The sequence below is a fragment of the Vibrio sp. 10N.237.312.B06 genome (assembly GCF_041464685.1).
In the GTDB taxonomy this organism is placed as follows: Bacteria; Pseudomonadota; Gammaproteobacteria; order Enterobacterales; family Vibrionaceae; genus Vibrio; species Vibrio tasmaniensis_A.
The window spans coordinates 1-46,894 of record NZ_JBFSPI010000037.1 but is presented as its reverse complement, the minus strand read 5'-3'; the positions used below and the strand labels follow the sequence as shown (position 1 = coordinate 46,894).

General features: G+C 43.6%; 44 protein-coding genes and 1 riboswitch. Of the genes, 22 read left to right on the top strand and 22 right to left on the bottom strand.

The window, feature by feature from the left end; translation table 11 throughout:
- Positions 1–94 precede the first annotated feature (94 nt).
- On the bottom strand, positions 95–619 hold the full coding sequence (locus AB6C75_RS12020; RefSeq protein ID WP_372107874.1) for a DUF3087 family protein: 525 nt from the start codon (positions 617–619) through the stop codon (positions 95–97).
- Positions 620–875: 256 nt separating this feature from the next.
- On the opposite strand from AB6C75_RS12020, the gene trmY reads away from it, so the two are divergent.
- Positions 876–1,475: a tRNA (pseudouridine(54)-N(1))-methyltransferase TrmY gene (gene trmY / locus AB6C75_RS12015; RefSeq protein ID WP_372107873.1), complete on the top strand. Its 600-nt coding sequence runs from the start codon at positions 876–878 to the stop codon at positions 1,473–1,475.
- A 139-nt stretch (positions 1,476–1,614) separates the two neighbouring features.
- Here the strand turns inward: trmY and AB6C75_RS12010 are convergent, their stop codons facing one another.
- The 4 genes from AB6C75_RS12010 to AB6C75_RS11995 all read right to left on the bottom strand — a co-directional run bounded on the left by AB6C75_RS12010 (position 1,615) and on the right by AB6C75_RS11995 (position 6,827).
- On the bottom strand, positions 1,615–2,688 hold the full coding sequence (locus AB6C75_RS12010) for an HlyD family secretion protein (RefSeq protein ID WP_017097974.1): 1,074 nt from the start codon (positions 2,686–2,688) through the stop codon (positions 1,615–1,617).
- The gene (locus tag AB6C75_RS12005; RefSeq protein ID WP_372107876.1) at positions 2,655–3,971 is read right to left on the bottom strand and encodes a glycosyltransferase; all 1,317 of its coding nucleotides are present in this window, start codon (positions 3,969–3,971) and stop codon (positions 2,655–2,657) included. The genes AB6C75_RS12010 and AB6C75_RS12005 overlap by 34 nt, the downstream gene beginning before the upstream one ends.
- Positions 3,958–5,313 (bottom strand): diguanylate cyclase, encoded by a 1,356-nt coding sequence (locus AB6C75_RS12000; protein ID WP_372107872.1) that lies wholly within the window; start codon positions 5,311–5,313, stop codon positions 3,958–3,960. The genes AB6C75_RS12005 and AB6C75_RS12000 overlap by 14 nt, the downstream gene beginning before the upstream one ends.
- Before the next feature lie 413 nt (positions 5,314–5,726).
- Positions 5,727–6,827, bottom strand: coding sequence for a permease (locus AB6C75_RS11995; RefSeq protein ID WP_372107871.1), 1,101 nt, complete (start codon positions 6,825–6,827; stop codon positions 5,727–5,729).
- Positions 6,828–7,060: 233 nt separating this feature from the next.
- Here AB6C75_RS11995 and AB6C75_RS11990 point away from each other — a divergent pair, with 233 nt between their 5' ends.
- Positions 7,061–7,357: a helix-turn-helix transcriptional regulator gene (locus AB6C75_RS11990; protein WP_004733042.1), complete on the top strand. Its 297-nt coding sequence runs from the start codon at positions 7,061–7,063 to the stop codon at positions 7,355–7,357.
- On the top strand, positions 7,341–7,940 hold the full coding sequence (gene sigZ / locus AB6C75_RS11985; protein WP_372107870.1) for an RNA polymerase sigma factor SigZ: 600 nt from the start codon (positions 7,341–7,343) through the stop codon (positions 7,938–7,940). Before AB6C75_RS11990 ends, sigZ begins: the two co-directional genes overlap by 17 nt.
- Before the next feature lie 137 nt (positions 7,941–8,077).
- Here the strand turns inward: sigZ and AB6C75_RS11980 are convergent, their stop codons facing one another.
- A complete protein-coding gene (locus AB6C75_RS11980; RefSeq protein ID WP_372107869.1) occupies positions 8,078–8,692 on the bottom strand; it encodes a YitT family protein in 615 nt (204 codons plus the stop codon).
- A 639-nt stretch (positions 8,693–9,331) separates the two neighbouring features.
- Here AB6C75_RS11980 and AB6C75_RS11975 point away from each other — a divergent pair.
- The 4 genes from AB6C75_RS11975 to AB6C75_RS11960 all read left to right on the top strand — a co-directional run bounded on the left by AB6C75_RS11975 (position 9,332) and on the right by AB6C75_RS11960 (position 13,800).
- Positions 9,332–10,537 carry an MFS transporter gene (locus AB6C75_RS11975; RefSeq protein WP_372107868.1) on the top strand — a complete coding sequence of 402 codons (1,206 nt, stop codon included), beginning with the start codon at positions 9,332–9,334 and terminating at the stop codon, positions 10,535–10,537.
- Between the two features lie 224 nt (positions 10,538–10,761).
- Positions 10,762–11,487 (top strand): sulfite exporter TauE/SafE family protein, encoded by a 726-nt coding sequence (locus AB6C75_RS11970; protein ID WP_372107867.1) that lies wholly within the window; start codon positions 10,762–10,764, stop codon positions 11,485–11,487.
- Between the two features lie 389 nt (positions 11,488–11,876).
- The gene (locus AB6C75_RS11965) at positions 11,877–12,902 is read left to right on the top strand and encodes a cache domain-containing protein (RefSeq protein ID WP_372107866.1); all 1,026 of its coding nucleotides are present in this window, start codon (positions 11,877–11,879) and stop codon (positions 12,900–12,902) included.
- Positions 12,903–12,957: 55 nt separating this feature from the next.
- Positions 12,958–13,800: a methyl-accepting chemotaxis protein gene (locus tag AB6C75_RS11960; protein ID WP_372107865.1), complete on the top strand. Its 843-nt coding sequence runs from the start codon at positions 12,958–12,960 to the stop codon at positions 13,798–13,800.
- Positions 13,801–13,978: 178 nt separating this feature from the next.
- On the opposite strand, the gene AB6C75_RS11955 is transcribed toward AB6C75_RS11960, so the two are convergent.
- Positions 13,979–14,725 (bottom strand): phosphatase PAP2 family protein, encoded by a 747-nt coding sequence (locus AB6C75_RS11955; protein ID WP_102250158.1) that lies wholly within the window; start codon positions 14,723–14,725, stop codon positions 13,979–13,981.
- Positions 14,726–15,108: 383 nt separating this feature from the next.
- A riboswitch (FMN riboswitch) is annotated at positions 15,109–15,259 on the top strand.
- A 348-nt stretch (positions 15,260–15,607) separates the two neighbouring features.
- Between AB6C75_RS11955 and ribB the strand changes: the two genes are divergently transcribed.
- From ribB to AB6C75_RS11925, 6 genes are all read left to right on the top strand, one after another.
- A complete protein-coding gene (gene ribB, locus AB6C75_RS11950; RefSeq protein WP_004733029.1) occupies positions 15,608–16,264 on the top strand; it encodes a 3,4-dihydroxy-2-butanone-4-phosphate synthase in 657 nt (218 codons plus the stop codon).
- 353 nt (positions 16,265–16,617) lie between these two features.
- Positions 16,618–18,153, top strand: coding sequence for an ABC transporter substrate-binding protein (locus AB6C75_RS11945; RefSeq protein ID WP_372107864.1), 1,536 nt, complete (start codon positions 16,618–16,620; stop codon positions 18,151–18,153).
- Positions 18,146–19,159 carry an ABC transporter permease gene (locus AB6C75_RS11940; RefSeq protein WP_372107863.1) on the top strand — a complete coding sequence of 338 codons (1,014 nt, stop codon included), beginning with the start codon at positions 18,146–18,148 and terminating at the stop codon, positions 19,157–19,159. Before AB6C75_RS11945 ends, AB6C75_RS11940 begins: the two co-directional genes overlap by 8 nt.
- Entirely contained in the window at positions 19,156–20,034 is an 879-nt protein-coding gene (locus AB6C75_RS11935; RefSeq protein WP_372107862.1) for an ABC transporter permease, read from the top strand. The genes AB6C75_RS11940 and AB6C75_RS11935 overlap by 4 nt, the downstream gene beginning before the upstream one ends.
- On the top strand, positions 20,031–21,491 hold the full coding sequence (locus tag AB6C75_RS11930) for an ABC transporter ATP-binding protein (RefSeq protein ID WP_372107861.1): 1,461 nt from the start codon (positions 20,031–20,033) through the stop codon (positions 21,489–21,491). Before AB6C75_RS11935 ends, AB6C75_RS11930 begins: the two co-directional genes overlap by 4 nt.
- Before the next feature lie 402 nt (positions 21,492–21,893).
- Positions 21,894–22,757, top strand: coding sequence for a hypothetical protein (locus AB6C75_RS11925; RefSeq protein WP_372107860.1), 864 nt, complete (start codon positions 21,894–21,896; stop codon positions 22,755–22,757).
- Positions 22,758–22,885: 128 nt separating this feature from the next.
- Here AB6C75_RS11925 and AB6C75_RS11920 read toward each other — a convergent pair whose 3' ends face one another.
- Positions 22,886–23,782: a LysR family transcriptional regulator gene (locus AB6C75_RS11920; protein WP_372107859.1), complete on the bottom strand. Its 897-nt coding sequence runs from the start codon at positions 23,780–23,782 to the stop codon at positions 22,886–22,888.
- A 154-nt stretch (positions 23,783–23,936) separates the two neighbouring features.
- Between AB6C75_RS11920 and AB6C75_RS11915 the strand changes: the two genes are divergently transcribed.
- Positions 23,937–24,575 carry an NAD(P)-dependent oxidoreductase gene (locus AB6C75_RS11915; RefSeq protein ID WP_372107858.1) on the top strand — a complete coding sequence of 213 codons (639 nt, stop codon included), beginning with the start codon at positions 23,937–23,939 and terminating at the stop codon, positions 24,573–24,575.
- A gap of 77 nt (positions 24,576–24,652) precedes the next feature.
- Here AB6C75_RS11915 and AB6C75_RS11910 read toward each other — a convergent pair whose 3' ends face one another.
- Together AB6C75_RS11910 and AB6C75_RS11905 are read right to left on the bottom strand one after the other, a co-directional pair.
- Positions 24,653–25,306 (bottom strand): cupin domain-containing protein, encoded by a 654-nt coding sequence (locus AB6C75_RS11910; protein ID WP_372107857.1) that lies wholly within the window; start codon positions 25,304–25,306, stop codon positions 24,653–24,655.
- Positions 25,307–25,440: 134 nt separating this feature from the next.
- Positions 25,441–26,208: an SDR family NAD(P)-dependent oxidoreductase gene (locus AB6C75_RS11905; RefSeq protein WP_372107856.1), complete on the bottom strand. Its 768-nt coding sequence runs from the start codon at positions 26,206–26,208 to the stop codon at positions 25,441–25,443.
- Between the two features lie 105 nt (positions 26,209–26,313).
- Between AB6C75_RS11905 and AB6C75_RS11900 the strand changes: the two genes are divergently transcribed.
- Positions 26,314–26,652, top strand: a complete 339-nt coding sequence (locus AB6C75_RS11900; RefSeq protein WP_004733017.1) for a helix-turn-helix domain-containing protein — start codon at positions 26,314–26,316, stop codon at positions 26,650–26,652.
- 53 nt (positions 26,653–26,705) lie between these two features.
- Here the strand turns inward: AB6C75_RS11900 and AB6C75_RS11895 are convergent, their stop codons facing one another.
- Entirely contained in the window at positions 26,706–27,611 is a 906-nt protein-coding gene (locus tag AB6C75_RS11895; RefSeq protein WP_372107855.1) for a LysR substrate-binding domain-containing protein, read from the bottom strand.
- A 210-nt stretch (positions 27,612–27,821) separates the two neighbouring features.
- Here AB6C75_RS11895 and AB6C75_RS11890 point away from each other — a divergent pair, with 210 nt between their 5' ends.
- The gene (locus AB6C75_RS11890) at positions 27,822–28,541 is read left to right on the top strand and encodes an SDR family oxidoreductase (RefSeq protein ID WP_372107854.1); all 720 of its coding nucleotides are present in this window, start codon (positions 27,822–27,824) and stop codon (positions 28,539–28,541) included.
- Between the two features lie 111 nt (positions 28,542–28,652).
- Here AB6C75_RS11890 and AB6C75_RS11885 read toward each other — a convergent pair whose 3' ends face one another.
- The 3 genes from AB6C75_RS11885 to ompW all read right to left on the bottom strand — a co-directional run bounded on the left by AB6C75_RS11885 (position 28,653) and on the right by ompW (position 32,432).
- The gene (locus tag AB6C75_RS11885) at positions 28,653–30,566 is read right to left on the bottom strand and encodes a TRAP transporter permease (RefSeq protein ID WP_372107853.1); all 1,914 of its coding nucleotides are present in this window, start codon (positions 30,564–30,566) and stop codon (positions 28,653–28,655) included.
- Positions 30,567–30,639: 73 nt separating this feature from the next.
- Complete coding sequence (locus AB6C75_RS11880; protein ID WP_017102057.1) at positions 30,640–31,572, bottom strand: TAXI family TRAP transporter solute-binding subunit; 933 nt, start codon at positions 31,570–31,572, stop codon at positions 30,640–30,642.
- Positions 31,573–31,784: 212 nt separating this feature from the next.
- Entirely contained in the window at positions 31,785–32,432 is a 648-nt protein-coding gene (gene ompW / locus AB6C75_RS11875; protein ID WP_012601085.1) for an outer membrane protein OmpW, read from the bottom strand.
- A gap of 400 nt (positions 32,433–32,832) precedes the next feature.
- Here ompW and glgC point away from each other — a divergent pair, with 400 nt between their 5' ends.
- The 4 genes from glgC (at position 32,833) to AB6C75_RS11855 (ending at position 36,185) form a co-directional block, all read left to right on the top strand.
- Positions 32,833–34,053: a glucose-1-phosphate adenylyltransferase gene (glgC, locus tag AB6C75_RS11870; protein ID WP_372107852.1), complete on the top strand. Its 1,221-nt coding sequence runs from the start codon at positions 32,833–32,835 to the stop codon at positions 34,051–34,053.
- A 442-nt stretch (positions 34,054–34,495) separates the two neighbouring features.
- Complete coding sequence (gene hpf / locus AB6C75_RS11865; RefSeq protein WP_009846260.1) at positions 34,496–34,852, top strand: ribosome hibernation-promoting factor, HPF/YfiA family; 357 nt, start codon at positions 34,496–34,498, stop codon at positions 34,850–34,852.
- 286 nt (positions 34,853–35,138) lie between these two features.
- The gene (locus tag AB6C75_RS11860; RefSeq protein ID WP_004732998.1) at positions 35,139–35,294 is read left to right on the top strand and encodes a DUF3012 domain-containing protein; all 156 of its coding nucleotides are present in this window, start codon (positions 35,139–35,141) and stop codon (positions 35,292–35,294) included.
- Between the two features lie 96 nt (positions 35,295–35,390).
- Positions 35,391–36,185 (top strand): HAD-IIB family hydrolase, encoded by a 795-nt coding sequence (locus AB6C75_RS11855; RefSeq protein ID WP_017103530.1) that lies wholly within the window; start codon positions 35,391–35,393, stop codon positions 36,183–36,185.
- 156 nt (positions 36,186–36,341) lie between these two features.
- On the opposite strand, the gene phnE (AB6C75_RS11850) is transcribed toward AB6C75_RS11855, so the two are convergent.
- The 7 genes from phnE (AB6C75_RS11850) to AB6C75_RS11820 form a co-directional block, all read right to left on the bottom strand.
- Positions 36,342–37,145: a phosphonate ABC transporter, permease protein PhnE gene (gene phnE / locus AB6C75_RS11850; protein WP_017097992.1), complete on the bottom strand. Its 804-nt coding sequence runs from the start codon at positions 37,143–37,145 to the stop codon at positions 36,342–36,344.
- Entirely contained in the window at positions 37,145–37,969 is an 825-nt protein-coding gene (gene phnE / locus AB6C75_RS11845; RefSeq protein WP_065111916.1) for a phosphonate ABC transporter, permease protein PhnE, read from the bottom strand. The genes phnE (AB6C75_RS11850) and phnE (AB6C75_RS11845) overlap by 1 nt, the downstream gene beginning before the upstream one ends.
- Complete coding sequence (gene phnC, locus AB6C75_RS11840) at positions 37,957–38,727, bottom strand: phosphonate ABC transporter ATP-binding protein (protein WP_372107851.1); 771 nt, start codon at positions 38,725–38,727, stop codon at positions 37,957–37,959. Before phnC ends, phnE (AB6C75_RS11845) begins: the two co-directional genes overlap by 13 nt.
- A 129-nt stretch (positions 38,728–38,856) precedes the next feature.
- A complete protein-coding gene (gene phnD / locus AB6C75_RS11835) occupies positions 38,857–39,897 on the bottom strand; it encodes a phosphate/phosphite/phosphonate ABC transporter substrate-binding protein (RefSeq protein WP_004732989.1) in 1,041 nt (346 codons plus the stop codon).
- A 301-nt stretch (positions 39,898–40,198) separates the two neighbouring features.
- Positions 40,199–41,419, bottom strand: coding sequence for a glycerophosphodiester phosphodiesterase family protein (locus AB6C75_RS11830; protein WP_372107850.1), 1,221 nt, complete (start codon positions 41,417–41,419; stop codon positions 40,199–40,201).
- A gap of 275 nt (positions 41,420–41,694) precedes the next feature.
- Complete coding sequence (locus AB6C75_RS11825; protein WP_372107849.1) at positions 41,695–43,047, bottom strand: sigma-54-dependent transcriptional regulator; 1,353 nt, start codon at positions 43,045–43,047, stop codon at positions 41,695–41,697.
- Positions 43,044–45,017: an ATP-binding protein gene (locus AB6C75_RS11820; RefSeq protein WP_372107848.1), complete on the bottom strand. Its 1,974-nt coding sequence runs from the start codon at positions 45,015–45,017 to the stop codon at positions 43,044–43,046. Before AB6C75_RS11820 ends, AB6C75_RS11825 begins: the two co-directional genes overlap by 4 nt.
- 455 nt (positions 45,018–45,472) lie before the next feature.
- On the opposite strand from AB6C75_RS11820, the gene AB6C75_RS11815 reads away from it, so the two are divergent.
- On the top strand, positions 45,473–45,694 hold the full coding sequence (locus AB6C75_RS11815) for a GyrI-like domain-containing protein (protein WP_372107875.1): 222 nt from the start codon (positions 45,473–45,475) through the stop codon (positions 45,692–45,694).
- A 194-nt stretch (positions 45,695–45,888) separates the two neighbouring features.
- Here AB6C75_RS11815 and AB6C75_RS11810 read toward each other — a convergent pair whose 3' ends face one another.
- Positions 45,889–46,554, bottom strand: a complete 666-nt coding sequence (locus AB6C75_RS11810) for an HNH endonuclease (RefSeq protein WP_305368167.1) — start codon at positions 46,552–46,554, stop codon at positions 45,889–45,891.
- A 96-nt stretch (positions 46,555–46,650) separates the two neighbouring features.
- Here AB6C75_RS11810 and AB6C75_RS11805 point away from each other — a divergent pair.
- On the top strand, positions 46,651–46,894 hold a 244-nt coding region (locus AB6C75_RS11805; RefSeq protein WP_371693339.1), incomplete at its 3' end, for a phage integrase N-terminal SAM-like domain-containing protein.

Genomic DNA, 46,894 nt, shown 5'->3' with positions numbered 1-46,894 from the left:
CTCATTAGTGATTGTACTCACTTAACTCAGTGTCCAAAACTGCTGGTGCGGATCATTTCATAGGCCAAAGCTCATACAATCAAGAGCATATAACTTAGAATTTCGCGACTAGATCTTTCGAGAATGTCTCTATATCCAGTTCTATACTCCACTTTTCACTCAGCTCCACTATGTTATCTAGAGATTTCTGAACCGTTTTTATCGTCAATGTATTGTTATCTAGGTCGTATACCTGTTTTTGCGTAGTGTAATAGAAGTAAAGGATAGTTAATGCTTCTCGATCGCCATGCTCAGCTTTTGGTTGAATACGCTTAAGCTTACGATAGATTTGATTGTGAACTTGTTTCACGTTCCACACATAAAGTGCTTCTTTAAAGTAATCATGCCCTTTCACACGGCTCGCGATAAAGGCATTCAGTGCGACTGATAAAATCACGCCAAGTACATTCAAATGGAAATTACCTGTCGCTTCCCCAGTAACGGATCCAACTGAACCAAAAAGTTCAATCAGAATGCTACCGAATACGATGGCAAACAAGGCGAGCGACCCAACCAATGAAACCAACAGTAGGTTCATCTTCTTTCTATATTCTTCTTTATTAATCTTCTGTAACTTCATCGACTACTTCCTTATGTAAGTCACCTAATAATTTGCGCATACTATCTATGTAAACCTTGGTTAGCTTCAACCTTTACCATCTTGTAATGTGGTCACTCTCTATTTAATACGTAGAGTTCTTGTGGTCAGTACTATACATAACTCCATTTGACTTCATTAATAGAAAAGAGTTACATACCGCCATAATTTTGGTTATTCATCAATTCATGTTGATAAAGTCTGTTTCGTTTTATCACATACTGACAAGGTACATTCCATGCGTTCATTTGTATTACGCGCTCGCGCAGCCCCTACAGAGAGTAAACTTATCTTAGAAGGTGTTGGGCAAGACGCTCATACCGAGATTCTGGCTCATACTCTGATAAACACGATCTTCGTTGCTCAATCTCACCGTGAGAATGTCACCGTGCACCTTGTGTTAGAAAGTACTAAAGACTTTTCACGTACGATCACTTTCGATTCAAATGAGATCACTAACATTGGTGGCTTTCATGAATCGGCATTGTTATCAGCGGTAGTAAGAGCGGTTGATACATCTCAAGGCATGACAAAAGAACAGACACGTCAGGTTGAACCGGGCATCACTGTTCGTACTATGAGTTTTGAAAAGTTGGTTAAAGAACTGGCTGAAGACCACCAGCTGTACATGATGGATAAGAAAGGCGACTTTATCCGTGACGCAGAGATTGCGGAAAACCCATGTTTCCTTCTAACTGACCATATCCCTATGCCGAAGAAAAGCTACAACAGCTTGAAGCGTTTAGGGACAGAGAAAATCAGCTTAGGTCCAAACATGCTGTTTGCTTCTCAGTGTGTTGTGTTGATCAACAATGAACTGGATGTGCGTGGTTTTTGATATCCACAGCTCTCTCTACGATAGTTTTCTCTAAAACAGAAAGTCTCTCTAAAACAGCAGTTCGCTATAAAAAATAGCTAGCCCTAAAACCATAAATGGAGCGATATACGCTCCATTTATGGTCAAGTTAGCGTGCTAATTAAAAACGCACTTCGACGGTCATCCCTTCAATCCAATATTCTCTAGGCAAATCAGCCGTAAAGTTCAATGCTACTTTGAGATATGCTGGCTGCCCTTCAAAAGGGCTTGCTAATTGAGTCGGCAACTTACTGACGATTTCTACCGAATCTGCAATCTCAGCCTCAAAAGTACTACCATTAGGAAACCTTACCTTGGTATGAGCTCCTATTATCGCATTCTCTAAATATTTAGGGTCTAAATACGCGACCACTTGCGGGATGGTATTCTTCGCTATCGTTACAAGCTCGTCACCTTCGAACACTCTCTGCCCTTCAACGACATGGATATCGACAACGCGACCTGCATAGGGAGACTTAATCGCCAACCCTTGTTCAACAACACGTTTAAGTGCTAGATCTTTCATTAAAGCACGTCGAGCCTGACTAACCGGACCCGCTAATTCTCTTTCTTGTTCAGCTAATTTCGCATTTTGATAATCAAGTTTTTGTCCATTAAGCTGATTGTTAAGTGAGTTACTCATTCCCACTATACTTGCGTAGTCCACATCGGATACCTGACCTTTCTTCCTGTATTCTTCATAGCGCGTTTGAATTTGCTGTACCGTGTTTAAATTACTGCGCGTTTCTTCAATACCTTTCAAGTGCAGTAAGCCAATATCATCAGGAAACCTGATTTCTAAATCTAATAACTCAGCATGAAGAAATTCGATTTGCGCTTCCACTTCCATATTAGTCAACTGAATCGCTGTCTCTGATTTTAGGATTTGACTTCCATCGTCTACTGGAATTGGGCCGACTACTCCTGCAACTTTAGAGGTTAAGGTTACAGGATGCGAGGTAATGATTGCCGGAGCAATAACCAGAAAATTTGTCTTTAAGAAAAAATACGCTACGAACAATAGAGGGCTAACCACTAAGCTTAAGATTAAATACCAACGAAAGCGGTAGCCTCCTCTTTTCGCTTGTCCGTAAGCAACTTTGACACCATCATCCGATTGAGGGTTATTCTTTTTATCAAGATGAAATTTCACTTTCATTGTTAAAACCTTTTGCCTTTTTTCAATACCCACCAAGGAGCCATACTGGATTCTTCATGACTTCTTCTAAATAACTCATTCACCATAGAGAACGCCGTAATCAACCGCATAAAGAACTGATAAAACGGATATAAGATTAGCCATTTTGCCATCTTAAGATCTTCTTTCGCTCTTTCGGAAACCAACCCAATATAGACAGTAAAAAACAACAACACTGTCGACAAATAGACGCAGTAGATAAGGATCAGAAGTGCAGCAACAAAATCGAAGGGGTAAGCCCAAAATATGTAAAACATGAATAGCGAAACTAGAATGGGCAGCAATACGTTTTGTAGAACGCCATAAACTAAAGTAAATATAAAGTTTCCCCAACCGAGTAATCTAGGGGTTAGACCTTCATTGTGTTTCCTTAAAAACAGAAATAATAAGTCTCCATCCCATCTTAGCCTTTGTTGTACCAACCCTTTCAGTGTATCGGGTACATCAGTATGGCCCACAGCTTTAGGTGTAAAAGCGAGTTGATTGTTTGGATGTCTTTTCTTGTACTGTTTGAGCCTCATCGTTAAGTCGAGATCTTCAGCAGTATGGGTATCCCACCCTCCAACTTGCTTCAGAGTGTTCTTTCGAAAGGCACCAAATGCTCCTGATATATTATTTAGAACCCCCCAGTTGGATAGCCCCGTCTTACCAGCTTGCATTGATAACATATATTCAAGAGACTGCATTCGCGTAAGCAAATTTTCTTGCCAGTTTCTAACGCGTAAAGCACCTCCAGAAGCAATCACATTCTTATCAGTAAATTGCTTCATCATTTGTAACGCCATGTCGTTATCAAAAGAAGTATCACCATCAACATTAATAACAAAATCGCCGGTAGCGTTATCTAAACCAGCATTTAACGTTGATACGCGACCTCCTCTTTGCCACTTAGGAATGACACGAACAACTCTGTTTCTTACCGTTTTATGTCTTTGCTCCCCTCGCATTGCAGCTAAGTAGGTATCTTCATTTTGAGTTGCTCCATCGACTACGGCTAAAATCTCAATCTTTCCGGGATAAAGCTGTTCAACAAGCGTGTCGATCGTTATCTCAATTGCATCTCCTTCTCCATAACAAGTAATTACAAACGAGATGCTTGGGTATTCTTTTATCTCTATGTCACTGGCCGAATAAGACCAGCGAAAGATTCCACTTAACACAAGCAGAAAGAGTGGGAGCTCCACCATAATCATCATGGGGAAAAGCATTAGCCAAAGCTCAGAGTTCTCTAAAAGCATCCCCCAGAAGTACTGTTGGAGATCAAGGCTAACTGACAGCATAGATTTCACTGACTTTACTTTCTAACCAATAACCAACATCTTCTTTCATTGTTGGATCGGGTATACCCCATGCAAAGACATTCAGCGTGAAATCGTCATCTTCGATTAAAGAACAAAGTGCTTCTATTTTCCCGCGTAATACTTCTATATGTTCCATCTTAGCTTTAGGCATAAATACAAGAAGAACATCGCTTTTAAACTGACAACAAATATCAGAATCTCTAAACAATCCGTTTAAACGCTCTGTAATTTGCTCGATCAAAGCAAACATTTTTGCGTCTCCATTTTTAGACACATACTGCGCTAAATCAGGCAGGTGTAACCCCAATAATAAGTGCTCTTCTTCGTGGCGAAGTGCAATCCTATTAACCCAGCTAAGAAGATTAGAAAAATACCCGCCGTCTACTTTCCCGCTTAAGGTCAGTTCAGGCGCCGATAGCTTCACTCCATGACGGAATATATACTCTCCCTGAACTCCAAGTTTCAGCGAATAAATCTTCCTAACAACCAACTTTGAAATATCGTTTTTTGTACCACACTCGAAACAAGAAGCTAATGTCTCCGCCTCAGAAAAAGAGTGAGAGCATGAGTTACATGTATGAGTTTCTAAAGGGCGATCATAATCCACTCCAATATGTCGAAGCTGAGTCAAACATTTCGGGCATTCTAATTTTTGATTGCGTTTGAAAAGCCCTTGTTCAGCAACATGGCCACACGTGAAACAATGGAGAGAGGTACGCTCAGTAATATCAATGTCTTTGCAAGAAGGACACGCTTCGATGTAGTTTAAGTGGGCACTGGCACATTCATGACACACTCTTACTCGATCGATTAAATCCTCAATTTCAAAAGTGTCTCGCTTAGTCTCTGATAATACAAAACGATAAGTTGAACTTAACTCCGGATAGTAAAGCTCCACTAGCGGATAGGAATATATCGATTTATGAGACAAATATTTGTGAGGTGATAATCGACGTGTTTGGTCCAAGCCTAACCACCCAACAAGAGGGTCTAATGTATCCGATGAGTCGATAATACTTTCTAACGTTCTTCGGTGTTGAATCACCTCTTCTTCAACACTTTCTGAATTTAAAGTGCCGTCTGATAAACACTCTGATAATGCACTATCGTCTAAAACATAAATCTTCCAAGACCAAAATTTCCTGCTACGGTGGAGTTGGCTCATCACGTCGTCTTGCGAAGTAAGATCGCCATTTAGAACTATGACGCCGCCCAATAATTCAGGGAGTTGATTAATGTCACTGACTGGCACGAGCTCAAATGATTCTCTGGTTTCAAGTGTAGGGGTTCCAAGGCAGTAAATTTTCAACTTATCTTTCATTCATTAACTCCAAGTCTTTTGACGTTGTCATCGTTGAATTAAAGCTAAACAAACGTTAATTTTGAACGATGCTATTTCATTATTCACCCTTACATAAATACTAGATATCGATATGAAAACCGTCCAATAATCAGCCAAAAAAGGTTAAATAAGCTCACCAATTAATTGACACCTACGAAACATGAATATTGTTAATACTTGGCATCAAAGCGGTTACATTCACGTCTAAAAGTAGGGGTTGATGAGTGTTATTTTCGATAGCAGCACTTCCGGAATAATAGCGTTCTCAAAAAAATTAAGCCTAATGCCCATGATTTTTTGACCTCCTAAACACAAAAAGAGCTCAACTAAGTGAGCTCTTTTTTATTATCTATATCTTGCTATCAATGGAGTTATCTAGGAATCAGACCCGATTAACCAAAGATGAAGCTGTATAGGAAGCCTGCCCCCATCGCCATGCTTAGGATAACGAATAGGAATGCTGCAATCATTTGGTTCTTGAAGATTGATTTAAGCAGGATAACTTCCGTTAAACTTGCACCTGCACTACCAATAATCAATGCCATTACCGAACCCAACGCCATGCCTTTCTGAACTAGAGCAGCACTTAATGGGATTACCGCTTCAGCACGAATGTACAGTGGAATACCAATCACGGCTGCTACTGGAATCGCATACCACATACCTTCACCAGCGTACTGTGCAATTAGGTCTGTAGGAATGAAGCCGTAGATGAATGAACCAATCGCAATACCCATCATTAGGTAAGGGAAAACTTGTTTGAAGTCTTTCCAAGTTGAGAACCAAATTCTCATCCAACGGCTAGGTTCTTTCTTCTCTACAATTTCAGCAGTCGCGCTTCCATCCGCAGAACAGCATGAAACCGTGACTTGTGGCTCTTCTTTTTTAGAATCGCAGCAAGATGTCTCTTTCGCCATTACTGGCGCAGGCTCACCACATGCACTTGTACCACATGAAGATTCCGCTTTAGCCGTTGCTGCTTTCTTAGGAGTAGAGTCACCACAACTAGTGCCACAGCTTGAAGCAGAACCTGTCGATTCATACGCTTCAGGTTTGACGTAGCGTTCAAAACCTAACTTCTCAAGTGCGTAACCAGCCACTACAGATACCGTCATTGCTACAAGGAAGTAGAACACAGCGACTTGCCAGCCGAACGTAATCACGAACAAACCAATGATCACTGGGTTCAATAGTGGGCTACCGAATAGGAATACCATCATTGGACCGAAACCCGCTCTTGCACGCAGCAATCCTTTTAGGAAAGGAATGGTCGAACATGAACAGAAAGGTGTAATTGCACCCAATAGTGCAGCAACCACATACCCCTTACCATTACGTGAGCTCAGGATAGATTGAATCTTTTCTGGTGGAAGGAACTCTTGAAGAATCCCAACAATGTAGCTGATCGCTAAGAAAAGGATAATTAACTCTACTGCTAAGAAAGCGAACATATCAAGTGCGTCTTTTAGCATTGTTAACATTTCATTGCTCATAATTAACTCCAAACTGGATTGAAGGTCGGGCTCTATGAGAAAAGTAACCAACCCTTAATTTCGAACATTCTCGAATTATAGAAATAAACAGCTCCAGATCAAGCTTTATTTCGATAAAAATCGAAATGATTTTCGAAAACACGGTTTTTCAATGACTTATACAGACACCGTTTTTAAATTTGAATTCGACATACATTTCGACTAACATCGAAATTAAATCTTGAGGAGTTAATATGAACTTAGAAGTCGTAGCGAAAGCACTTAAAGAGTTGGGACACCCTATTCGCCTAACTATTTATAAGAGTGTCGTTAAAGCTGGCTACCAAGGCATTGCAGTTGGCGGCCTACAAGAAGAGCTAGGTATCCCTGGTTCCACCTTGTCTCACCACATTTCAAGCCTAGCGTCTGCAGGCCTCATCAGCCAAAGACGAGAAGGAAGAACTCTATTCTGCGTGGCGGAGTATGAATGCCTAGAAGGTGTGATTGATTTCTTACAAGACGAGTGTTGCGTAAATGAACAGTGCAACTAATGCACCTTTGAATAAGGCCCCTTTAAAGCTAGAACAAGTCTGGGCCGAGTATCAGCAAGCATTAAAGTCATTCCTGCATTCAAAGGTCAACAACTCTGCGGATGTAGACGACTTGCTCCAAGATATCTTGATTAAGACCTATCAGAACTTAGACAAGGTACAAGATGCGAGCAGTGTTAAGGCTTGGCTGTTCCAGTTAGCCAACAACACCATTATCGACTTCTACCGAAAGCATGCACGCCAACAACGCGATAGCCAAATTGATGCTGAAGATCTGTGGTTTACCGATTTAGACCACGACTCTGAATTTAAGCAGAAGCTTTCATTGTGTATCGAACCTTTTATTCAAGCACTGCCAGAACAAAGTTCATCGCTACTGCTTGCCGTCGACATCAAAGGCCAAAGCCAGAAAGAGATCGCAGAAGCGCAGAACGTCAGCTACTCAACGGTTAAATCCCGCGTGCAAAAAAGCCGCGGGGATCTTAAGAACCTGTTTGAAGAGTGTTGTAACTTGTCCCTTGATCAACAAGGCAATGTGATTGATTGCGAGCTTAAGCCGAACGCCAGTTGCGGCAAGTGTTAATCGCTACATAGAATCCGCTATTTCAATAGAACAAAGCCAGCAATTGATGCTGGCTTTGTTGTTTTCATAATCTGTAAATTACGCTTTGTTTATGCGAATCGAGTGCTTAAGCGAACCTAGCGCTTGATCGTACCGAACTACGCCGCTTCCGCTTTTACGACCGGTTGATAGCGTCCCGGTTTATGGTTCATCGCCAAAATCAAGTTGGTTACTATCGCACCCAGTACAGACAGAAGAACCAGCGACACATCAACGATAAACAGTGAAAGCACAACAATCGTACAATCTAGTGCCATCTGAACCTTACCCGCACGAATCCCAAAACGTTCTTGTAAGAACAGCGCCAGAATGTTGAAGCCACCTAAGCTCATTTTATGACGGAAGATCACCAACATGCCGGTACCAATCAAGCCACCACCAAGTAAAGCTGCATACAATGCATGAATTTCGGCAATTTGAATCACGTGATACAAGTGATCCACGGCGAACGAAACAATCGAAACCGCGATAAACGTATTGATGGTGAAGCGCCAGCCCATACGAGCAACCGACAAAATATAGAAAGGTAAGTTAAGTGCGAAGAACACTTGGCCAAAGCTCAAACCTGTCACTTTGGTAATGAAGATCGCTAGACCAGCCGTGCCTCCGGTGAGCAAACCGACTTGATTGAAAAAGATAACGCCGAGTGACACTAGCGCGCTACCTAAGATCAGTGCCAGTAAGTTTTCGCGAAGGTTATGATCTTTATCCATGTGAATGACTCTCCCTGAATCTTTTAACATCGCGTTTCAGTCCCGTTGAAACGATTGAAGTACAAATTTACGATGTTTAACAGATAAGTCGAGTAAATGCGCAGTGTTACTGAGTGATTAATTTGTATACTAGTTTTTACAGGCTTTAAAATACTTCACTAAAGCAAGCAGTTATATCTAAAAAATTAAATATCCATCCTAAATTCTCCGCTTCTACCACATAATCAGCGAGCTTCGTGTTTTCCTATTTATTAGCTACGTTTCATTCCAACTCCAGCGATGCTTAAATCTATGCATAAAACGCATAGACTAAATCACAAAAGGTCATTTGATACATACCCTACTCGTCATTATGATGCGCGACTTCTTACAACATTGAGCGCATGTAAACACCTTATGTTTTCACAATCTCTTTTTGCCCAACTCGCCAGAATGACGCTATTCCTTGTCATTAGTTTGGTAATTGTGCATCACAATCAGCCATTGATCGATCTCTTGGCTCAGCATGCCGTTAGCAGTGGATGCCACCAGCAGTCAGCGCATGAGCATTCCGGGCACGAACACCACAATAAAATGACTGACCAACACATGTCAGCGCAAAACCACTCACATCACCACCATTAATTTAAGAGTATTAGAATGAGCATTTTCCGTTTTCCTTTACTGGTATGGCTTGGGATCGGCACACTTATTATCAGTCTAGGCATCAGACAATCATTCGGCATTTTCATGATGCCAATTTCAGAGCATTTCGGCACCGGCCGTGAGTTTTTCAGCTTCGCCATTGCTCTACAAAACCTGCTGTTCGGTGTGTTCCAGCCTTTTGTGGGCATGGCCGCTGACAAATGGGGAGCAAGACGCATCATTATTGCAGGTGCATGTGCTTACGGTTTGGGTTTACTTCTTACCTCAATGTCTACCGAATCAAGCATGCTTTACGTTTCACTAGGCGCATTGGTTGGCCTTGGGTTAAGTGCAACAAGCTATGTGATTGTATTAGGCGCTATAGCAAAAGTTGTACCTGCAGAGCACGCGGCTAAGGCATTTGGTTTAACCACAGCAGCAGGTTCATTTGGTATGTTCGCGGTAATTCCGGGTGCGCAATACATGTTGAACGAGTTTGATTGGCAAAGTGCGATGCAAGTATTTGGCGTGCTTTGTTGTTTGATGATCTCATTTGCGCTGTTTATGCGAGCACCGAAGTTAACAACCAATAAACAAGTACAAGACACCCAGACACTGAAAGAAGCACTGTCTGAAGCGTTTTCGAACAAAAGTTATTGGTTGATTCACGCGGGCTTCTTCGTGTGTGGTTTCCACGTGATGTTCATTGCAACGCACTTACCAAGTTACTTAGCAGACAAAAACTTACCTGCGAGTAGTGCAGCAATGGCACTGGCTTATGTGGGTATCTTCAACATCTTCGGGTCTTACTTCTGGGGTGTGATGGGCGATAAGTTCAGCAAGCGTCATGTAATGTCGGCACTGTACTTAGTGCGTACCGTGGTTATCGGAGCTTTTGTCACTTTGCCTGTTACTGAGTCAACCGCGGCAATCTTCGGTGCAGCGATTGGTTTTTGTTGGTTGGGTACGGTTCCGCTAACTTCTGGCTTAGTTCGTCAGATCTTCGGTGCTCGTTACCTGTCAACGTTGTACGGTTTGGTGTTCTTTACTCACCAAGTGGGTAGCTTCTTAGGCGCTTGGGTTGGCGGTCGTATTTACGATTACTACGGTTCTTACGAGCCAATCTGGTGGTCAACCGTGGTACTTGCATTTGCGGCAGCACTTATCCATTTACCAATCAATGACAAGCCGATTGAGCGACTGAAATTGGCAATGGCTTAACGTTTAACGCTGACTCCCCCACTAGCGTAAACAACAAGTCGTTCCAATAAAGCGAGTGAGTATTGAAAAGAAGCATCCTGATATACTCACTCGCTTTTTTGTTAGTCACTATTTCACCAATTAAAACGGTCGATATTTGCATAAACCTCACTGAATAATAAGACTATCCTTTTCGTTTTAATTTATAGTATCCACTCGCTCCTTTAAAACTAATCCGCAGGCTTATGGAATACATAGTTCAGACTGTCCTTATCGCAATGGCACTCATTTTTGCTGGCTCATTTGTGCAAACCGCAATCGGCTTTGGTTTGGCTATTGTTGCAGCCCCACTGCTGTTTTTGGTCTCTCCAGATTATGTACCTGCGCCTATCTGTTTAATTGGTCTGTTTATCTCGTTATTCAACGCTTTTAAACATCGAGCGAATATCTCGATTGGCGGATTAAAAATCGCATTGCTGGGCCGTATTCCGGGGTCACTGGCAGGTGGTGCTTTGTTGGTGATGGTTTCAACGAGCGTGTTATCACTATGGTTGGGCTTATTGGTAGTATTTGCCGTGATTGTTAGCCTACTGCCCTTTAGACTCGAACCAACCCCAACTAAGATGGGTATTGCGGGGTTCTTTTCTGGGTTCTTTGGCACCAGTTCTGGTATTGGTGGTCCACCGATGGCACTGCTACTCCAACACCAAGATGCCAATCAGCTTCGTGGTAACCTTTCTGCGTTTTTCGTGTTTAGTTCGATCATTTCGTTGGTTGTACAGATCCCAATTGGCTTCTTCACGCTACACCACTTGATCATCACTATACCTTTGCTGCCTGCTGCTTGGTTGGGTTACAAAGTGGCGTTGATGACGACACAAAGCATCCCTAAAGAGAAGATACGCATTGGTTCTTTACTGTTATGTTCTATCAGTGGCTTTACTGCAATCTGGCAAGGCTTAGCTGGTTAGTATAGAGATAACGTAAGTACTGAAGGTTGCTTACGTTTTGTAACTGTTTTGATGACAGCTCACTCATCTCGATAAGCAAGCTCATATGACTGACTAGTGACGTTATCCATTATGCTCAAATACTCTAATGCGGCGCCTTATTTAAGCTTTAAAGTCAGTACCACACTGTCGTAAACATCTCTATCTGGCGGTCACGATTCCCTCTCGTTCACCATCAATAAACCATTACTGCATAAACCATTTTTTCATAAGCTTTTTGTATACAGAGCTGAGACTGTTCAAATCAGGCTGAATGTTCAATTGGTAGCGTAGTCCTATTCATAATACGTCTATATACTGCATATTCATTAAGCAGGAAAATGAACACATTCAGTATTAAGGACTTTCAAATGAAACAACTTGGGTTTAAGCAAGTTCTTTTAGTCGCCGTATCAGCAATAATTGCAATAAGTGTAGGCTCAGCCAACTATTTTTCATATCAGAGCAATAAGGAAGCACTGACTGAGAATATTTACCAGAGCACACAAGACCGTATTCGCATTGAAGGGAACAAGGTTGAGACTTACCTGGATGCTAAAACACAAGCAGTAGCAAAAGTAGCTGCTGATTATCGTCAACATAATTATCAAGATAGACACGCCGAGCGAATGCGCGTGGGCTCATTAGGTGCTGATGTCGCGAACTTAATGATAGGTTTTGACAATGGCGATGCTTATGCCTCATTCGATTACCCGGGCTGGGATAATCACAAAAGCCCATCAAGCTACGACCCTCGCAGTAAAGCTTGGTACAAAGAAGGTAAGCGTTCAGGAAGCCTTGTATATACAGACCCATATACAGACTCCACAACAGGTACCTTAATGGTGAGCATTGGTAAAGATGTTGGTAACGGTGTGGTATTGGCAGACATTCCACTCGATGTTCTAAGTGACACTGTCTCTGAAATCGACCTCAACGGTGCTATTTCGATGATGATGACCAATGACATGACGGTGCTGGCTAGCACATCCAGTGTGGTTAAGGTGGGCACTAAATTAACGGATTACGCTTCTTTGAAAGACGTTGCAAAAAAAGCACAAAATTCAGAAAGCACAATCGTTAATTATAGTATCAACGGCGTTGAGAAAGTGATGTTCAGCCATGCGGTTAGCTATGGTGACAAAGAGTGGTACCTACTTGTTGGATTAGACAAAAGCGTCGTATTCGCAGCGCTAGAGGTAGCTCAACAGCAAGCGATTATGATCACGATTGTCTACCTATTGATCAGCGTAGTTGTCACGTTATTCATTCTCAATATTCTTTACAAACCCATCCTAGCGTTGAAAGAAACCATTACAGGGCTATCAAATGGTGATGGTGATTTAACTCAGAGGCTCGAATTTAACTCAGAGGCTCGAAGTAAAGAAGCACGATGATTTAGGGCAAATCGCATCTGGTGTAAACCAATTCATCGAGCATATACAAGACTTGATGCTAAAGATTGACGCAGCATCGTCTGAACTGAAAGAAAATGTGCAGCAACTTGAACATAAATCAGATGAAAATAACCACATTTTAAATCAGCACGTGCAAGAAACTGAACAAATTGTCACTGCCATTGAAGAAATGAGTTCAACAGCTGACGCCGTTGCCCAAAATGCAGGTGAAACGGCGCAATCAACTAAAGTTGCGTCCGATATCGGGGAGCAATCACTCAATGCTGTCGGTGATGCACAAATGAAGGTTAATGCACTAGTTTCTGAGATAGAGAACACATCATCGAACCTAGAAAGCATGAGCCAAGAAACTAAAGGGATCAGTGATATTTTGACAGTGATTGGTGAAATAGCTGAACAGACTAATCTCCTTGCGTTAAATGCAGCCATTGAAGCCGCACGAGCGGGCGAACAAGGTCGTGGGTTTGCAGTAGTAGCTGATGAAGTGAGAGCCTTAGCGAGTCGAACACAAGCGAGTACACAACAGATTGAACAAGCGCTGACTCGTTTGCTTTCAGTGAACAAGAATGTTGAAGAGTCTATGAATAAGACGAAAGGGACTTGTGACGAAACATTTAATAACACCGAGAAAGTGGGCAGCAGCTTAAATGAGCTAACGTCACAAGTAACGGGTATCAATGACCTAAGCATTCAAATTGCAACGGCCGCAGAAGAGCAAAGCAGCGTCACTCAGGAAATTAGTCGTAACATGGTGGCTCTGAGTGACATTGTAAATGAACTCAACAAAAATGGAGATCAAGCTTTGGTGCAAACCAACAATATCTCCCAAGTAAACGAACGACTGGCATCAATGGTTGGTATGTTTAAACTGCGTTAATTCATACTAAAACAGTTATTTAAAATGAAACTTGTAGTGTGTAGCGGTTATGATTTCAAATAGCGTCTATAGTTTTTCAATAGCAGTCATCGTTTAAAATAGCCGCCTTCTCCGAAGGCGGTTTTTTATTCCTCTCTCTCAAAAGCCCCACTATTGCTCTTCTAGGCAAGTTTATTACTCATTTGCTATCTCTTAGAAACATCGGTAACAAAGGTTCTATTTTTTGCGTCGGAATCAGTGGCACCAATAGATAGATAAGACCAGCAAAGGCGATAGACGCCGCCAAGTCTTCAGGTCTATGCATGCCAAGCCAAACTCGGCTATAAGCAACGCCACCAGCCCAAACTAGCAAACCGCCGACTAAGTAAAAACGTTTCGCTTCTAGGAACAAGCCGCCAAAGAACGCCAGACACACGCCAACGAAAATCATGTGCCCAGATGGGAAAGAATAGTCAGTCTCACCTAGCCAATGACGTGTTCGCCACTCACTCACCTTATCTTTCACAGATGTAATCGCTGCATTCTTTTCTACCAATGGCAGTTCGTAAAACAGCTCTGGCATGTCAACGACTTCTTGGGTCACCAAATACTCAGAATAAGGACGCGGGCTTTCTGTAGAGTGCTTTAAGAAAGTTTTTGCTGCAAAGCTGAGAACCAACAACAAGCCGAGCTGCAGACAAAGGCTGACGAGCTTAACTTTGGAAAATTTCATCGTGAGCAATACCAAAGACAAAACAGCTAGCGTTACCAAGAACCCTTGATTACCCGCCGAGTAAGTCACAAACGTTATGAAGGCGCCTTGGAAAGGCGAAACCCCAGCCCCAAGGTCAAAATAAGATCCAAAGATCAAAAACGGTACGAGAGAAGACAAACTTAAAACGAGCAGTAATAAGCCTTTGGATTTGTTAGAGAACGGAGATGTCATGACTAAGATCTTTTGGATAAAGTGGATGGATGCTAGCGCAGCTTAGCACTGCCAATATCAATTTTATGTCAAAACGGTCATTAAGCCGTCATGGTCTAACAATGTTCGATTGATGAACCTCTTGAGTATTGATTCAGTGAACGGCCACGCCAGCACCAATAATGTTCGACATACACTGATGTTCATAGAGCAACAAAGACCACTCAAACCAGCTGAGACAAAGGCATTATCCCACTAAAGACTGCCGGACACGTTCTGCTGATAAAGTGAACACTTACCCGATTATAAGGCTGGAATCTGAAAAACTTTGCTGTCAGTCCTTTAAATCCACTATTGAAAGGATTACCATCTGGTCTGCTTTCAAAGCAAAACAGATTATTAATTTTTATTCTCAGGGCGGGGCGAAATTCCCCACCGGCGGTATGTTTTTAGCAAAATCTAAAGATAAGCCCGCGAGCGCTCGATTCGTCGAGGTCAGCAGATCTGGTGAGATGCCAGAGCCGACGGTCATAGTCCGGATGAGAGAGAATGAAAACACACTCGTTTAACTTGGAAAGGTGTACCTATTTATTAGGTTCATGCCTCCAACTTAGACGGGTGCATTTCGTTTTGGATAAAACCATAATGAGCTAATACCAATCACAGTAAATAAATGATCAGAGATAGCGCAGGAAAAACGCTTGAGAACAAGGCAAAATTTTTCGATAAGTAGTTATTCTACAGTCAAAAATTTTAACGCCGTTATCAAGGGTTTTAATCAGCTAGAATGACCAGTTGTTTACTACGATTGGTACAAGTCGACTTGTAATGAGTCTGCTTTGTTGTGCTCGGTTGAGATCCCTCATACAGCCCTGATTCTGGTGATATTTTAGGAGTTTAACCATGAATCAGTCTTCACTACTTGCCGAATTTGGCGAACCAATCACTCGCGTTGAAAACGCACTGCAAGCTCTGCGCGAAGGTCGTGGCGTGCTTCTACTTGACGATGAAGATCGTGAGAACGAAGGCGACATCATCTACTCAGTAGAACACCTAACGAATGCTCAAATGGCGCTTATGATCCGAGAATGCAGCGGTATTGTGTGCTTATGCTTAACAGACGAGCAAGCAAACCAACTCGAACTTCCACCTATGGTTGTTGATAACAACAGCGCAAACCAAACTGCGTTTACCGTTACTATCGAAGCAAAAGTCGGCGTAACAACAGGTGTTTCTGCCGCTGACCGTGTAACAACGATCAAGACAGCTGCAAACCCAACGGCTAAACCTACTGACCTAGCTCGCCCTGGCCACGTATTCCCATTACGTGCGCGTAAAGGTGGTGTACTGGCTCGCCGCGGTCACACAGAAGGTACTGTGGATCTAATGCAAATGGCAGGTCTTCAATCGGCAGGTGTACTGTGTGAAGTTACCAACCCAGACGGCACGATGGCAAAAGCGCCAGAGATCGTTGCTTTCGGTAAAATGCACAACATGCCTGTACTGACCATTGAAGATATGGTGATGTACCGCACTGAGTTCGACCTAAAACTGGCTTAATGTTTAATATTTAATGCTTAGTGCTTAGTGCTTAGTGCTTAGTGCTTAGTATCCCGATATTAACTCAAGCGCATTGACCTAAACAGATCCAGGCTCACCAATGGAGCCAAGCTTATTTTAAACAGGGCATAGTGACTGTCACTCAAACAGCTTTTACAGCTGACTGATACCGTCCAATAAACCCTGTTAGAATCAGAACCGCATACAAAAATTAGAGCCTCACTGATTTCAGTGGGGCTTTTTTCATACTCACGCCCGATAAAAAACCGAGCCAATTAGCAACTATTATCATTAACAATACGCAATTGTTATGTTATAACATCGCAATGATTACTCATAACTAGGACAAAAGCATGAAAAAGCTTGCCGCACTGGCGCTACTTTCCATCAGTGCACTACTCATATGGATATTTTTACCATCAAAAGAAACACAACCAACAACGCTAAACATTTCTGGTCCCTTTGAATTTACCGACCAAGATTTATCTAAAAACGGCTATTTATTTACACGGTTACAAGTCGTTGAAGCGCTTACTGCTATCGATAAGTCAGGCAACGTCACCCCTTTATTAGCGAAAGAATGGACAACTAACGCAAACAATTTACGCTGGGAATTCACATTGCGCCCAGACGTTGTGTTCCACGATGGCTCCCCGCTTACCGCGCAAGCTGTTCAAACTTCTCTTTCTCACGCTTTAAAAAAACCTGGCGTATTAAAGCGTGTACCTATCAAAGAGGTATCAGCTTCAGACAACCTTCTAGTGATAGAACTATCTCAACCTTATCGACCATTGCTGGCAGTGTTAGCTCATTACACAGCAGCGATTGCAGCACCAAGTTCGTTTGATCAACAAGGAAATGTTGCACAACTGAGTGGTACAGGTCCTTATAAAATCCAAGAGTTACAAGCTCCTCATAAAGCGCATGTTGTCAAAAATGCGGACTACTGGGGCACAAAAGCCTCGATTGAACATGTTCACTACCTTGCAGGTCATCGCTCTGAAAGCCGTGCTTTGTTAGCACAAACCGGTCAAGCCGATCTGGTTTACACACTCGATCCAGCCAGTATCGACCTACTTGAGTCAGCAAAAAATGTTGAATTAGTGATGGAGTCAATCCCAAGAACGATCCTAATTAAGTTGAATAATGAACACCCACTTTTGAATCATTCAGATGTGCGTCAAGCTATCAGTTTAGCTTTGGACCGAACGGGAATTTCAAAACAAATCGTCCGCGTTCCAGGCTCTGAAGCCTATCAACTGTTTGCCCCTTCTCTTGGCGCATGGCACATCAATAACCTTGAACAAACTCAGCGCAATATCGACCAAGCGAAAACATTACTCGCAGGGCAAGGTTGGCAGGAAAATGAGGAAGGTCTCCTTTCGCGAGAAGGCAAACCATTCGACATTACTTTAACTACCTACTCAGATAGACCAGAGCTGCCTATCGTAGCTACCGCGATTCAAGCTCAGCTTAAAGAAGTCGGCATTCAAGTGAATGTTTCTATCGATAACTCAAGTGCAATTCCATCAAAGCACAAAGACGGCACCTTAGAAATGGCGCTCGTGGCGCGTAATTTTGGCACTACGGCGGATCCCCTAGCCTTACTAATGCGCGACTTTGCTAGCCATAAAGGCAGTGACTGGGGACCAATGAACTGGTCTTCTGATGAGTTCAGCAGCTTACTTCAACGTCTATCGGTTGAACCAAACCAAGAACAATATAATCTAATGACTCAAGAAGCTTCATCCATATTAGCGGAAGAAATGCCGCTGATTCCTGTGACTTTCTACACTCAATTAGTCGCGGTGAATGAACGTGTTAACCACTTCTCATTTGACCCATTTGAAATCAACTATCGTATCTCAGAGATGACGATTAATGATTAATATCTTAATCCGAAGAGTACTCCAAGCCGGCTTTGTGGCTTGGAGTATCGGAACACTCACTTTCATTTTAATGCGCTTGTTACCCGGCGACTTTGCTTTTCGAATTGCAGCGGGTCGTTATGGGTACGATTATGTGGATGCAGATGCGGCACAAGCGGTTTACCAAGAGTTAGGGCTTGATCGTTCGGGCTTGCAGTTATACCTCGAATGGTTGTGGGATCTTCTCCATTTTGATTTAGGAACATCATTGATTAGTGGTACCCCCATCATTGATGAAATCAGCCACCAGCTCGGGCACTCCATTTTATTGGCAGTCGTCGCGACCGTCATTTCTCTTCTCATTGCCATCCCAATCGGTATTTATTGTGGAAAACGGACCGACTCTTTTGCAGACAACTTCTCGCTATTAGGTTCCATCATCTTAAGAGCTCAGCCTGTATTTCTAGTAGGTTTGGCCTTGGTGATTATATTTTCGTTACAGCTGAATTGGCTTCCTGTGGCAGGCTTTGGTCGAGTCGAGTTTATCATTTTGCCCGCCCTCGCCTTGGCACTATCGCTGGCTGCAATGTCTAGTCGTCTTATAAGAAACGCCACTCACGATGCCATCACAGCACCGCACTTTTTATTCGCTCGTTTAAAAGGACTCAGTGAGGCGCAAGCTTTTCAGCATCACGCTCATAAACACATCGCTTTACCTGTTATTACTTTTGTTGGTGTTCAAGCAACCGGGTTAATTGAAGGGATCATTATGATCGAGTCATTGTTCTCCTGGCCAGGTATTGGGCATGCATTGGCGCATGCGATTTTCCGTAGAGATATTCCAATGATTCAAGGGGCAGCATTGCTGATGGGGCTTCTATTTGTGGTCATCAATACCTTAGTCGATCTTGTTAACTACCAATTGGATCCAAGGCAACGCGCGAATAAAACTTCAGGTTTATTTTCAAAATTCGCGCCTAATAGACCACAAGCAGAATCCGAAAAAAAGAAGGTTAAGATCGTATGAATTTAACAAAGCCGCAATGGTTAGGTCTGATTATCTTAGCCGCCTTATTATGCCTAGTCATGCTAGAACGGACTGTCTATCAAGGTGATATTGCCAAGCAAAATTTAGACCTTGCATTCACAACGCCTTCTGTCGAAGAACCTTTAGGCAGAGACCATTTTGGACGCAGTAATTTGGCAAGATTAAGCCACGCCATCAGCACCTCACTTTCCATGGCATTAATCAGTATTACTACCGCTGCGTTGTTAGGGACGTCAATGGGAGTAATCGCTGGTTGGAAACAAGGATGGTGGGATAAAATCTTTTCATTCAACGTGAACATGATACTCGCCATGCCCGGCTTAATTCTTGTTTTACTTTTTGCGGCTATGGTTCCGGGATCATTCCTTATTCTATATATCGCCATATCGCTCATGCTGTGGGTGGACTTTTTCCGCGTGTCACGCAACCGAACGTTGTCACTCATTCAGTCACCTGCAGTAGAAGCCTCTCGGCTTTATGGGTTCAACCACTGGTATATATTCAAGCGTCACTTATGGCCAGATTGCCGAAATGATTTATTCACCCTGTTCTGTTTTGGTACGGGTAATTCAATACTAGCGCTCGCGTCTTTAGGCTTTCTGCATGTTGGGCTCAAGCCGCCAGAAGCTGAGCTCGGCTTAATGATGGTTGAACTATTCCGTTACTACCACCAAGCCCCTTGGGTTTTGATTCAACCGGTACTGACCGTTTTTCTTCTGGTATTAAGCTTTCATTTATTAGCTCAAGGAAAACGTCACACGCAATCCTCAAAAAACCATGCGCATAATGAACCAAGATCTAAACAAGAAAAACTGCAACTAGGTAAACAAGCGGATAAGGGAGTAACAGCATGAACGCAATGTTAAAAATTGAAAACCTGTCGATTCATACTGATACTCAAACCTTAGTCCAGAGCTTAAGTTTAGATTTATATCCTCAGCGTCCGCTCACCATTTTGGGAGAAACAGGCGCGGGGAAAAGCCTAATCGCGGCAGCTATCGCCGGCACATTACCTGATGCCTTAAAACCAGCGGGCGACATTACTTTGTTTGATGAGCTTAACCCTTTAAACCGAGAACGGTTTTGGGGTAAAGAAATCGCTTTGCTACCTCAAGAACCTTGGTTAGCACTCAACCCGCTTCGGACTATAGGATCGCAGATAAGCGAAGTTCATAAGCTGGTTTTAAACGAAGATCGCTCCCAGAGTGACACACTCACCCATCATGCACTTCAACAAATGGATCTGGGCAAAGATGGAGATAAACACCCATTTGAACTCTCGGGCGGAATGGCGCAACGTGCTGCGTACTTATGTGCGACACAAGCTGGAGGCAAACTGTTAATTGCCGATGAACCCACAAAAGGCTTAGACGAAAGCCGACGTGATCACGTTGGGCAACTTCTCCTTTCTCACTGCCAACAACTTGAAAATGGCAAACCCGGTGGCCTGCTCACCATCACTCACGACATTAAACTGGCTAAAATGTTAGGTGGTGACATCATTGTCATGAAAGAAGGGGCAATTGTTGAAAGGGGAGACGCTAAAGCCATTTTAGATCAGCCACAAGCGGCCTACACAAAAGCGCTAATACAAGCGCAACCTGAGTATTGGTCTCTTGAGCAGCCAGCTTCCTCGCAACCTTCAAATGAATCAAATAGTCACGCTGCTCCCTCAGAGGTTGGTATACAAAGCGGGCAGAAGCTACTTCTTGAAGTTGAAGGTTTAGCTATTTACCGCGATCAAAGAACACTCTTTTCAGATCTGACGTTCTCATTATCACACGGTGAAATACTGGGAGTTTATGGTGACAGCGGATGCGGAAAATCTTCTCTCGCCGATACTTTACTAGGGTTGCATCACGACTTTTCCGGCAATATCGACTGGGTTCAAAAAATCGAAAAAGGACAACGCCTTAAGCTTTACCAAGATCCACCCAGTGCGCACTCCCCTCACACAACACTAAAAACGTTGCTTGATGACTTGTGTGCGCTTCACAAGCTAAATCGCTCCAAGATACCCGTACTTCTAGATAGATTGAGCCTTGATTCTGCATTGCTTGAGCGTCCTTCAAGCCAAGTATCCGGAGGAGAATTACAGAGGTTCGCCATTTTACGAGCGCTACTGATGAGCCCAAAACTGTTAATTGCAGATGAACCCTCATCACGATTAGACCCCATCACTGCAGCACAAACGCTAAGGTTAATTGTTGAAGTATCGAAAGAAGCTAACTGCGGCCTAATTTTGATCAGCCATGATCAACTGGCTTTGAGTAAGCTGTGTCATAAAGTGATCGACTTATCGCGCTATTGATTTACCGAGCTATTGATTTCTGGAACGATCGACTTATTGGGCTATCGACCTAAACGAGCTTCGCGGTTATCTGTCTTCTCAGTGGTACATTCGCCGTAAATCTTTAGTCATACCTTCACTATATACTCACTGAATGTACATCTCTGTGTAACCCAATCTGACTAACCTTGCATAAGAGGTTAGCCAGATTGTAGCTATTTGTGCTTCAGCCATAGCAAAGTCTAGAAACTATAAAAACCTCTAACCTCTTCTATCGCACTCACTCGAATGGTGAGGTGATGCACCAGTATTGGTCATCCACAAGCGGGCTTAAAATATAAGTCGTTGAAATATAATGCTTATCAATTTTGGCACAAATCGTGAAATACCACTAAGTAGGTATTCAGATATTAGGAGTTGAATATGTTGGTCGTTATTTCAGTGGGTTTATCCCTATTAGTACTTGCAGCGCTGTTTCATTTCTCAAAGAAGAGACAAACAGCGCTATCACACCGGTTTGAAACCTTAGTTCTACTCAGACAGTTATTGTTGCTATCACGCAAACATCGCGCGGCAACGCATTCTGCTCTGGCGTATCAATTGACGAGCGACTCAATTCGAAAAGTGAATCAGATTTACGACAACATACTTGAGGTATCTGAACTGCTTCAATCTCATGTGTCGTTTGACAGCCGTCCGATGTATCGCATTTATCATCTCAAACTCATCGCTATGCACAATGACTGGCAAAACCGTAGCTTAGTACGTAATCAATCGATTCATGGAAAAACGATTCGTCACAGCATGTTCTTGATGGATGAAGTGATGATCATCTGGCTGATTCAATCAGAACGAGAAGACATGAGCCGTGAGTACCACATGAACTGGCAACAGATCTTGGATTGCATGGAGATCCTTACCAAGTTGAGAATGGCCATCCCTGGGATAGAAAAGTCGAATACGGGAATACCTGAGGAGTATGCGAGATTCAAATTCTATGCATCTCAGACTCACCGTAAACTCAACCAATTATCAATTATCTGCCCTATTAGCAGTGGATCACCAGTTTGCACTCGAGCGATGCATGCACTCGCAGAAATCGCATCGAGCAACGAATTAACCCAACCTACAGATAGCTTATACGAATTAACCAGTGATATTTCTAGCGTCGTATCGCAAGTTTACGACCAAGTATTATCCGACATTACTAGAAACTTGTATCAGCCTTTACCTGACATCAACGATAAGGCGATAAACACCCGATTATCGGTACACAGATACGTGTAAAGACTTCGTGAGAGGAGAGCGTGTGGAACTCTGAATGATTGAGTTCAAATCCGATATCACCTTTGATATCGGATTTTTGTATTTATGTGTTTATGCCTTGTGTACTTGTGTACTTAAGATATATAACCTCAAACATCACCAGACTTAATATCGCTAGACCAAACTTCTGCTGCAAAATCAATGAACTGACGAACAACAGGCAGCTGATAACTGCGAGACAGATACACCGCCCAAAGCACACTGCTGGGTGAAACAAAGTCATCCAATATTCGTTTCAATTTCCCTTCTGCAATCAACGGATTGGCTAAATCACAAGGTAAGCGAACAATCCCTTTTCCATGCTGTGCGGCGCGAGTTAATACCCCAACATCGTTAGCCTTGATAGTGCCAGACACCTCAACCGAATAGTGCTGGTTATCCTTAACGAAATCCCACTTAGAAACACTCAAATGGCGAAAGCAGTTATGCTGTCGAAGTGCTTCGACCGTTTCAGGTTCTCCGTACTTGTCTAGGTAGACTTGAGAGGCACACACCACTGAATCAATTTCCATGAGCTTTCGAGCAATCAAACTATCGTCAGGTTGGTCAGTATAGCGAAGGGCAATATCTATTCTCTCATCCACCAGCTGCGCAAAACGGTCTGAGGCAAACAACTCGACCGTGATATTAGGGTGACGCTCTGTGAATTGCTCAACCACATCCAACAGCATGTTTTGAGTTAAACCAATCGGCGCTGCAATTCGAATTACCCCTGAAAGATCGTCGGTTTGATTGAGTGAAGTGACTTCTAGCTCTGCGGTTTCATGGAGTATCTTCTCGCAACGTCGCAGCGCAATCTCTCCTGCCGCTGTCAAACTGACCTTACGAGTAGTTCTGTGCAGTAACCTTTGTTTTAACCACCCTTCGATCTCTTGAACATGCCGTGAAACCTGTAAACGGCTCATGTCCAAATGCTCTGCTGCTTGAGTAAAACTGGCGCAATTTGCGACTTCAACAAAGCTACGCATCGCCGTCAACCTGTCCATCACACTCTCCCTTGCCGACTTAACCAAGCCTATTAGATAACTGTATAGATACAATCTACATCATTTTACGATATTTATCGCAACCTAGTGAGCTATTAGACTGCAATGGCTGTCGAGAAACAGACTCAATAAATTAGATAATTGGAGAGACATTATGAAAATTGCAGTATTAGGCGCATCTGGTTGGATTGGTAGTCACATTGCTCAAGAAGCTCAATCTCGTGGTCACGACGTGGTTGCAGTCGTAAGAGATGCAAGCCGTGTAGAAATAAACAATGTTGAGGTTCGTTCATTTGATTTACAAGATAAAGCAGCAAGCCTTGCAACCGCACTATCCGGCGTTGATGCAGTAATCACTTCGATTGGCGGACGTGCTTTGGGTAATCACGACATCGTAAAAAGCACAGCGACTAAGCTGCTTGAGACACTGCCAAGCATTGGTATCGAGCGCCTGCTTTGGGTTGGCGGTGCAGGTTCATTAGAAGTGGCGCCAAACGTACCGTTAGTGACCGTTCCTGACTTCCCAGCAGATTACAAAAACGAAGCACTAGCACAGGGTGAAGCTCTTGAAGTGTTCAAGCAATCGAACAGCGAGGTTAACTGGACGTTTGTTAGCCCTGCAGCAGAAATTTTCCCGGGCGATAAGCTATCAACCTACCGCACAGGTGGTGATCAGCTGCTCACCGACGAAGATGGCAACAGCAAAATTTCAGTCAGCGACTACGCGATTGCGATGATTGATGAGCTCGAAGCTGGCAAGTTCCCACGTCAACGTATTGGTGTCGCTTACTAGTCAATTCATATATAAAAACTAAAAAAGCCGCTTGTTCACAACAATGCGGCTTTCTCATCTTTATATTGAGCATTCCTTTAATCCAATGGCAAGTGACCCGTTTTCACTAGGATAACCGTCTCTTCTTCCACATAAGGGAAATGCTCGCTCATATGAGGGCTACGCATCCAAGTATGTTTTGGATACTCGCCATGTTCATCTTTAAAAGTGCCTGACAACACAAAGATCTCTTCACCACCAAAATGACGGTGTGGCTGAAAACGTTCGCCAACAGGCCACTTCACTAAAGCGACATGCTCGTGCTCGAATTCATGCAGTGGCATCACTTGTAAACCACCAATACCCGGAAGCCATTCCGTTTCCAAAGTATTGATACGAACTTGAGTTAAGTCTCTCGCATCAAACTGGTTGAGCTTCACCAAGATCGTGCAGCCATCTTTGCTTGATGGAGAATGCGCACTGCCCGGGGGATTACGGATATAAGTGCCCGCAGGGAAATCTCCAGTTTCATCTGAGAACACACCCTCTAATACGAATATCTCTTCGCCTTGCGGATGCGGGTGCTCAGAAAACGAAGATTCAGGATCGTACTTCACAACACTGGTCGTGTGGCCCGATTCTTTCTCTTCTCTTTCAAGCGGCTTACGCCAAATCCCTTTGGCAGGGCTTGCAATCCAGCCTAATGATTCGGTTTCAATAACCAGCTTTTTTGAAAAGTCCATGTTGAACATAATGGCGACCTTACTCTTGTTATCGTTTTAATTATTCTTATTATCTTTCTAGCTTTTATTCTACGCGAATACTCATCCAGGAGGCCATCTCGCTGCATTTTTCCTGCGCGACAGCCACCTTAACAGAAGCCTAATTAATTGCGGCCAGCTATCACACCGCCATCAACATCCCAGATTGCACCCGTTACCCAATCTGCACTGTCTGACAGTAAGAAAGAGATGCTATTGGCGATATCTTTCGGCAAACCTACGCGACCAATAGGGTGGAATGCGTTGAAGCCTTCTAGCGCTTGATCCACTTCTTCCAGCTTAATGAAAGATTCGTAAATCGGCGTTTTAACCACAGCCGGAGACACCGCATTTACACGAATGTTATGTTCAGCCAATTCCATTGCCATGTGCTGTGTTAAGGCGTGCAAGCCAGCTTTAGCCATTGAATAGGCAGAAGATGGCGTCGCTTTGATTGCTTGCTTCCCCCACATAGAACCAACGTTAACCACACTGCCGCCGCCATTCTTGATCATCAATTTACTTATCGCTTGAGTGATGAAGAAGGTTGCTTTATTAAGCTGCATGTATTGCTCGTAATCAGATTCTTGGTGCTCAATAAACGCTTTAGGGTTGAAGTAACCTGCAGCATTTACAAGGTAACCAATACCTTCATCTAACGATTCAAGGTGTTCGATAAGGCGAGACACACTCGCATCATCATAAAGGTTAGCTTGCCAACCTGAAGCGTGACCTAACGATTGCAGTTCTGACACCGCTTTATCTAACTTAGTTGGGTTATTGCCGACAACCAACACATGAATGTTTTGAGCAACTAGCTGCTTCGCTGTTTCAAAGCCCATACCACTTGTGCCACCGATTACTACTGCAATACCATTTTTAGTGAAGTTCATTTTGTTATCTCCTAAGTCATGTGAACGTGGTAATCTTAGGCCTTGAACTAACACTATGAATAGTAAGTACAAATCGGTTAGGTAGGTACTTATTGGTACATCTTTATGAAAAATCAGGAAAACTTTTTTTCAAGAAAATCAGCACCAGAGCGTTCAGCTCGCATGGTCGAAACCATCTATGGCTGTAAATGGTCGCTAACGGTTTACCAATTATTGGCAAATGGCATTAATCGCCCCGGTGAAATGGTGCGCTCAGTAGAAGGGTTATCGACCAAGGTGTTGAATGAATGTTTGAAGCGAAATGTAGAATTCGGGATTTTAGATAAGCAAATGTTCAACGAACTGCCACCAAGAGTTGAGTACCAAGTGACGCCGTTCGGCGAGAAGTTCTTGTTGATTCTAGACCAGCTGGAAAACCTACAAAACGAAATCGACGAGATGTAAGCCCAAGCCAGTCCAACTATTGCTAAAAGAAAGAGGAAGGTAGGCCGCGCCATTTAGCTGACTGGCATTCGCTCAAAGCGATCTTTTACGAAATCAATGAAGGTTCGAATTCGACTTGGTTGATAGCGGTCTCGATGGTAGATCGCTGAAAAGTCCACTTTAGGTACTATCCACTCATCAAACACTTGCAGCAGTTGCCCGTCGTTGAGTTCTTGCAAGCAATAGATGGTTGGAACACGAATAATCCCATTGCCCGACTTGGCGCCCTGTACCAACACTCGGCCATTCTTACATTGAAGTCTGCCCGTGACATGCACATCGACCGTTTTCTTAGTGTCATCCAAAGCTTGAAAGCTCCACTTACGCACCGAGCCCGTTAAGCAATCATGGTGGATGAGATCTTTAGGGTGATTTGGCTTCCCTTTGCGAGCGAAATACTCAGGGCTTGCGAGCGTTCCCATCTCTATGTCCAAAAGCTTTCTTGCGATAAAGCCCGCGTCTTCTAAGCTCCCCATACGAAAAGCGATATCAAAGGCGTCTTCAATCAAATCGACTCGGTTACTGCTGAAATCAAGGCTGATGCTGATGTCTGGGTAGAGCTGCATAAACTCATTGACCAGATCCGCGATGATCACCTCACCAAGATAACCTCCGACACAGTTTACTTTTATGTCGCCACGTACTTCTTCGACATCGTCGACAGCAGCAATCAAGGCTTGGTCTATGTTATCTAAGGATTGTTCACATCTCGCGTACAGATCTTGCCCTGCGTGCGTCAGCCTCAAGGTTCGAGTGGTACGGATAAACAGTGTCACACCCATCTGCTTTTCTAAACTACTTACTTGGCGTGATACGTGGGAGCGTGAAACATCTAACTCCTCCGCCGCTTTGGTGAAATTACCTAAACGAGCGATAAGCACGAAGGAGCGAATATCAGACAGGTTAATTTGATTGAGCATAGTCACCAGCTTACTAATGAAGTTATGAGATAGACGCCTTTATTGTTGCACCACAGCAACAGTGTTTCAAGTAAAGCGCTATATATCAACAATGCTATTTTCCTTAATATACTTCCATCGCAACGAAGCAAGGCAACAAGCACTTGATTCGAATGCACTTAAACAACACGTCGTAGCCAACCGACGCAATTAAAGTACAGAGGAAATAAAATGAAAAAACTAATCGTAATTACAGGTGCAAGCTCTGGTATTGGTGAAGCAATCGCTCGTCGTCTAAGCGATGAAGGTCACCCTCTGCTACTTTTAGCTCGTCGTGTTGACCGCCTTGAAGCGCTGAACCTACCAAACTCACTGTCAGTAAAAGTAGACATAACAGACAAAGCGTCTTTTGATGCAGCAATCGCACAAGGTGAAGCGAAATTTGGCCCTGTAGACGCGCTTATCAACAACGCTGGTGCAATGCTTCTTGGTCAAATCGATACTCAAGACGCTCAAGAGTGGAAGACAATGTTCGACGTGAACGTGATTGGCCTTCTAAACGGCATGCAATCTGTACTTGCTCCTATGATGGAACGCAATACAGGTACTATCATCAACATCAGCTCAATCGCGGGTAAGAAAACATTCCCAAGCCACGCTGCTTACTGTGGTACTAAATTCGCGGTACACGCTATTTCTGAGAACGTTCGTGAAGAAGTTGCTGCTTCAAATGTTCGTGTTACCACTATCGCACCGGGTGCTGTAGAGACTGAACTTCTGTCTCACACTACATCTCAAGAAATCAAAGACGGTTACGATTCTTGGAAAGAAGACATGGGCGGCGTACTGGCTGCTGACGATATTGCTCGCGCGGTATCGTACGCTTACCAACAACCACAGAATGTATGTATCCGTGAGATTGCTCTAGCACCAACTAAGCAACAACCGTAAGTTTCAGTGATTAACTTACGTAACGTCTTTGTTTAATTGACGTATAGAGAAAGGGACTTTTACTATACATAGTAAAGGTCCCTTTTTTCTTTTGTCCGAACTCGATAAACACTAGGTTTGTTTTGCGACCTCTCGACCACGCCATTGAATCACAATCAGTGCGACAATAATTACAATCCCCAAAGGTCCTAGCCCGAATGGATTGAGTAGCAATAGTGGAATGGCAAGTAATGCTGCTAAGCGCTCAACCATGCTCAGTGAACGAATCAAATACCCTTCAATTGCGATCGCTATCGCGACAATAATAGTCAGCGTCTGGACGATTGACAAAAGCAACGCTGGCATTCCGTCGTCAGGATTCACAAGGCTTGTGTATGCCATCATAATTGGGATGATGAACAGACCACCCGCCAACTTGAACGCTTCTACCGAAGATTTCATTGGGTTAGCATTCGCTACACCAGCCCCAGCAAAAGCAGCCAAGGCTATAGGTGGCGTTACGTTCGAGGTTTGAGACAGCCAAAATACGATAAGGTGAGCAGTTAACAATGGTAAGCCAAAATCGCTTAGCATTGGTACAGCCATAACCGCCAACACAATATACGCCGCTGTTACAGGTAAGCCCATACCCAAAATTAAAGCCACTAAACTGATTAAGCCCAATGCAATAAGCATGTAGCCACCAGAGAAGTCCATCACAAACTGAGTAAACTGCAAACCGATTCCTGTTTGCCCTACCACACCAACAATAATGCCCGCCGCACCACACGCTGCAGAAATCGGCAACGCCATCAGTGCACCATTTTTCATCCCTTCAATGAATTTCTTCAATCCGATTCGACTGTGTTTACGCAGCGCCGCGGTTAGTAGAATTGCACTGCAACCCGCAACACCAACTAGCAACGGTGAGTAAGCCATCATTAAGAGTGCCGTTATCAAGATCAACGGAATCAGGCGGTGAGCGCCATCTTTCATCACCGAAATCACGGCTTCTGTTCTGCTTACAGCTTTGAGGTTCAACTTGCACGCCATTAGATGAACGTAAAGCAAAGTACAGAAAAAGTATAAAATAGCAGGAGCAATCGATGCGATCATGATTTCGCTGTAAGGCACACCAGTAAACTGCGCCATCACGAACGCACCAGCCCCCATAATTGGTGGCATAATTTGCCCACCCGTAGAGGCGGCAGCTTCAATACCTGCGGCTTGCTCTGGTTTATAACCGAGCTTCTTCATCATAGGGATCGTAATTGAGCCTGTGGTCACCGTATTCGCTATCGCAGAACCAGAAATAGAACCCAAACCTGCCGATGCCAATACCGCGGCTTTCGCAGGGCCGCCACGGTATTTACCGGCGATTGAGAATGCGAGATCAATAAAGAATTTACCGGCTCCGGTCACCTCTAGAAATGCACCAAACAACACAAAGATGAATACCGTTGTCGCGGCGATCCCTAACGCAGAACCAAATACACCATTAGCGGAGTAAATCTGGAACTGAATCAGCTCTTGTAGCGTGTAAGCCTTAATAGAAAAACCACTTGGCAGCATGTCACCGAACGCGCTATACGCAAGGAACAACACTGCGATTAACACCATCACCCAACCAACAGTACGTCGGCATCCTTCTAGCAGCAGTACCAACAAAGCACTACCAGCAAACATGTCAGCAAATTGAAGGCCATAAAACAGATGATTGATGTCGTTATAATCGAATATCCATAAACGGTAGCCAGCAAACACCACCACGGCACACAAGATCACATCGATCAGCTTGCCCACAATAAAGAGCTTGTTCTTTCGGTTAGAGATCAATGGAAAGTGAAGGAAGATCAATACCAATACCCAACACAAGTGGATGGGTCTAAAATAGGTTGCCGAGATCGTTGAACTCACGCCTTGCCATATCTGAAAAGCCGACAGTGCTACTGCAACAACTAAAGTCAAATAGCCCATTGTTTTCACGAGTTTTTCATAGGGTAATAGTTGGGGTGACGCATTTTGATTATCAGGGGTAATATCCATATTAATGCCTGCTGGATAAGAACGAATTGATAAAAAGGGCAAGTGAGATTTCACTTGCCCTGAGGTAGAGATGTTACTTGCTTACCGAATCTAGGTACTTCTGAGCACCAGCATGAATCGGTACGCCTTGCAGTCGAGAAGCATTCTCTGGTGTGGTCATTTCAGCCATTTTCACGACTTTACGAATATCACCGATGTTCTCAAAAGCGGCTTTAGTCAGATTGTAAGCCATGTCATCACTCATGTTGGCATTAACCACCAATACGTTCCACACACTAAGTGTCGATACTGGATCAACCTTATTGTAAACACCTGCTGGAATGTCGTAAGCACTGTAGGCTGGATATTGTCTCATGAAGTTAGCACTCTCTTCTTCAGAGATAGAAATCACCTTAACGTCGTGAGTTAACGCAATCTGTGTTACCGCGCCAACACCTTGACCACCAACAATGAAACCCACATCGATTTGACCATTCGCCAAAGCATTAGTGGTTTCTGAGTAATTAAGGTAAACCGCATCAATATCTTTTTTCACATCAATACCCATCGACTCAAGTAGTGCTGCAGATGTTACTGCCGTACCACTAGCAGGGGCCCCAAGGGAAACACGTTTACCTTTGAGTTGCGATAATGAATCAATACCAGAGTTTTTAAGAGTGATGGTATGAACTAGATTTGGATATAGAGCAAACAGCGTTTTCACTGGCATTTTCTTAGGAAATTTACCTTCGCCATTGTAGGCATCCAGAACCACGTTACCCATTGCAATCCCGGCGATCATATCGCCACGTACAACCTTGATGGTGTTCTCGACTGACGCTGCTGTCACTTCTGCTTTTGCATTCACATCCGGTACGTTTTCAGACCAGACTTTAGCTAATGCGCCACCAAATGGGTAATAGATACCACTTTGACCGCCTGTACCGATTGAATAGTTTTCTGCACTTGCCATCGTAGGCAGAATCGCGAGTAAAGCTACTAATAAGTTACGTTTAAGCACAATCATCTCCTTGATTATTAACCGTAATTAGATATACACCTAACTACAGGCTTTATTTTTTGTTCGTTTTTTGAGCCGTTCAAACATTACATGCGATCGAATATTGTGCAATTAAATACTATGCAATTGTGAAGCAAGTGTTAAATTGATCACTTATCAATAAAAAAGCGCCCAAGCTGGCTGGAGCTTGAGCGCTTTTAACAAACTAAAGATGTTGATTAGAAGTTGTAACCACCACCGATCATGAATACCCATGGATCAATATCAACGTCTGTTGAGTACTGTTTCCCACCAGCCTTGTACTTGGCTGTAGTATCGATGTCTGCGTACCAGACGGATGCGTTTAAAAACCAGTCGTCGTTGATCATGTAATCCATACCAACATTCGCAGCCAGTCCCCACGAATCATCAAGGGACAAATCACTTAAACCAGCATCTTTAGCCGCACCATTAAGCTCTTCGTCAAAGAATACGGTGTAGTTAATACCAGCACCTACGTAAGGACGGAACTTGCTGTTTGCTTCGCCGAAGTAGTACTGAACCATCAACGTTGGTGGTAAGTGTTTTGTCTCGGCGATATCACCTAAACCACCATGGTTTGTAGAAATTGTATGGGAGAACGGCGTCGCTGCAAGAATCTCGAGACTGATGTTGTCTGTAAACATGTAGCCAAATGTCAATCCAAGTTGGGTGTTTGAATCCACACCAAATTTTGAACCCGATGTCTCCAAAACATCTCCACTGCTATCGTTAGGAGACACTATTGCGGCACCAGCACGGATGATGAAATCACCTTCTTTATGAGCAAAAGCACTAGTTGACATAAGAGCCGCAACAACCGCAATACCACATACTGTTTTTTTCATTATAATTTCCTTTTGAGGGCTTAATCGTTATTGGTGAATGAGTAATCATTTCTTATTTTGCGTGCAAGGTAGCATATAATAACCCTACTTTATTGATGGAAATCAATTTGTGAAAACTTGTGAGAATTTATGTAAATTTGCATCGACTTGATCACTTTATTGCTTCATTTTATTGACAGTTCTGTAATGCAACTTTATCGTGCGTCATTTTGTTAATTTAACCCCTTCACCTTGCCCGGATCTGTTTGGATCAAAATAGAGCAAGCCAACACCTCGTACGCATCAACTTAGTGCAATCTCGCAGAATTCATTCTCATCTCGTTTAATATTCAATGGGTTACATTTGGCTCAGCGCTTGCAAGTCTATGTTCATAATCATAAATACATTGAGGTTCTGACCATGCAAGACACTCTTACAATCGTTCTGGCCGGCGGTGTTGGCTCTCGGCTTTCTCCCCTTACCGATAACCGTGCAAAACCTGCGGTACCTTTTGGCGGTAAATATCGAATCATCGATTTCACGCTCGCGAACTGCTTACACTCTGGGCTGCGCCAAATTTTGGTTCTGACTCAGTACAAGTCTCACTCTTTACAAAAACATTTAAGAGATGGTTGGTCGGTGCTTAACCCCGAGCTCGGCGAATACATCACCAATGTCCCCCCACAAATGCGTACAGGTGATAGTTGGTATAGCGGTACTGCCGATGCGATTTATCAAAACTTGTATCTGCTTTCTCGTAGCGAAGCTAAGCATGTAGTGGTGTTATCAGGCGACCATATCTATCGCATGGATTACGCGCCAATGCTCAAGCAACATAAAAAGAACGAGGCCGATCTAACCGTAGCGTGCATGGAGGTTTCGATTGATGAAGCCAAAGAATTTGGTGTGATGGAGATAGATGAATCTCTAGAGATCAATAACTTTACCGAAAAGCCACATTACCCTGCATGTGTCCCCGGTAGGCCGACTCGAAGCATGGCTTCAATGGGTATTTACGTCTTTGATAAAGAGGTGTTAACACAAGCGCTACTGGCGGATGCCGAAGATCCGAATTCAAGCCATGATTTCGGTAAAGACATTATTCCTAAATTGGTCGGCAACAACAGTGTTTACGCGTATAAGTTTGGCGACGAAGAAGGCCGAGTGACCCAAGATGCGTACTGGAGAGATGTGGGTACCATCGACTCTTACTACCAGTCTAATATGGATCTGTTAAAGCCAGCCTCACCTATCGATTTATACCAACCAGATTGGGCGATTCGCACCTACGAGCCGCAACTGCCACCTGCACGCACCATTGCTTCTGTAGAAGGAAACCAAGGAATATTCATCAACTCGATGATAGCGAATGGCGTAGTGATCGAAGGTGGCTCTGCGCAAAATTCTATATTCTTCCCGAAAGTGAAAGTCAGTAATGCTGCGGTTGTGATTGATAGTATTCTGTTTGAAGATGTTGAGATTGGGAAAAATTGCCATATTCAAGACTGCATCATAGATAAGAACGTCAAAGTGCCAGATGGCACCCAAATCGGTATTGATAACCTTGCCGACGCTAAACGCTTTCACATATCGAAACAAGGCGTCATTGTGGTGCCTTCTTCTTACCAATTTGAAGAATAGCTATAGCTAAAACCAGATGGCGCTATAAAGGCAACCAAGAGTTGCCTTATTCAATAGTCGCATTCACGGAGCTTTGCTTTTTTATATAAACCACACTTTTTATATCAACTGCAGTGATTTAAAAAGAAAGCATTATCGGCATCAAACTAGCAATGATTTATAAAACTTAAACTAGAATAAGTATTTGAGCTGACGTTTGGTTAAGGCGATAAAACCTAGGCTGGCAAGGTAGATTAGAGGAATGCTTCGCGAGTGAGGTCTTTTTGAACATGTATTGAAAACACGAAACATAATATGCGATCAGTTCTTCGGACTTTCAAGGGAGTAAAGGGAGATTATTTGATAACACTGAAGTGAATCACACATGTGCTATTTCGCAGTTGGTTAAACTAACCGATGTTTGCTACGTTTAAATGACACAGTCATTGGAAAGGTATGATTTATGAAAATAAATGTTCAAACACATCATGTATCAATTAACGACGAGTCACGCAAAGACATCGAAGGTAAATTCGAGAAGATATCTAACCATTTCCCATCACTGATCAGCTGCGACATCATCATCACAAAAGAACATGGTCAACACCAGGTTGAAGTGTTCACCAACTACGAAGGTGTACGTGTAAACGCAAAAGCTACAGATGACGTTATGTATCCAGCTATCGCTTCAGCACTCAAGAAACTTGAAGCAGGCCTAAGTAACCGTAAGGGACAATTGAAATCAGACTTACACGAGAAACCAACGAGCACGAAGCCAGAAATTGCTTCAGACATCATCCAAGAGATGAAACTGGTATAACTCGACTAATAGTTAAAGCGCACTGACGAATAGAAGCGCACAAGAATTCCAAAGCCAGCATGCGTTGCTGGCTTTTTCGATCTACACCTCAATCAATTTATCAATCAACCTATTAATCACCTTAATTTTGTATCGCGACTGTCTAACACGCGTTCGCTTCCAACCTTAAAACACAGCCCAATCCTAGATCTTTTTGACCAACTTATGTCACTGACTGCTATAACAATCACTAGTAGTATTTGATACAGTTATAAGCAAGGATTTAAACAAGAAAGGAATGTTTATTATGAAAAAAATTGCATTGATTCTATTTCTCGCGACTCAACTTATGGCCTGTACAGAAGTGGGCAGTGAAGCTTGGTGTACTGATATGAAAGAGAAACCGAAAGGCGACTGGACTGCCAATGAAGCCGGTGACTTTGCTAAGCATTGTGTTTTCTAAACACAGCTCAGCATTAATTAGCAACACTGAGTGTAGACGTTTAACGACGAACTGCTCACTCTAAGCAACACAATCAGTGGAATAGTGAGTTTTTAGATGGAACACCAACTAGGCAATAACTGGAAGCACATCGAATGGGTATTAACCGACGTCGATGACACGCTCACTTGGCAAGGCTCACTCCCTCCTGAAACCTTGATTGCGTTACAAAAGCTAAGAGACAATGGAATCAAAGTGGTCGCGGTGACTGGCGCTTGTGCGGGTTGGTGTGATCATATTGCACAACTATGGCCTGTCGATGCTGTGCTTGGAGAGAACGGCGCCTTCTTATTAGAGAAACAAGATGGTGCATTACAGCTTTCATCGGAAACACCACTAGAGCAAGTGCGCCAGAGCCAAACCAAGCTAAAACAACAAGTTGAAGCGATCTTGGCGAGTTACCCAGATCTATCCCTAACTCTGGACCAATCTTACCGCTTGTGTGAGGTCGCGATTGATATCGGCCAAAACCGTGAACCTGTTGACCCTGAAACTGTTCAAGCGGTACTCGAAAGAATACACGCTTTAGGCGCACATGCGACGGCAAGTTCGATTCATATCAATGCTTGGTATGGCGAGCACTCAAAGAAAAACGCAGTACATCGTTTTCTGGCTAATAAAGGCCTATCGCTTGAACAAATCCACAAGCAAGCGTGTTATGTCGGCGATTCAATGAATGATCAACAGATGTTCGAATCACTACAGCTCACCGTTGGCGTGGCTAACATTCAGCATTATTGGGATAAATTAGATCATCATCCAAGCAAGGTGATGTCACAACCGGGTGGCTATGGGTTTGCAGAATTTGTGGATGCACTTCTGAGGCTTAAAATTGAGACAGCGAAAAGCTAACCATCCCTGTCTAAACAAGCTTTCTGCCCATTCAAACAACATAAAAAAACGACCGCTAGGTAGACCGAAGTACCTAGGGTCGTGTGAGCTTCAAAATGCTAGATAAGCTCTTAACTTTGACACATCACACAAAACACGCTGCATTGCACCATATGTTTATATGAGTTTATTACGGATATGGATCACCACCGCTTCTGCAACGATAACCACTGCGAAGATACTCACCAACACCATTGATACTTTTTGCCACTCAAAAAGGTTTTGCGCATCGTTGAGCACCACGCCAATACCACCAGCGCCCACTAACCCCAATACCGCAGATTCACGCACATTGATGTCCCAACGGAACAACACGATGGAATAGAACGCAGGCATTACTTGTGGCCAATAACCTTTAAGTAAAACGCTCATCCAAGAAGCGCCTGTCGCGCGTAAAGCTTCAATAGGCCCCATGTTCACTTCAGCAATTGCTTCCGCTAACAGCTTCCCTACAAAGCCGATACTACGAATGGCAATTGCCATAATGCCTGCGAGAACACCGGGGCCAAACAGTGCGATGAACAGCAATGCCCAAACCAATGAGTTCACAGAACGTGAAGACACGAGAAAGAATTGAGCAATCCAATTCAAAGCTTTATTCGGAGTGATATTTGGCGCGTTCATCAGCGCCAAAGGGATAGCAAATACCAAGGTAAACAAGGTACCTAACGTCGCGATGTGCAGTGTCTCAATCATCGCTGCGTGAATCGACTCAGGATAGAACGCGTAATCCATTGGCACCATACGCTCGAACATGTCGGCAAACTGGGCTGGCGCGTCGTATAGGAACTCAGGAATTACTTCAACGGTTTGCCAAGACCAAACAATCGCACACACTAAGCTAAGGTAAACGGCAAATCGAGCCACGCGTTCGTTTGGTGTAAAGCGCTGCCACTCTTTATCGATAGATGCAGTTGTCATTAGAAGATTCTCCTAACAATGTTGGAAAGAAATTCACCCACAAGAATCAATGCGATAATGGTGATCAAAATAGCGGCGACAAAGTCGTAATCAAAACGTTGGAATGCTGAGAAAAGCGTACCGCCAAGACCACCCGCACCCACAATGCCAACCATGGTTGAGTTACGTAAGTTTGAGTCCAATTGGTAGCTAGCAAAGCCAATGAAACGAGTAAATACCTGTGGCATAACCGCGTACAGAATGACGCTGACAAAGCTCGCCCCCGTTGCTTTAATCGCTTCAACCGGTTTAAAAGAGATCTCTTCAATCGCTTCAGCAAACAACTTGGCGATGAAACCAATGGATGCGAATACCAAGGTCAGGATTCCAGCAAGGGCACCGAAGCCCACCGCTTTCACAAATAGGATTGCGATGATCACTGGGTGGAATGAACGACACAGTGCGATGAAGCCACGAATCGGTGTCGATACAATCGAAGGCATCATGTTTCTTGCAGCAAGTAAGCCAAGAAACAGTGAGATGACGATGCCGAAGAAACTCGAAATGATCGCTATCTGCAAGCTCTCCGCTAAGCCACTTAGCAGTAGATTAGTACGCGAGAAATCTGGCGGGAACATTCTTGATAGTAACCGCTCACTTTCACCAAAACCGATGACCAAACGATCAAAGGTCAGTCCTAACGTCGCAAAGCTGTAAAACAGGTAGCCAATGATTGCAGCGATAATTGCACGGTTAGTCCATGAGGTTTTGAACGGATTTTCATGCTTCGCTGGCGATGTGCTTGATGAAACGCTTGGCGACGAGCTTGGATTTAATCCAGCCATGACTCACCCCCATAAATAACTTTTAGGTCTTCTTCTGAAATACCTTCAGGGCTGCCATCGTAATGCACCTTGCCATTACACATACCAATGATGCGCTTGGCATAACGCTTGGCTAAGTTCACATCGTGGATATTCACCAACACTGGGATGTTTTTCTGTTCTGCGAAGGTCTCCATCAACTCCATGATCTCAACCGCGGTTTTCGGGTCGAGTGATGATGTTGGTTCATCCGCCAATAAGATATATGGGTCTTGCATGACTGCGCGAGCGATACCAACACGCTGTCTTTGCCCGCCTGACAAACTGTCGGCACGTTGGTTTGCAAAGTCTTGTAGGCCAACAAATTCAAGTAACTCGAACGCTTTTGCTAGGTCTTGCGCAGAGTAGTTACGACGCCATGCATTCCAAGCGGTCATGTAACCCAAACGGCCACTCAACACGTTCTCGATAACCGTTAAACGTTCCACGAGGTTATATTCTTGAAACACCATGCCGATATGTCGACGCTGTTTGCGTAGCGCTTGGCCTTTTAGTTGAGTCAGGTCTGCGCCATCAAATATGATCTCACCTTGGCTTGGATCGTTGAGTCGGTTGATACAGCGCAGAAGCGTACTTTTACCGGTACCAGATGGACCAATGATCGCGATGATACCTGGCTCATCGATATCAATATTAATGCCTTTAAGGATTGGCTTGCCTGCCACGTATTCGTGGAAAAGGTTGTTTATCTTTATTCCTTCATAGCTTGCTACGGCCATACTGCATTTCCTTGTGCGAATTTTCGAATGATCTATGCCCTACCCGCGAGGGCATAGATATTTAGTTGAAGTAGGTTTTTTTAAAGGGCTAAGTCTTTCTAAAACTTATCCTTCCAACAGAGCTAAGAACTAGCCGTTGTTTGCTTGTTTTGCTAGCTCAGCGGCTTTTTTCTTTGCGCGTTTAGCCGCATCTTTTTCAGCCAATTTCTTCAAGCCAGTTTTGGTGTAAGCCGTACCTGTCGCATGAGCGATATCACGAATTACATCCCACTCTTCTTTGTAGCTGATTGGAGAGAAACGGTCGGCACCTTTAAACGATGCGCTCATTTCTGGTGTAAAGCGGTAGCTAAAGAAAGCCTCGTTGATCTTCTCAACTAGCTCTGGTTTTAGGTTGTAAGCATAGCCAAACGCAGACGTTGGGAAGCGTGGGCTACGGTAGATGATCTTCAGTTCAGAATCGTCAACACGACCTGCTGCGACCATACGATCGTACACGTCCGATGCCACAGGTGCCGCATCATAGTCTCCGTTGAAGACACCTAGAATCGATTGGTCATGCTTACCTGAGTAAAGCACTTTGTAATCTTCATCTGGCACTAGGCCTTTCGCTGGGAATAACGCACGTGGAGCTAGGTTGCCAGAGTTGGAAGATGCAGAAGTGTGTGCAACCTTTTTGCCTTTCAGATCAGACATTTTGTTAATGCCGCTGTCTTTACGCACAATCGTGATTAGGTTGTAGCCTTGGAAGCCAGACTCATCGCCTTTCACCGCAATTGGAACGTAACCTGCTAAGTTAACTGCGTAGCCTGTTGGGCCCGTAGAGAAACCTGCAACATGCAGTCGACCAGAACGCATCGCTTCCACTTGTGCAGAGTTTGAGTGCACCGTGTAGTAAATCACCCGCTTACCCGTGATTTTACTTAGGTGAGCTTGGAAATCCGCAAACGCATCTTTGTACAACGCAGGGTCTTCTACTGGCGTATAAGTAAACACAAGCGTACTTGGGTCGTTCCACTCATCTGGGTTCTTTGGTGAATCGGCCACCAAATCTTGGTTTTCATCACAGTATCGATCGTCTAACACACCACGGCTAGAGCAGTCGCTTGCCATAGCCATTGAAGGAAGTAGTAATGAGCTAGCGATTAACAGTCCTTTAACACTGATTTTCATATTCAAACCTTACTTTTACTTATTGTTGAAAGTCACCTTCACTATTGCAGCCTTTGTGCCACCTTTTAATTTATTTGATTTCAATCACTTAAAGAAAAATCTAAATTGGCAAATTACTTTTGTGTCATTACTGTCCAAGCAAGAAGTGTCTATTTGGGTCATTTATGTCCCGTCAATTTCAGTGGTAAAAAAAGAGCCCGAAGGCTCTTTGGTTCACTGCTTTTTCTCTTATTATTCTTTGGCTAAGCGCTCTCTATACAAACGCTATAATTAGCAGGCGTAACAGCGCTCTCAGAATCGCCTATGCGTCGCTGTCCATGCAGTTAGCGTAATAAGTTACCGTTGCAGGCCAATCGCTGAATACGCCCATCACACCAACATCTTGTGCCAACACATCAAGCATTTTCATCATATCGCCATCATTGTTGATGCCATCTTTCACGCTCTTGTAATACCAACCACCGCCTTGCGCTAGCGGGCCAGAACGTTCCAGTGTCCATGCGATAATGTCGAGGTCTGCATCCTTAGCCATTTTCGCGTAGTTAGACGCCACTAATTCGTTGTTCTTATCAAGTTCAACCAAAGCAAACAGAGGTGGTGCGATGATATTCACGCCCGCATCGTGTAGCTCCTTCATGTTTTCAACAGACGCGACAAAGTCCGCTTGCTCATAGACACGATCGTCAAGGTAAACGGCTTGCTTACCGAACTTAGGTGTCTCATTGACCCAATACTTAACATCATCCAAGTTGAATGACTGTAGGTAAGTCTCTGAAGGCTCAAAGCCCGCCTCTTTCAGTTCATCCACCAACTTCTGCGCATACATCTCTTGGCTAAAGCCATTGAAAGGCATTTCAACCGCCGCCGATTTCAGCTCAGGAGTCACCTTCACGCCGTGCTCTTTAAACAATGCCGCACTTTCGGCGTGTGTCATCAGTGTCCCATTTTGGCTGTAAAGGTCAGTTCTCCAACCAGGTGTGCCATTCATGTACTCTTCGACAGTGGTTGCTTTTGGATTCGCACCATCCATTTTCCCTTTCAGGGTCTTAAACTCAGCCAGCGTGAAATCAGAGGTACGACACTCAACCTGTGCATCTTCGCCTGTCGCTGGGTTAGCTGGCGTGAACGGTGTTGAACACTTCTTAGCAAGATCGGGATGTGCCAAAACATCGGTTGTGGTGTGCAGATCACTTTGCGAGTGACGACATACCAACGCCTTATCTTTAGTAAAAGTCACATCGCACTCCACTACACCCGCGCCCATTTGAATCGCTGCTAAGTAGGATTCCTTGGTGTGTTCAGGAAACTGCATCGCAGCTCCGCGATGTCCAATAGAAAAATCACTACGATGAAAAGGTCCTTCACTGCAACTCAACAGCTTGGTTTTCAAAGGGCTCTCATCCATATTGTTCACTAAAAAGAGGGGACGAGGACCTAAGTCGGCTGATTCTGCTGCGGCCCATGCCGTCATCGAGCTCACACCTAGTATCAGCGCAATCGAACCTTTCAGTATTTGCTTCATGTTTGTATCTCCTTGCAACAAGCAATTATTTTTCTAACTTCCTTTATTCGATCATTCGGTGTTGGATAGCTGTCATATATAGATAGCTGTCATATATATTTTGACTCAGCACCGAATAACCTCATGTGAACGTATGCCACAATGTAGTGATTGCACGCATTGTGCCAAATGTTAAAGCCCTTTTATTACAATCACTTGAAACGGTTAACCATTCGACTAAAAGTAAAATGGGTCATTGTTGTCTTGTGCTTTTATTAAGCGAATGAATGAACCAGCTAGGCCTTGAAGCTCTCTTTGTCCAATTGGTGTTTCTTCATTTTTCGATAAAGCGTTTTGCGTGGCAGGTTCAGCTTGCTTGAGACCTCATTGATGTTGCCTGCGCTTTCTATTAGCGCTTCCGTCAATACATTCCTTTCGTACTGTTCCATCTGTTTTTCAAAGGCGAAATCTTCTCCGGACGCTTCACAAATTGGTGATTGAAGATCAAAGCCATCACCGACGATACCTAACACAAATCGGTCGGCGACATTGCGCAGTTCGCGCACGTTACCTGGCCATTCGTGTCGACATAATTGCTGAATTTGCTCAGGATAAATCGTTGATGGACGCGTCTTATATTTATGACTCGCTTGAATCACAAAATGGCGGAATAACACCTGAATGTCTTCTTTGCGTTGACGCAATGCGGGAAGGTTTAAGCTAGCAATATTAAGACGATAGAAGAGATCGGCTCTGAACTCCCCCTTTTCACTCAAGCTCGCAAGATCGGCTTTGCTGGCGGCTACCACCACAATATCGACCGGGATTAACTCGTTACCACCAACGCGTTCAATCATTCTTTCTTGAATGACGCGCAACAGTTTAATTTGCACCGCAATTGGCATGCTTTCGATTTCATCAAGGAACAGAGTTCCGCCATTGGCTTGTTCTATTTTGCCAATGCGTTTCTTGTTGGCACTGGTAAACGAACCCGCTTCATGGCCAAACAACTCACTTTCGATAATGCTTTCTGTCATGCCGCCACAGTTGATCGCGACAAAGGGCTTCGCCTTACGACGGCTAAATTGATGCAACGCGCGAGCAATCACCTCTTTGCCCGTTCCTGTTTCGCCGTTGATGATGGTATCAACACCGGTATGAGACAGTGCGAGCACTTGCTTACGTATCGTATCCATAGCTTTGGATTGGCCAATAACCACCGTTTCAATCGGTAAACCCTCTTGCCCATCGCCATCCGTGGTTGATGGGCAACTGTGCTGACACTGGGCAATCGCCAAATCAAGCTTCTCCACCAGCTCACTCGAATTAAGCGGTTTTTCTAGGAAGTCAAAAGCGCCCAACTTCATCGCTTCGATCGCCATTGGGATATCGCCATGACCACTCATCAATAAAACGGGCACATTTGGGGCACGGTGTTGGATTGAGCTCAACAACGTCAAACCGTCCACTTTCGGTATGCGCACGTCACACAGTACAACCGACGGGCTGTTTGCTTTGAGCGATTTAAGGCCAAGGTTAGGGTCGGTAAAGGTCGTGACGCTAAAACCTTCTAGCTCCAACATTTCACTCACGGCTTCAACGACATCGATTTCATCATCGATAAGAACTATGTGTTTTTCTGCAGTCATGAGGCTATGCCTTTTGGTAGAGTGACGATAAAAGTAGTGCCTTGGTGTTCAACTGATTCCACGTGAATCGAGCCGCCAAAGTCTTTTATGATGTTGTATGCGATAGACAAACCGAGTCCAAGCCCCTTGCCTGTTGTCTTGCGGGTATAAAATGGATCAAACAGGTGCGGAATGTCCTCTTCAGGTATCCCTAACCCGTTGTCCATCACCAAAATCTGAATGGTATTCGAATGCTCTTGAGTAGAGATGCTGAGCTCTGGTTGCTCTCTGTGTTCAATCGCATCCAGAGCATTGCTGATCAAATTCACCAGTACCTGTTCTAAGCGAATGTTGTTAGCTCGAACCATCTGGCTGCTTTGGGGCGAATACTGAATCGACACAGCGCTCTGTCGGGTTTCAAACAGGTCAATCGCATCACCAATCACCTTATTCAATTCAACGTTATCAATTTTGCCATCACTCTTACGTGAGAAGGCCTTTAGGTGACGAGTAATCGCAGCCACTTTGTCTAACAAAATCTCGATCTTTTTTAGGTTCTCTTCTGCCCTGTCAGGCCTTTGCTTGCCTAACCATAATTGAGCACTTCGAACGTGACTGTTTACTGCGGTCAGAGGTTGATTGATCTCGTGCGTGATCCCAACACTGAGCTGCCCCAATGCAGCCAGTTTTCCTGCTTGGATCAACTCATCTTGAGTCACTCGTAGTTTAGCTTCGGCTAAGGTACGTTCTTCTACCTCCGCCTCTAATTTACGATTGGTTTGCTTAACAACTTTAGCCGTGGTCTGGAATACCTTTAGGTACTTAGCCATTTGTGTTACTTCGTCTTTGCCACGAATGGAAACCTCGGTATCTAAATGGCCGGTAGAAATCGCGAACATGTTGTCTTTGAGCTGTAAAAGCCTTTCTAAAATACTCTTACGCACGTAGAACCACGAAATGGCAGCGGCAGCCAACACGCTAAACAGAGAAAGAAAAAGAGAGAGTTGTTGGTTCGATTGTAAAGACAGCTGCGCCTGCTGAATCGATTGGTCAATATTGCTATTCACCTTGCTGGTGTTGCTTTCGATCTGCACGGTTAACTGATTCAAATGTTCACGGCTGTTTTGCAGGAAATATTGCTCTTGGTAAAGATGATCGAGCGCTTTGTTTTTCATCCCATATAAGCTGCTATCACTGGAGGCGAGGTTATAGATCACTGTGAGTTGATGATCTAATTCAGGAAAATCATGTCTTAAATCACCACTGACCCAAAGTTTCCACCACTCTTCCCCTACCTGCTCTAAACGGTAGCTGGTGTAATCGAGCTCATTAAAACTTGAGTCGTTATACAGCTTCTCGACCAAGCCTAATTGGTAATAAAGCAGAGATTTCAACTGAGTATATTGGATTTGATCTTTGGCTGACTCAGGCAAGCTATCGAGTGAATCACTGGCCTCTTGCAACAGAGGATAAAAGCCCTCAAGCAAATTACGAAGTTCTTGATTGAGTTGTTCTGACTCAATCTCACTTTGATACAACAAACTAAGACTGTTATTAACTTGGGCAATAAGATCTTTAAAATAGGCGTGATAATCAGGAAATTGAACCATAACGCTATTCATCACTGAAATGGCCTCTTCAATTTTAAGCATCGCCTGCTTACGTTCTATATTCGATTCAGCGTCACTGAGCTGAGATGAGGTCGTGATAATCACACGCACCATATCATTGAGGCGTGCAGCGTTATCTAAGGCGGGGATTTCACTTTCTTTTAATTCGACAAGGCGTTGGTTTAAATCGTCAAAGGTGAAGCTCGATACAACTGACAGAAAGATGGTGGTCATCGATAACATAGCCAATGCCAACACCAAACGCAGCTCGATGCCCTTCCAACCAAACCACTTACGACGCGGGATTTTGATCGAAAACGGGCGTTCAAAACTGTCTTTATTTTCTATCACCTCGGAGACATGACTACTCACTCGCCCCACCTTCTTCTCATCATAAAACCAAAAAAATCCGTTAATGATTCAATCAGTTAGGTGGTTTACCTATTTAATCTTACCTCTAATAGCTTTAGTGAAACTATGAAACGAAGAGTAATCATTAACATTTAACATTTAACATTTAACATTTAACATTTAACATTTAACATTTAACATAAGATATCATAACAATTATTATATAAAGCTTGAGCTGTCTGTTTTGCGATAATAGAAAGTGACCTCACCGACAGAAACGTGATTACTTTATCAATCCCTGTCGGAGGACATTTTAGTTTGAGCACTTCCAATAACGTCTGATCATTTATCATAGAGATTGATCGTATTGGGCTCATCATTTGCAAAACGGTCTTGAATCTAAACTTTCAGACAAATTAGCAATAATGGAAAATCATTGAGTCTCGCAGTGTATGACACTACCTATGTCGAAATAGGATGGATGTATCGATCGCAAGACAATTTTGGGTGGCAAATATGCCAAGGCCTTGCACAAAGGTACTTACGAGAAACTCTCTGAAGCTTACAGCTATTTACTCTTAGAATGGCTACCAGACAGTGGGTTTGAACTGCGAGACCAACCATGCTTTGAGGTGTACCTGAATCGAGACCCAAGACGAACTAAACCTGAGAATTTGAAAACCGAAATCTATATTCCGATCAAGTAACTGAGAGAGCTTCCCTTGAGTCAGTCAATCACGGCTGGCTCATTTTTGCCCCAAGACGTGTTTAGAATACAAAAACCATCATAAGATTAATTTGTGCAACAAGCTGTTGCACAAACTTTAATACCTAATTTTGCAAGAGTATCTCTTGCAAACATGCAAATGGTAAAAATAGGAGCTAATACTCACTCCGTCATTTAAAACCCAACTCTTAACTGAGGATAATTATCCACAAGGTAAGAATCGTTCAAGTAGTAGTATCGCCAAAATATAGAGAATGGATGTTTTACATTAAGCATTGCTTCGAAAGTTTCTTCTGCTTCTTGCTTTGCTGTACGTCCTGAACTCTTGTTACGGAGCACCTGCCTTGCTAATAGCAACTTGGTATAATACTCCCACATTTGATCTATCAGAGCAGTACGGCTAATACCTCTTAAAGCCGTATTCTCAAGGTTGTAGCAAGCCTCTAGTAATGTCACCGTGTTTTCTGTTTGGGTGCATGGTTTTGCACTGGTTGTCGAAACTTCAACATCTCCATCAGGTATAGAAGGCATCAAGCATTTAACCATTGCACCAACATCGTAAAAACGATTAGCACAATCTAAAAGATTGATATGCGTACTGCTTTTGATGCTATTGCATCGAGAGCATGAGTAGTACAAGTTCTCCCAGTTGTATTTCAATTCGGGAACTTTTTTGTGCGGAATGAAATGTTCCACTTCTACATCTTGGATCTCATCTCGTTCACACAGGTAGCACTTCTCGAAGAACATAGGCTTTAATTTCTTGAGAACATCCACTTCATTGTATTGACTCTTAGTGATGCTATCTGGTGTAGGGTATGTTCGAACAACATTGAACATTTAGTTGAACGAAGCCGCTGCGCGGCAGAGTAAAGCGAGCGCAAGCCATACTCTTGTAACACCATCACCCTGATGGTCATTCACAGGAGTAACCCCATGAAACCAGCCGACTTAAAACGCTACAACGCCCTTTATGAACAACACCTTACCAATCTAAAGCTGCAAGGTAAACGACCCGCAACCATTGATGCCTATTCTCGTGCGGTTCGTCGGATCACCGCACATTTTGATCGAGTCCCTGATACGTTAACCACCAATGACCTTAAACAGTTCTTCGCTTCTCTCATCCAAACCCACTCGTGGAGCACCATTAAACTCGATCGTAATGGCTTGCAGTTTT

Coding starts and splice junctions, on each gene's coding strand:
- AB6C75_RS12020 (WP_372107874.1), bottom strand. CDS start 619: ATGAAGTTACAGAAGATTAATAAAGAAGAATATAGAAAGAAGATGAAC.
- trmY (WP_372107873.1), top strand. CDS start 876: ATGCGTTCATTTGTATTACGCGCTCGCGCAGCCCCTACAGAGAGTAAA.
- AB6C75_RS12005 (WP_372107876.1), bottom strand. CDS start 3,971: ATGCTGTCAGTTAGCCTTGATCTCCAACAGTACTTCTGGGGGATGCTT.
- AB6C75_RS12000 (WP_372107872.1), bottom strand. CDS start 5,313: ATGAAAGATAAGTTGAAAATTTACTGCCTTGGAACCCCTACACTTGAA.
- AB6C75_RS11995 (WP_372107871.1), bottom strand. CDS start 6,827: ATGAGCAATGAAATGTTAACAATGCTAAAAGACGCACTTGATATGTTC.
- AB6C75_RS11990 (WP_004733042.1), top strand. CDS start 7,061: ATGAACTTAGAAGTCGTAGCGAAAGCACTTAAAGAGTTGGGACACCCT.
- sigZ (WP_372107870.1), top strand. CDS start 7,341: ATGAACAGTGCAACTAATGCACCTTTGAATAAGGCCCCTTTAAAGCTA.
- AB6C75_RS11980 (WP_372107869.1), bottom strand. CDS start 8,692: ATGGATAAAGATCATAACCTTCGCGAAAACTTACTGGCACTGATCTTA.
- AB6C75_RS11975 (WP_372107868.1), top strand. CDS start 9,332: ATGAGCATTTTCCGTTTTCCTTTACTGGTATGGCTTGGGATCGGCACA.
- AB6C75_RS11970 (WP_372107867.1), top strand. CDS start 10,762: ATGGAATACATAGTTCAGACTGTCCTTATCGCAATGGCACTCATTTTT.
- AB6C75_RS11965 (WP_372107866.1), top strand. CDS start 11,877: ATGAAACAACTTGGGTTTAAGCAAGTTCTTTTAGTCGCCGTATCAGCA.
- AB6C75_RS11960 (WP_372107865.1), top strand. CDS start 12,958: ATGCTAAAGATTGACGCAGCATCGTCTGAACTGAAAGAAAATGTGCAG.
- AB6C75_RS11955 (WP_102250158.1), bottom strand. CDS start 14,725: ATGACATCTCCGTTCTCTAACAAATCCAAAGGCTTATTACTGCTCGTT.
- ribB (WP_004733029.1), top strand. CDS start 15,608: ATGAATCAGTCTTCACTACTTGCCGAATTTGGCGAACCAATCACTCGC.
- AB6C75_RS11945 (WP_372107864.1), top strand. CDS start 16,618: ATGAAAAAGCTTGCCGCACTGGCGCTACTTTCCATCAGTGCACTACTC.
- AB6C75_RS11940 (WP_372107863.1), top strand. CDS start 18,146: ATGATTAATATCTTAATCCGAAGAGTACTCCAAGCCGGCTTTGTGGCT.
- AB6C75_RS11935 (WP_372107862.1), top strand. CDS start 19,156: ATGAATTTAACAAAGCCGCAATGGTTAGGTCTGATTATCTTAGCCGCC.
- AB6C75_RS11930 (WP_372107861.1), top strand. CDS start 20,031: ATGAACGCAATGTTAAAAATTGAAAACCTGTCGATTCATACTGATACT.
- AB6C75_RS11925 (WP_372107860.1), top strand. CDS start 21,894: ATGTTGGTCGTTATTTCAGTGGGTTTATCCCTATTAGTACTTGCAGCG.
- AB6C75_RS11920 (WP_372107859.1), bottom strand. CDS start 23,782: ATGGACAGGTTGACGGCGATGCGTAGCTTTGTTGAAGTCGCAAATTGC.
- AB6C75_RS11915 (WP_372107858.1), top strand. CDS start 23,937: ATGAAAATTGCAGTATTAGGCGCATCTGGTTGGATTGGTAGTCACATT.
- AB6C75_RS11910 (WP_372107857.1), bottom strand. CDS start 25,306: ATGTTCAACATGGACTTTTCAAAAAAGCTGGTTATTGAAACCGAATCA.
- AB6C75_RS11905 (WP_372107856.1), bottom strand. CDS start 26,208: ATGAACTTCACTAAAAATGGTATTGCAGTAGTAATCGGTGGCACAAGT.
- AB6C75_RS11900 (WP_004733017.1), top strand. CDS start 26,314: ATGAAAAATCAGGAAAACTTTTTTTCAAGAAAATCAGCACCAGAGCGT.
- AB6C75_RS11895 (WP_372107855.1), bottom strand. CDS start 27,611: ATGCTCAATCAAATTAACCTGTCTGATATTCGCTCCTTCGTGCTTATC.
- AB6C75_RS11890 (WP_372107854.1), top strand. CDS start 27,822: ATGAAAAAACTAATCGTAATTACAGGTGCAAGCTCTGGTATTGGTGAA.
- AB6C75_RS11885 (WP_372107853.1), bottom strand. CDS start 30,566: ATGGATATTACCCCTGATAATCAAAATGCGTCACCCCAACTATTACCC.
- AB6C75_RS11880 (WP_017102057.1), bottom strand. CDS start 31,572: ATGATTGTGCTTAAACGTAACTTATTAGTAGCTTTACTCGCGATTCTG.
- ompW (WP_012601085.1), bottom strand. CDS start 32,432: ATGAAAAAAACAGTATGTGGTATTGCGGTTGTTGCGGCTCTTATGTCA.
- glgC (WP_372107852.1), top strand. CDS start 32,833: ATGCAAGACACTCTTACAATCGTTCTGGCCGGCGGTGTTGGCTCTCGG.
- hpf (WP_009846260.1), top strand. CDS start 34,496: ATGAAAATAAATGTTCAAACACATCATGTATCAATTAACGACGAGTCA.
- AB6C75_RS11860 (WP_004732998.1), top strand. CDS start 35,139: ATGAAAAAAATTGCATTGATTCTATTTCTCGCGACTCAACTTATGGCC.
- AB6C75_RS11855 (WP_017103530.1), top strand. CDS start 35,391: ATGGAACACCAACTAGGCAATAACTGGAAGCACATCGAATGGGTATTA.
- phnE (WP_017097992.1), bottom strand. CDS start 37,145: ATGACAACTGCATCTATCGATAAAGAGTGGCAGCGCTTTACACCAAAC.
- phnE (WP_065111916.1), bottom strand. CDS start 37,969: ATGGCTGGATTAAATCCAAGCTCGTCGCCAAGCGTTTCATCAAGCACA.
- phnC (WP_372107851.1), bottom strand. CDS start 38,727: ATGGCCGTAGCAAGCTATGAAGGAATAAAGATAAACAACCTTTTCCAC.
- phnD (WP_004732989.1), bottom strand. CDS start 39,897: ATGAAAATCAGTGTTAAAGGACTGTTAATCGCTAGCTCATTACTACTT.
- AB6C75_RS11830 (WP_372107850.1), bottom strand. CDS start 41,419: ATGAAGCAAATACTGAAAGGTTCGATTGCGCTGATACTAGGTGTGAGC.
- AB6C75_RS11825 (WP_372107849.1), bottom strand. CDS start 43,047: ATGACTGCAGAAAAACACATAGTTCTTATCGATGATGAAATCGATGTC.
- AB6C75_RS11810 (WP_305368167.1), bottom strand. CDS start 46,554: ATGTTCAATGTTGTTCGAACATACCCTACACCAGATAGCATCACTAAG.